Here is a 56,805-nt window from a genome sequence, read left to right as displayed (position 1 = left end):
CGCCCGCACTGTCGTCCCTCGGTATCGCTCCCGGCAGCTGCTGCCCCGCCGGCGCTCGCCGCAGCCCCCGCAGCGCTGGCACCGGACGCGAGGGCCGCCGTCGCGACGGCACTGACGAAGCCTGGCGTCGAGAGGCCCGCGAGGAAGATGAAGGGCACGATGAGGGCCGGGAACTCCTGATGGATCGCTCGAAGGTCCGCGGCCACGAGCGAGGCGTGCGGGCACGACTTGAGGTGCTCTTCGACGCGAGCGTTCTGCCGCTTGGGTAGGCGACCGCGCACATGCGCCCCGAGGTGTGCGATGGCCCAACGACACTCGTCGCTGTCCGCGTCTGGCAGACTCCGCCGGGCACAGGCGTCGAGGTACTGGGCTCGCAACGCCTCGCGGGCGCGCATGGCTCGCGCGCTCACCGCGTTGGCCGACATGCCGAGGACCGGGGCGAGCGACCGCGGCGCCTCGCCCTCGACGGTGGTGTGCCAGAGGACACGCTGGTCCCGCTCGGAGAGACCGCGGAACGCGGTGCGGATGAGGTCGGCGTCAAACCCCTCCCCCGGCCCGTTCAGATCGTCGAGGGCGGGCTCACTGAGCCGCTCGAGCTCGTCGCCCTCGGTGGGGACGACCTTGAGCTCGCGGCGACCCTGGTCGATGGCAACGGTCTTCACCGCGGACAGGAAGTAGGCGCGGAAGTGCTCGTCGGGTCCCTTGCCCTGCTGGATCAGCGAGAAGACGCGGGCGGAGGCCTCGGCGACGACGTCCTCGGCCGCAGTCCGGCTCCGGTACTTGGTCGCGACGGCGTAGGCGGCCGGCAGGTGGCGGCGCCAGAGCTCTCCGAACGCCTCGGCCGAACCCTCGCGACTGCGAGCGAGAAGGTAGAGGTCAGCGGCCGAGGACCACGCCTCGCTCGACCACATGGACGTGTCAGCCGCCACGCGCTGCCTTCCGACGTTGCCAGAGCCCTGAGGAGCCCCGACCAGTGTGCCAAGCGGGCGGGAACCCCGTCGAATCTGCCTGGTCCGGACGTCTTCGAGAGGTGAGCGTGTTCCCGCTCATCCGGCGAATCCCCTCCACCAAACTCGCCGGATGAGCGGAACCTGACGGCGGTCGGTCCCAGTCAGGCGCTCCCTCCCCTGACCACCGGGAGTCCGGGAACCGTCGTCACGAGTTGAGACGAGGCGTCCGGTCTTTCATGACAGGGTTTCCGACGCTTCCTCGGAATTTTCGGGAGGCGTTTCCGTGGGCTCGCTGCTCTTGTGTGCCACGGCGAAGAGCCGGGTGAAGGGGAAGAGGACCCCGAAGGGGCGACGCGGGTAGGCCGCCTCGAGCTCCCGCTCGTAGTCGGCGAGGAAGGCAGCCCGTCCCTCGTCCTCGTTCAGCACGCCCAGGACCGGCCGCAGACCGGTGCCGCGAACCCACGCGAGGACCGGGTGCTCAGCGCCCTCCTCAGCGGCCAGCAGCTGCAGGTAGGTCGTCTGCCAGGCGTCGACCTCGGCGCCGAGGTCGAGCAGCAGGGCGGCGTAGGTCTCGAGCAGGGCGACAGACCTGGCGCGGTCGAGGCCCGGCGCCAGCTCCGACGCCCGCGGGTGGCGCGCCGCCACCTCTCGCATGAGCCGGTGCGAAGGCGCGTCGAAGTTCGCCGGGACCTGCATCGCAAACGTGCCCCCCGCCGGAAGCCCCTCGAACCAGGCGGGGATGAGGCGCAGGTGCCTGGGCACCCACTGGAGGGTCGCATTGGTCACGAGGACGTCGACCGGCCCCTGCGAGGCCGCCGGATCCCATTCCTCAGCCCGGGCCTCAACCCACTGGACCCGCCCGTCAGGATCGAGGGCGCGGGCCTTGGCGAGCATCTCCGGAGAGCTGTCCACTCCGAGGACCGCGGCCTCCGGCCAGCGTGCGGCCAGGCTCAGGGTGAGCTCACCGCTCCCACAGCCCAGGTCGACGATCCGTCGCGGCGAGGGTGTCGGGATCCTGGCGACCAGTTCGTGGAAGGGCCGGCTTCGCTGGTCGGCAAAGCGCGCGTACTGGGTCGGGTCCCAAGCGGCATCCGGCGTCGCCGCTCCCGTGCGGGGGTCGAGGTCGTCGGTTTGCGGGTTCACAGATCTCCTTTGCTGGTCGCGTCTGTCATCTCTCTGTTGCCATCCTGACATTCCCTTGATGTCAAGACTCTTGACGCCGCTTCTAGAGTGGCCTCATGAGCCCCGATCGCGTGCCCGTCGACGACGTCGACGTCATCGTCTCCGCGTGGCGCCGCGAACGCCCCGACCTCGATGTCACACCGCTCGAGGTGCTCTCGCGCGTGTCGCGGCTCGCCCGGCGCCTCGACCTCGCCCGCGGCTCCGCCTTTGGCGAGCACCTGCTCGACGGGTGGGCGTTCGACGTGCTCTCCGCGCTGCGCCGCGCCGGCGAGCCCTACGAGCTCTCGCCCGGCCAGCTCGTCCAGCAGACGCTCGTCACGTCCGGCACGATGACCAACCGCGTCGACCGCCTCGAGCGCAGTGGCTTCGTCGAGCGCCGCCCCGACCCGAGTGACCGGCGGGGCGTGCTCGTGCACCTGACGCCCAAGGGCCGCGACGCGGTCGACGCCGCGATGGCCGACCTCATCGAGCAGGAGAAGACGCTGCTGTCCGAGCTGTCGCCGACGGACCAGGCCACCCTCGCGTCGCTGCTCCGGCGCATGCTGGCGCCGCTGGAGTCGCGGGAGCGCTGACGTGGCCGGGCCACTCGATCGCCCCTCCCGCATCCAGTGTGCACTTCGCGTCACCCGCCTCACCTCTGCTGGAACTCGAGGCGGTTGCCCACCGGGTCGGTCGAGTGGAAGCGCCGGACTCCCGGGATGCTGTCGTCCCACTCGACGCTCGCCCCGGAGGCCGCCACGCGCGCTGCGAGCGCCTCGACGTCGGCGACCGCGATCCCGGGGTGCGCCTTGCGGGCGGGCCGGAAGCCCTCCTCGATGCCGACGTGGATCTCCAGGCTTCCAGAGCGGAACCAGGCGCCGCCTCGGGCGCGCAGCCGGTCGGGCTTCTCGAGTTCGGTCATGCCGAGCACTCCGCCGTAGAAGGAGCGCATTGCGTCCTCACAGCCCGCCGGACCGGACACCTGGACATGGTGGAGAGACATTGCCATGTCCTGAAACTATCTTGATATCAAGATACTTTCAACCGTTCAGCCGATGACCTCGGCAGCCTCGAGCCACTCGAGCTCCAGCTCCTCCTTCTCCGCGACGACCTCGCTGAGCCGGGCGTTGAGGTCCGCGAGCGCCGCGGGGTCGGTCGCGGCCGCGGCCATCTCGCCGTGCAGGCGGGCTTCCCGGTCGGCAACGCGCGCCAGCTGCTTCTCGATCCGCGCCATGGCCTTGCGCGCCTCCCGGATCTCCGCCGCGCTCGCGCTCGGGGTGTCCGACCCAGCCCCGTCGGAAGGAGCGCGTATGCCGCTGGGCGCGCTCAGCGGCATACGTCCCTTGGACTGTGGCTGGCCTGCGCGGAGGCGCAGGTACTCGTCCACGCCACCGGGGAGGCCGCGCAGCCTTCCGTCGCCGAGGAGCGCGAGCTGGTGGTCGCACGCGCGCTCGAGCAGGTAACGATCGTGGCTGACGATGACGAGGGTCCCGGCCCAGCCGTCGAGGACGTCCTCGAGGCTGGTCAGCGTCTCGATGTCGAGGTCGTTGGTCGGCTCGTCGAGGATGAGGACGTTGGGCTCCGCGAGAAGCAAGCGGGTCAGCTGGAGGCGTCGCCGCTCGCCACCGGAGAGGTCGCCGACGCGGGCCTGCTGTCTTCCGCCCGAGAAGCCGAGCCGCGTGGCGAGCTGGCTGGCGCTGGTCTCCTTGCCGCCGAGGGTGGTCCACTGACGGACGTCCTCGATGGCCTCGATGACCCGCCGCGAACTGAGGCTGTCCAGCTCCCGTACCTCCTGCGTCAGGTGGGCGATGCTGACCGTCTTGCCCACCTTGCGGCGACCGCTCGTGAGCGGCTGCTCTCCCGTGAGGGCACGCAGGAGCGTCGACTTGCCGGCCCCGTTGACGCCGACGATGCCGACCCGTTCGCCGGGCGCGAGCCGCCAGGTGACGCGGTCGAGGATGGTCAGCTCGTTGGGTGGCTCACCGAGGGCCACCGTGGCGTCCTCGAGGTCGAGGACGTCCTTGCCGAGGCGCTTCGTCGCGAAGGACGCGAGCTCGACGCTGTTGCGCGGTTGCGGCTCATCCGAGATGAGGGCGGTGGCGGCGTCGATGCGGAACTTCGGCTTGCTCGTGCGGGCGGGCGGGCCGCGGCGCAGCCAGGCGAGCTCCTTGCGCAGGAGGTTGGCGCGGCGGTCGGCGACGACTCCGGCGAGCCGGTCCCGCTCCGCCTTGGCCAGGACGTAGGCGGCATAGCCACCGTCGAATGCGTTGACCTGCCCGGCCTCGACCTCCCAGGTCAGGCTGGCGTAGGCGTCGAGGAACCACCTGTCGTGGGTGATCGCAACCGTGGCGTTGCCGGGCCGTGGTCTGGTGGTCGCGAGGTGGTCGGCGAGCCAGGCGACGCCCTCGACATCGAGGTGGTTGGTGGGCTCGTCAAGGAGCAGGAGCTCCGGGTCGTCGACGAGCAGCTGTGCGAGGGCCAGCCGGCGCCGTTCACCGCCCGACATCGGGCCGACGATGGCATCGAGGCCGCCGACGTCAGGTGCCTCGACGCCGCCGAGCAGTCCGGTCAGGACGTCGCGGATGCGCGCCTCGCCCGCCCACACGTGCTCGGGACGGTTCTGGAGCACGGCCTCGCGGACCGTGTGGCCGGGATCAAGGGAGTCGTCCTGCGAGAGCATGCCGACCCGGATGCCCTCGGTGCCACCCTGTCTGGAGACGCGACCCTCGTCCGGCTCCTGGCTTCCCGCGATGACCCTCAGCAGCGTCGACTTGCCGCCTCCGTTGCGACCGACGACGCCGATCCGGTCACCGGCCAGCACCCCGATCGAGACGCCGTCGAGGACCCGGGTCGTCCCGAAGACGAGGGAGACGCGCTCGAGGTTGACGAGGTTGGTTGCGGCAGGTGGCATGGCCTACCGACCCTACGGCCAAGTCCATGCGGCGAGCCAACCAGCGACGCAGTCGCTAGCTTGCGGGACACGTCTGGTGGTAAGGGATCTGGTCGCCGAAGATCTGCCGCCACTCGTCAGCCGTGAGGTTGCGCTGCGCGACCTTGCAGGCGTGCCGAACCCAGCTGTCCACGCTGGTGTCCCAACGCAGGACCGTTCCAGTGCCTGTGGCCATGATCAGCGTGTGGCTGCCGTCCAGGAAGACGGCCGCCGCGGGCACGTCCACCCGGCCGGGCGCGATGGACTCGCGGGCGGCGCCCGTGCGGCCGTCCCAGAGCCGCACCCGACCGTCAAAGCCGGTCGTGACGACCAGTGCGCCATCGGACGAGAAGTCGACCCGGAGAACGGACTGCTGGTGCTGACGCGTCGGCTTCGTGGACCATTCACCGGAGTCGAGGTCGAGGATGCCGAAGTCGCCCTCCTCGCTCCCGACCGCGAGGAGCCGTCCGTCCGGCGAGGCATCGGCGTGGGTCACGCTGAGCCCGAAGTCAGCCGAGCGAAGGACGCGTCCGGACGCGACATCGACCAGCACGTACCTCGTGCCGTCGACGAAGGCCACCACCCGCCCTCGACCGGCCCACACGAGCTCATGCAGGTCACCATCGACCCGGACCCTCGGTCCGACGGGCTCCAGCGTCTCTGCATCGACCTGGTAGACGAAGCCCCCGCGTTCCCCGACGACGAGCCGCCCACCATCGGGAGTGTAGGCCAGGGCCTCGATGGGGCCCTGCCCGACTTCCTTCTCGACGACCAGACGGCTGCGACGCCAGTCCCAGACGCGGATCCAGCGGTCCCCCGGGACGGCGAGGCGCTCAGCGTCCGGTGGCCGCCACACGCCCCAGTTCTGGTAGGTCCCGACGAGGGGCCGCAGCCAGCTGCCCGGGAAGACGTCGAGGACGTCGATCCTGTCCGCCCGCTCCAGCGCGCCCCCTGTCACCGATGAGAAGGCCACGGCCTCCCCGTCGGGCGCGGGCACGACGAGCGCGCCGAGATCCTTGTGAACCGGTGGCACGACCTGTTGGACCAGGCGTCGGTCACCCCGGGCGTCCCACGCACTCAACCGGCCATCCGCCGTGAGCGTGTAGACGGTGGCGCCGTCGGGGCTGAAGTCGAGGTCCTTCACTTCCTCGGACAAGCCCTCGATGCGCTCCCGCCGGGGACCGCGCACCTCCCACAGCGTCACGGTGCGCTCCTCCGAGCCACCGGCCAGGACCGTTCCGTCCGGTGAGAAGGCCAGGTGCTCGGTGAAGCCGGTCGGGCTCGGCAGGCGGCGCTGGACCTTGAGGCCGACGGTCTCGAGGATGAGGACCTGCTCCCCACCGATGGCGAGGGTACGGCCGTCAGGAGCGAGCTCCAACGGTCCGAGGAGGTCCTCACTGCCACGCCCAACGAGGACATCGATACCGGTCGAGGCCAGCCGACGTCCCGAGGCCACGTCGTACACCTCGATGGCAGTTCCCTTGACGTTGACGTAGAGCCGCTGCCCGTCATTACTCAGCTGCAGGTCCCAGACTGGCATCGGTATGGCTCGAATGAGCGTCGTGCCGCGCCATAGGTGGACGGCTGCAGCGCCACGGGAGAGCATGGCGGCGGCCAGCACCCCGGCTTTCACACTTGCCTGCACGCCCCACATCTCATCGCCAGCTGGCGGGATCGTCTTTCGTGTGTCGGACGCCGGGTCGACGAGCTGGAGTTGGCCCTTCCACGCGGTTGCCAGGCGACCGTCGGGAAGAAAGGCGACGGACTCCGCCCCGACCTCGAGCGAGTCGACCTCCCGGAGTGTCTCTGGGTCGCGGATGCTGAGGGCGTTGTCCAGGGTGATGGCCAGGTCACCTCTCGAGCCGACGGTCAGGTCGGTGGCCTGCTTCGTCGCCGTGGACGCGACAAGAGTGGGCCATCGCGTCACGGCGCTGAGCAGCGCCGCGCGCGTGTCGGAAGCGTCCCGCAGCCGCACCGCTTCCACCCCTGCGAGAGCCGCGACCATCGGGTCCTGGGACTCGTGGGCGACCGCGGCGGCTGCCTGAGCCTGCGCCATGACTGCCGCCTCAGCCGCGCGGTCCTGTTGCCGGACCCCGAACACCGCAGCGACGCCGGCCACGAGCGCCAACGTCGTGAGGCCGGCGACCAGGCCCCTCGTCGTCATCGCCTGATGACGTCGGCGCTGGGCAGCTACCTCCTCCCGGCTGACCTCCTCGGCGTTGAGCCGTTCGGACGCGTCCAGGAATGCCGACTCGGTTGGCGTGATGGCCGTGGCCGAACGCCGTCGCCAATCGAGGGCCCGAGACAGTCGAACGCCGCGGTAGAGCTCGCTGTCCGGCCGGCCGAGGAGATCCCAGCTGTCGGCGGCTCCGGCCAGGTGACGCACGATCCGCTGCCCCTCGAGGTCGTCCTCGAGCCACCCCTTGAGCCGCGGCCACGCCCGCGCGAGGGACTCGTGCGCCAGCGCAGCCACCCCATCGTCGACCGTCACGAGCCGGGCGCGCACGAGCACCTCGACGAGGTCTTGTCCCTGTCCCGGAGCCAGCTGCCGAGCAGGGACCCAGTTCCGGACGGGCTCACCGTCCGCAGCCATGGAGACCAGCCGAAGGAGCAGGTCGTGGAGCGTGGCCCGCTCCGCATCCGGGAGGCCTTGGTAGACCAGCTCGGCAGACAGGGCCACCGCGCCCCGGATGCCTCCCGATGCGCGGTACCCGTCGACGGTGAGGGTCCGTCCCTCGCGGGCCTCCCAGGTCTGGTGCAGGGCGTGTGCCATCAGCGGTAGCGCCCCGGGTTCCTCCGTCACCTCGGCCACGAGCAGGTCGACCAGCCCGGACTCGACGACCAGTCCCGCCTCGGCGGCGGGGCCGTTGATCGCGAGTTGGAGAGCTGCTTCCTCCATCGGGCCGAGGAGGTACAGGCCACGTTCGACGAGCCTCGCCAGGGCCGCGTGCGCGCTGACCCGGCCGAGCCGGTCGGCCCGGATCGTGAGGATGAGGCGCCCGCGACGGGCGTGCTCGACGAGTGCTGCGAACAGCTCCTCCCGCTCGCCCTCACCGCACGCGGCGACGACCTCTTCGAGCTGGTCGACCACGAGGGTGTCCTCGGCGGTGGCCACCGAGGCCGACCGGACCGCACCAACCGGTTCCGGACACACGCCGACGAGCTCGACACGACCGCCATCACGGTGGAGCGCAGCCATGACCCCCGCCCTGATGAGCGAGGACTTGCCGCTCCCGGACGGCCCGACGACGACGAGCACCCCGGTCTGCTCGAGGCGGCGAAGGCATTCGACCGTCTCGGCCTCGCGCCCGAAGAAGAACTCACCTTCGTCGACGTTGAAGGGGCGCAACCCCGGATACGGGTTCTGCGCCAAGGTCTCGGGCAGGGTCGTGGCGGCAACCAACGACGCATCCTGGCGCAGTACTGCCTGCTCGAGCTGGGTCAGCTCGGCCCCTGGGTCCAGCCCCAGCTCGTCGGCCAGGCGGCGGCGCGCCTGCCGCAGGGTTCGCAGGGCAGCTGCCTGGTCCCCGGACAGGTACTCGGCGAGCGCCAACAGCGCCCATCGCCGCTCTCGGAGCGGCTCCTGCGCGACCTTGGCCCGCGCTTCCGGCACCGTCTCGGCATGGAGTCCGATCCGCAGGCTCGCCTCGAGCACGGCCTCCTCCGCCTCGCGACGCATCGCCCCCAGGCGCTCGGCCTCGAAGCGGCCCGGCTCCCAGTCCTGCAGCTCGGCGAGCGGACGCCCGCGCCAGAGGGCAAGTGCCTCGCGCAGGGCATGGACGGCACGGTCCGCGTTCCCCTGTCGCAGGAACTGGTGCCCGCGATCCACGAGCCGCTCGAACCGCACGGCATCGACCCCGTCCCCGCCCAGTGCGAGGCGGTAACCGTGCGGCGTGGTCGCGACCGCAGCCGAGCCGGCCGCCTTGCGGATCCGCAGGATGCTGCTGGGGATCAGCTTCGACCACGACGCCGGCGGGCTCTCGCCCCACAGGGCCTCCGCGAGCTGCTCAGTGTTGAGGGCCTCCCCGCGCACCGCCACGAGCGCCTCGAGGACCACTTGGTCACGCGGCGACAGCGCTGCACGATCGTCGACGAGCAGCGGACCGAGCACGGAGATGCTCACGCTGCTCACTGTCCGCAGTACGCCGATACCTGTCAACGGGCCCGATACCCAACCGATATCGGCGCAGACGCTGTCCCGCGCCATGGATACCCAAGCGATATCGGCACGCACTGCACTGGTCACACGGCCCCCGAGGGGGTGGGCCGACCGGCACGAACAGTCATCACGGAGGGAACGACCATGAACCACAGCACGCACGCCAAGAGGGCCTCGGGGGCCATCGCCATCACCGCGCTGGCAGGTCTCTTCGCCATCGCACCCGCGTACGCAGACGATGCCGTCTCGGTGCTCACGCCTGCCGATGTCCGCGTCTTCGAGGCGGGCGGGGACATCGGTGTCTCCGGAAGCGGCGGCGCGCCGCCCATCCAGTTCGTGCCGGTCGACGACAACGCACTGGAGTTCTTCCAGATCGGCTTCGGCGTCCTCGCGGGGATGGCAGTCGTCGGCGCTGGCGTCGCCGCCGCGAGCACGGCTCGCCATCACGGCCAACCGCGCCCCGCCTGAGCTTGGGCGGCCCTGGGGGTCCTGGGCCAAGGGTTGGTCGCGCGGGTACGCCGCGGCTCGGCCACCCTTGGCCAAGGGCTGTCAACGACTACTCCACGCGGGAGCCGCTGACGACGTGTGCGCCATGGACCGGGCCCCTGGCACGCCGGATGTCGCGGCAGAGGTCGGAGGCCGCCAGGGAGACCGAGAGGTCGAGGGACGCCTCGTGGCTGTCGGTGAGGAAGGCGACCGTCGGTCCGGACCCGCTGACGAGCCCGCCGAGGGCACCGAACTCGACTCCCGCGTCGCGCAGCACCCGCAGCTCCGGGCGCAGCGAGAAGGCGGCTTCGTCGAGGTCGTTGTGGAGGGCCGCGCCGAGGGCCTGGGCGTCGCCGCTGCGCAGGGCCGCCATGAGCTCCGAGCTCACCTCGGCGGAGTGGGCCGGGTCCGTGGGGTCGCCGCCGTCGGCGGACCGCAGCCGGTCGAGCTCGCTGTACACCTGCGGGGTCGACAGCCCGGTGTCGCTGATCGCGAAGACCCAGTGGAAGGTGCCGCGTGCGAGGACGGGGGCGAGCTGCTCGCCCCTTCCCGATCCCATGGCGTTGCCGCCCGCGAGCGGGAAGGGGACGTCACTGCCGAGCTCGGCGGCGAGCCCGGCCAGCTCGTCACGCGCGAGGCCCAGACCCCAGAGGTGGTCGCACGCGAGCAGGGCGGCCGCAGCATCGGCAGAACCGCCCGCCATGCCTCCCGCGACCGGGATGTCCTTGTCGATGCGGATTGACAGGACGTCGTCGATGTCCCACTGCTCCGAGAGCAGCTTGGCAGCGCGAATCGCGAGGTTGCCGTTGCCCGTGGGGACGCGGTCCGCATAGGTCCCCCCAGGCACGACCTGCCACTCGTCCCAGCGCGCCACCGAGATCTCGTCATACAGGGAGACAGCCTGGAACACCGTGGCGAGGTCGTGGTAGCCGTCGGACCGCAGTGGGCCGACGCGCAGCTCGAGGTTGACCTTGGCCGGGGCACGTACGGTCACCGACCGGGGTGGTGTCGGGGCTGCGGTCATGCGGTCACCCTATGGTGCCGGGCACCGCCGTCTCGCGCTTGTGCTCGGCGATGTGCGCGAAGGCCTCGATGTCGAGCTGCTCGCCACGGGCCCTCGGATCGACCCCCGCGGCGACGAGGGCCGCCTCGGCCAGGGCCGGTGACCCGGCCCACGAGGCGAGCGCACCCCGGAGCGACTTGCGGCGCTGGAGGAACGCCGCGTCGATGCAGCGGAAGACCTCCTCCCGGCTTGCCGTGGTCCGCGGTGGGTCCCGTCTGACGAGGGACACGAGGCCCGAGTCGACGTTCGGCGCCGGCCAGAAGACGTTGCGCCCGATCCGCCCCGCGAGGTCGACGTCCGCGTACCAGGCGGCCTTGAGGCTCGGCACGCCGTAGGTCTTGCTCCCGGGTTTCGCCGCGAGGCGCTCGGCCACCTCGAGCTGGACCATGACGAGGACGCGCTGGATGGAGGGGAAGTGCTCGAGGAAGGACAGCACGACGGGCACGGAGATGTTGTAGGGCAGGTTGGCGACCAGCGCCGTGGGTTTGGGACCGTGCAGCTTCGTGATGGTCAGGGCGTCACCAGCCACGAGGCGCAGTTTGTCGGCGTTCTGGGGCTGGAGGGCGCGCACCGTGTCCTCGAGCGCTCCGGCGAGGCGCGGGTCGACCTCGATGGCGGTGACGCGATGGACCACAGGAAGCAGCGCCAGCGTCAGTGAGCCGAGGCCCGGCCCGACCTCGACGACGACGTCATCCGCGCCCACCCCGGCGACACGGACGATCTTGCGAACCGTGTTGGCGTCGATCACGAAGTTCTGCCCCCACTGCTTGGTGGGGCGCAGGTCGAGTCGTTGCGCGAGCTCGCGAATCTGGCTCGGCCCGAGGAGGGCGGCACCGGCTGCATCCGCCGGCTCCGCGGCGTCCGCGGCCCCCTCCCTCGTCATGGCCCTCACCCTATGGCTACGCCGATGACGCACGGGTTGGCTGTGCGATCGACAACGCGAGCCGGTTCGTCCGCCGGTCGCGAAGTGCACAGTCGTCGAGGACTGGGCCCAGCGGCATACGGCATCGGCTTTGACTACGCCTGAACAGGCGGATGGAGGACGGCCCACGCGAAGGGCCCTCGACCAGTCTGGTCGAGGGCCCTTGCGGTGCCGTCAGGGCATCAGTGGCTCAGTGGCTCAGTGGCTCAGTGGCTCAGTGGCTCAGCCCTTGCAGCCCCACTGCGCGAGGCCGTTGTCGGCGTAGACCCGGTTCGCGACCGTGATCTGCTCCGCACGCGACGCGAGGTCGGCTCGCTGCGCGAAGTCGTCACCGTCGTAGGCCAGCCAGGTGCTGTAGGAGAACTGCAGGCCGCCGTAGTAGCCGTTGCCGGTGTTGATGGACCAGTTGCCACCGGACTCGCACTGGGCGACGCGGTCCCACATGTCCGAGCGGGCCAGGTTGAGGCCGGCGCCCGACGTGCTGCCGGAGCCCGACGTGCTCGTGCTCGTCGTGGTCGGGGCCGGGGTCGGCGCCGGCTTCGGACGCTCCTTCGTGCCGACGAGGACGACCTCGTTGACCGGCGCCTTGGTGACCTTGGCGGAGACGCGCTCCTTCTTGGTGACCTTGCCGTCGACGATGGTGGCGCGCTCGGTGATGGTGCGCACCCCGTCGGCACCCTGCTTGCTGACCTTGGTCGTGCCCTCGTAGAGATCCGAGGTCTCCGTGCGGACCGTCTTGTGGTCGACGGACTCGGTCCGGGTGCTCGTCTTGGTCGTGACGTCCTGGACGAGGACCTTCATTCCGGCCGTGAGCGGAGTGGCGGGTGCGGGCGTGACCTTGTCGTTCGAGTCGAAGCCGACGCGCAGCTGGCCGAGGGCCTCGGCGACGGTGGCAGCCGTCAGCGTCTTCTTCGTGGTCTTGCCATCGGCGACGACGGTCACCGCCTTGGGCGTGACGACCGTGAGTTCGAGACCGTGGCGTCCGATGGCCTGGGACCGCGAGACCGAGATCCGGGCTCCGTCCGTGTGCAGACCGAGGGCGAGCAGTGCAGCGTCGACCGTGGTCTCGGTCGTGCGGATCTGCTTCTCCTTGCCGTCGATCGTGAGGTTCAGCATGCGGGCGTACTTCACGGTGACGGAGTCGCCGTCCGAGAGGGCCGCGTCGACCGCGGGGTAGACGACGTCTCCCTCCTTGACGGTGATGCCTTCGCTCTCGAGCAGGTCACCGACCGTGCTGCCGAAGACGTGGGTCGCGGTGGACGTGCCGTCAACGGACAGGTTCACCGCCTTGTCGAGCTGGGCTGCACCAACGCCACCGGCGGTGAGCAGCAGGGCGGCGCCGGCACCGGCGATGACCTGTAACTTGCGCGAAATCAAGATTCTCCGAACGTCGTACTCCCCGGAGACACGCGCTCTCGGATCACCTCGGAGGGCTGTCTCGGGGACGTTCGCGAGGGGCCTCGATGAGGGTCCGATGCGGGGCGGCATCCGGCCAACAGTCATCCAGAGTGAATGATCAAGACCTCGTAGGTCAAATTCCGATAACGTTCCTGTGGATGACCCATAACCCCGAGTAGGGGTTGGGGACAACGCTCAGGACCAGGATCCGTAGACCCTCTCGGAGTTCTCGGAGACCGCCCGACAGAGGGCCGGAACGTCCACGTTGAGGACACCGGCCATGGCCCGGATCGTGTGCGGCACAAGGAAGGTGGCGTTCGTCGCGCCGCGGTGCGGGGACGGGGTCAGGTACGGGGCATCGGTCTCGACGAGTACCTGCGAGAGTGGCGTCACGGTCAGCGCGTCACGCAGGGCCCTCGCGTTCTTGAACGTCACCGTTCCGGCGAAGGACAGGTAGTAGCCGCGCTCGACGCACTCGCGCGCCATCGTCAGGTCCCCCGAGAAGCAGTGCAGCACCGTCCGATCCGGCGCCCCCTCCTCCCCGAGGACTCGCAGCACGTCAACGTGGGCGTCACGGTCGTGGATCTGCAGGGCCTTGCCCAGACGCTTGGCGAGGTCGATGTGCCAGCGGAAGGAGTCCTGTTGGACGGCAACGCCCTCCGGCCCGGTCCGGTAGTAGTCCAGGCCGGTCTCACCGACGGCCCGGACCCGCTCGTGGCCAGCCGCTCGCTCGACCAGGTCGTAGGCCGCTGACAACGTCCCAGCGGCAGCCAGCTTGGGCACTTCGTTGGGGTGCAAGGCGATCGCTCCCAGCACCTCGGGAAACCGCTCGACGGCGTCGATCGTGAAGTCGATGGAGTCGAGGTCGCAGCCCACCTGGACGAGGCGGTTCACGCCCACCGCCCGAGCTCGCGCGACCGCCTCGGCCACTCCCAGGGGCTCGGCGCCGTCACGGCCGATGTCGAGGTGGACGTGGTTGTCGACGACCTCGATCGGCAGCGGATCGGGGGCGACCGCCGGCAACCCGTGCCGAGACGCCGAGTGCGGGCTCATGCGCTGGCGTCCGCTTGGCCCAGGCCGTCTTCCTCTTGCTCGTCGTCCGTCTGGCCCTTGGCGGCCGCCTCGTCCTCTCGGCGCATCCGCTCGATCTCCTCCTCGACCACGGACGGGTCGAACTTCGTGAAGACCGGCGTCGGCTTCGCGATCGGCGTCCCGGCGACGACCGGCTGGTCCTCCCACCGCGGCGTCCCGGAGTAGTCGCCGGTGATGACCGGATAGGGCCGCCCGTCGTCGAGGTCGGTCACCTCCTCGAGCACCGGCATGGGCACGAAGTCGCCCTGCCCGCCCATGACCCGGTGCACCCGGTTGGCACCGTGCGGCAGGAACGGAGCCGTCAGCGTGTTGATCGACACGACTGCCTGCGCCAGCACGTGGAGCACCGTGCCCAGCCGCTCCCGCTCCTCGTCGCCCTTGAGCTTGAAGGGCTCCGTCTCGGCGACATAGCGATTCGCCTCGCCGACCACGCGCATCACCTCGGCAATCCCCTGCTTGAAGCGGTGCCGCTCGATGAGGCCGCCCACCGTCGCGAAGGCACCGCGCACGGTCTCGAGCAACGCCTCGTCCACCGGCTCGAGAGGCCCAGCAGCGGGGATCTGCCCGAAGTTCTTCGCGATCATCGACGCGGTGCGGTTGACGAGGTTGCCCCAGCCGGCGACGAGCTCGCTGTTGTTGCGTTGGACGAACTCCGCCCACGTGAAGTCGCTGTCCTGGTTCTCCGGCCCGGCCGCGCAGATGAAGTAGCGCAGCGGGTCGGGCCCGTAGCGCTCGAGCACGTCACGGACATGGATGACATGGCCGCGCGACGTCGAGAACTGCTTGCCCTCCATCGTCATGAACTCCGACGCAACCACCTCGGTGGGCAGGTTCAGGACCCCGTACGTTCCCGCCGAGCCGCCCTTGTCCCCCAGCCCGGCGTAGCCGAGCAGCTCTGCCGGCCAGATCTGCGCGTGGAAGGTGATGTTGTCCTTGCCCTGGAAGTAGTAGCTCACCGGCGGCTCGTCCTGCGTCGCGTCCCAGAACTCGCGCCACCGCTCCGGTTCCCCGATGCGCCGGGCCCACTCGATCGACGCGGACAGGTAGCCGACGACCGCGTCGAACCAGACGTAGAGCCGCTTGTGGGTGTTCTCCTCCCACCCCTCCAAGGGAATCGGGATGCCCCAGTCGATGTCGCGCGTCATGGCCCGCGGCCGCACGTCATCGAGCAGGTTGCGGGCGAACTTGATGACGTTGGGCCGCCAGGTTCCTGACGTCTCCCGCCCGTCGAGCCACTCGCCCAGCGCGCCCGCGAGCGCCGGCAGGTCGAGGAAGAAGTGCTGCGTCTCGACGAACTCCGGCGTCTCGCCGTTGATCTTGCTGCGCGGGTTGATCAGCTCGTCGGCGTCGAGCTGGTTGCCGCAGTTGTCGCACTGGTCGCCGCGTGCCTCGCCGTAGCCGCAGATCGGGCAGGTGCCCTCGATGTAGCGGTCCGGCAGGGTGCGCCCGGTCGAGGGGCTGATCGCGCCCTTGGTCGTCTGCTCGATCATGTAGCCGTTGCGCCAGTTCCCGGTGAACAGCTCCTGGGAGACCGCGTAGTGGTTCGCCGTCGTCGTGCGGGTGAACAGGTCGTAGGACAGGCCGAGGTCGGTCAGGTCGGTCGCGATGACGCGGTTGTACTTGTCGGTGACCTCCTGGGCGGTCAGGCCCTCCTTCTCGGCGAGGACGAGGATCGGCGTGCCGTGCTCATCGGTGCCCGAGACCATGAGCACGTCGTGTCCCGCCATCCGCATGTACCGACTGAAGACGTCGGAGGGCACACCGAACCCGGCCACGTGGCCGATGTGGCGCGGGCCGTTGGTGTACGGCCAGGCGACAGCAGACAGGACTTTGCTCATGGGCTCGATCCTAGGGTGGCCCGGTCCGCGACTGCGCTCACCTTTCGCGGCGGCTCCGCCGACGATGCCGTATGCCGCTGGGCTCGCTCCCGGCGAGTCGCCTCGTTCCTGCCGGGCTGGGTACGCCTACACCATGACTGGACACGTGGCACGTGCGGAGACCACCGTCGCTGCGACGCCGGAGCGAGTCTGGCGCGCGCTCACCGACCCGGCGCAGATCAAGGACTGGATGGTCGGCACGGAGGTCGAGACCGACTGGAGAGTCGGCAGTCCGATCACCTGGCGTGGGGAGCTCGACGGCAAGGCGTACCAGGACAAGGGCAAGGTCCTGGTGCATGACGAACCACGTCGTCTCTCGATGACGCACTACAGCCCGCTCATGGGGCTGCCGGACGAGCCGGACAACTACCACACGGTCATCTATGAGATCGCGCCAGAGGGCGACCGCACGAGGGTGACGTTGACCCAGGACGGCAACGACACACCCGAGCAGGCCGAGCAGTTCTCGGCCAACTGGCAGAACATGCTCGACGCCCTCGCGGCTCGGTTGATCGAGTGAACAGCTATGGGGCTCAAGTCCTGTTCACTCGATCAGGTGACTCGCGTGGGGAGCTCAGCTGGCGAGGCGGGACTCGACCGTGATCGACGGGACGGCCTTGAGCGCCTGGCTCACCGGGCAGGCATCCTTGGCCTCCTCGGCCATCCTCTGGAAGTCCTCGGCCGACAAGCCGGGGACGGACCCCACGGTGCTGAGCTTGATCTCGGTGATGCCGGTGCCGGGCACGAACGTCACGGCCGCCGTGGTGTCGAGGGTGGTGGGTGCCTGGCCGGCCTTGGCCAGGACGTTGGAGAAGGCCATGTTGTAGCACGCGGAGTGCGCAGCCGCGATGAGCTCCTCGGGGCTCGTCTTGCCACCCGGCTCCTCGGTACGGGCCGGCCACGACACGTCGTAGGTGCCGATCCCCGAGGACTCGAGGCTGACCTGCCCGCTCCCCGTGAAGAGGTCGCCCTCCCAGTGGGCGGATGCCGTGCGCGTGGCTGACATGAGCACTCCTTCTCTTCGGCTGTCTTCGATTCGGGTTCGCGGCGATTCGGCTTGGAACAGCCGCCCTCCCACCATTGCGCGACCCTCTGCGGAAGGCAAGGGTCGGTCGTGGCATGCAGCGTCGAACCGCGCCATGATGAGGTCGAGGCGCTCGACCAAGGGGGCGGCGCCCGGCGTGGAGAGGCAGCTCGATGTCGGAGTCACCCAGCGAAGCTCGTTCCATCCTCAAGACCCTGTGGTGGCTCGTACTGCTCCGCGGCATCCTCGCCATCCTCTTCGGTATCGCCGTCCTCGCCTGGCCCAAGGCAACCGTCCTGGTCCTGGTGGCGCTGTTCGCGATCTTCTCGTTGCTCGACGGCATCCTCGACATCGTGCTCGGCGTCCAGGCCAAGGGTGAGCGCGGCCGCTGGCTGATCTTCCTCCAGGGCGCCCTGGCGATCATCGCCGGTATCGTCGCCCTGGTCTGGCCGGACATCACGGCCATCGTCCTGCTCTGGCTGGTGGCGATCTGGGCGATCTTGAGTGGCGCCATGGAGATCGCCGGTTCGCTCGAGCTGCGCAGGCTCGGTCAGCCTCGCTGGTGGTGGCACACGGTGGCCGGCGTCCTGGCCATCGTGCTCGGCGCGATCCTCCTGTTCGGCAACCCCGCTCGCGGAATCCTCGCCCTCCTCTGGGCCGTCGGTGTGCTCGCGATCGCCAACGGGATCGCACTCATCATCGCGGCCGTGATCGCGCGCCGCGAGGTCACCGCCCTGTATCGCGGGAGCGACGACGAGGACGTCCGACCGGCCAGGTGAGGTGCGTTGGGGGGTGACGTGGGGGTGACACGAGCGTCGGCCGCCGCGGGTCTGATCAGCCACGGCAGGATGGCGGCAGGATGGCGGTGTGAACACCGCACCCGCCGCCGGCACCCTCGTCCTCGCCGCGACCCCGATCGGCGATCCACGGGACGCCGCGCCCCGCCTCGCCGAGGAGCTTGCCGCCGCCGACGTCATCGCGGCCGAGGACACCCGCCGGCTCAAGCGCCTGCTGGCCGAACTCGACGTGAGCCCCGTCGGGCAGGTGCTGAGCTACCACGACCACAACGAGGCCACCCGCACCCAGGAGCTGGTCGAGCGGCTGCTCGACGGCAAGCGTGTCGTCGTCGTCACCGATGCCGGGATGCCGTCCGTGTCCGACCCCGGCTACCGGCTCGTCGTGGCGGCGGTGGCGCGAGACCTGCGCGTCACGTGCGTGCCCGGGCCGAGCGCCGTCCTCATGGCCCTCGCGGTGTCGGGGCTTCCGGTCGACCGGTTCTGCTTCGAGGGGTTCCTCCCCCGCAAGGCTGGCGACCGCTCCCGCCTGCTCGCCGAGCTCGCGGACGAGCGCCGCACCATGGTCTTCTTCGAGGCCCCGCACCGGCTTGCGGAGACGCTGTCGGCGATGGGCGAGGCGTTCGGGCCGACTCGCCGCGCCGCCGTCTGCCGGGAGCTGACCAAGACCTACGAGGAGGTCAAACGCGGGACCCTGATGGAACTCGCCGCGTGGGCACAGGATGGGGTCAAGGGTGAGATCACCGTCGTCGTGACCGGCGCCGAGCGCAAGGTCACGACCATCGAGAACGAGCTCAGCGGCATACGGCATCGGGTTGAGCAGGGGGAGCGTCTCAAGGACGTCTGTGCCGACGTCGCGGCACGGACCGGCCTGTCGAAGAAGGCCCTCTATGACGCCGCGGTGGCTGGGGGAAAGGGTGAAGGGCCCTTGGGAGTATGAGTCTCAAGGGCCCTTCGGGTTGATCGGTCGATGTGACGCTCCCGATCGACTGCCCTTCGCCTCCGGTCCCAGCAACTTCGTCACCAAGTCGCTGCGGGGGATTGCTCCTCCGTGCGGACCCTCGTCTCCGAGCCGTCCCGCTCTCCCCGAGGGGAGTGCGTGAGAGCAGTTCTACGCCCCTACTCCGCTACGGCGCAAGGGTTTTCGCCAAAGTAATTCTGCATCCACAGGACGTCCGCGTGTCATCCACCGGAAACGCCAAGTTGTCCACACGCTCTGGGTGCTATCCCCATGTTGTCCCCAACGCGCTGTGGACAACGGTGGACAGCTCGTCGGCGGCGGTGCGCGCCTCGACAGCACGATCGCCGTGGCCCACCGACTCGTACTCGCGAGCGGCCTCGAGCAGGCCGTCCACCTCGGCCCGCAGGATCGCCGACTCCGTTGCCTCGTCCAGGGCGAGACGCTCCGCCTCGGCCGCGCCGACACCGATCGCGGCGCCGGCAACGTGCCCCGAGGTCGCTGGTGCGACGCCCGGCGCCGTCGGCACCGCCTCGGCGTTCTCGAGGGCGGCGATCGCCGAACGCAGCGCCGCCGCGATCGGCTTGTCACGGTCGCGCAGCGCCGTCGTGAGCCTCTGGCGAAGGGCGAGACGAACGGCTGAGCTGGTCATGGCCAGACCATAGGCCGCCAGCAGGTCTGCGCTCCAATGATTTACGCGCGACTGGAGCCGCCGTCACCGCCCGAGGAGTCGCTCACGGAAGAAGTCGACGACCCGGACCACCGCCACTGGGTGCTTGTGGTCGGTCAGGGTGGCGTGGCCCCGACCGGGCAGTTCCACTGAGATGAAACCGTCCCCGAGCTCTCGCCGCAACGTCTCGAACCGGGTGCCGGTGATCCAGTCGTCCCGATAGCGCACCCCGAGCACGGGGCACCCGTCGGCGACGCGGGCACGGACCTCGGCCAGGTCGGACGGCGAAAGGTTGAGGTCGGCCGCCCGGCGTCGCCCGACGGGCAACGGCACCGCCGGCTGCGCGACGACCGGCGCCACGACGACCGGGTCGAGCATCATGGCGAGCGCGAACCCGCCCGTGACGCACATGCCGATCGCCCCGACCCCCGGCCCACCCACCGACGCATGGAGATCCCGCGCGAGGGTGCGGAGCCAGTCCCCTAGCGGCGCAGTCACCCCCGTGGCGAACATGGTGAACTCCCTTGTGACACAGAGCCTCGGGACGACGCGCGCTGCCTCCCACGTGCGGGGCGGCGCGTCGGCGGAGCCGAACAGGTGCGGGAGCACGACGGTGAAGCCGGCCTCGACGAGCTCCTCGCCGAACTCGACGACCTCGGGCGTCAGCCCGGGGCTCTCGTGGATGACGACGATGCCCGGGCCGCTCCCCCGCCGGTAGGTGTCATGAGCGACGCCGCCCGCCGTGTGGCGGCCGGCCGTCCAGTCGGCGAGGAGCGACATGGAACGAGCCTACGGTGCCGAAAGTACAGTGAGCGCCATGGCCCGCCGCCTCCTGTCGTATGCCGCTGAGCTCGGTCCCAGCGACCGTGACCCGCTGCCCGTGGCCGGGTCGGTGGAGCGGCGGACGTTGGCGTGGGAGACGGTTCTGCTCCTCGGGGTCAGCCTCGGCGCGTCCGCGATCTGGTCGGTCCTGTCGATCATCGAGAAGCTGACGCGCAACGTCCCGCTCGGGTCGCAGACCACGGCGATGAACCAGTCGGCGACGCCGGACCGGCCGTGGCTCGACCTCGCCTACCAGCTCGCCGGGATCCTCATCCAGGTCGTGCCGGTCGCCCTGGCGTTGTACCTGCTGGCGACCGTGCTGCGCCCCTCCCCGACCGTGGGTGCGGCGCGGTTCATCGGCCTCGATCGCACCGAGCCGGCCCGCGACCTGGTTCGCGGGCTCGGGTTGGCTGCGCTCATCGGGCTGCCGGGCCTGGGGTTCTACTTCCTCGCCAAGGCGGTCGGGATCAACACGAACGTCTCGGCCGCCAATCTCACCGACGTCTGGTGGTCCGCGCCGGTGCTGACCCTGGCGGCCATCGGCAACGCGCTCATCGAGGAGGTCGTCATGGTCGGCTACCTCTTCACGCGGTGGCGGCAGATCGGCTGGTCCTGGCCGGTGGTCATCGGCATGTCCGCGCTGATCCGCGGGACCTATCACCTCTACCAGGGCTTCGGCGGGTTCGCCGGCAACGTCGTCATGGGGCTGATCCTCGGCTACGTCTTCGCCAGGACCCGGCGGGTGATGCCGCTCGTCGTGTGCCATGCCCTGCTCGACATCGTCGCCTTCGTCGGCTACGCGTTCCTCAAGGCCCGCGGTATCACCATCTGAGGCGCCGGTCTGGCGGGGGGTCATCCCCCGATGGTGGCCGGGCTCATCCGCGAGGGTGAGGCACGGACGACCTCAGGGTGAGGTGCGGCCGGGCGACGCTGCAGCACCGTGGAGACATGGAAACCGTCACCGTCACTCATGGCCGGCCCGAGGCGTCGGCCACTCGGCGCACCGCGTCGCGCAGACCCGTGGCCGCCACGATCGCCGCGCTGTGGGCCGTCCTCCACCTGGGCCTCGCGCTGGGCCGTCTCACCGGTCTCGAGGTGACGCCATGGGCCGGCGCCGACCCATCGGTGCTCAGTGCACTCTCGACCTCGACCGTGGCCGTGCTCGTCGCGGCCCTCTCCGCCGTGAGCCTCGTCGCCCTGGCTCTTGGGCGAAATTACGACGGCCGGCCGGCCCAGGTCGCCGGCGGGTTGCTGCTCGGGGTTGGCCTCGTCGTGGCCCTCGCCCTCGCTGACGTGCGCTCGCTGACCCTGCTCGGCTACCTGCCCATGGTGCTGCTGCACTACATCGGGGTCGAGCCGTTCGCGGGCCAGGACATCACGATCCCCGCCCCGGTCTTCCTGTCGCTCACGCACAGCGTCGGCGGGGTCGGCCTGCTCCTCACCGGACTGGCAGTCCTCACCGGATCCCGGGTCGGCGGGAGCACCGCCGCAGCCGAGGACCGCGAGGATGTGCAGCGCCGACGGGTGGCCGCGCTGCGTGTCGGGCGCTGGGCGGTCGGCGTGGCCGTCGCAGCGCCGCTCGTCTACGCCTCGACGCGGGTCGCCTGGGCGTTGGGCATTCCCTTCGGGGTCTCGGACGAGTTCCTGGTGATGCTCGGCGACGCCAAGTACGCCGGTCTCGGCCTCGGCCTCTTCGGCATCGCCGGGGCGCTGCTCACGGTTGGTCTCGTGCAGCGCTGGGGCGAGGTCTTCTGGGCCTGGCTGCCGCGGATCGGTGGGCGGCCGGTGCCCGTCTCGCTCGCCGTCGTGCCTGCGCTCTTCGTCGCCATGGCGGTCATCTCGGCCGGAATCGGCTTTGCGGTGATCATTCTCGGCGGTGAGATCGACGGGCTTCCCGGAGAGCCGGTGGACTGGGGCGCATGGGCGCCGGAGCTGCTCTGGGTGCCGTGGGGCATCGCTCTCGGCGTCGCAGCCCTCGCCTACCGGGTCCGGCGGGAAGCCAGCCTCCCACCCCCCTGAGTCGAGTGTGCACTTCGCGCCCCCTTCCCCTCAGTCGAGTGTGCACTTCGCGCCTGGCCTGGGACGGCACGTATTGCACACTCGACTGATATGGCGAACGGGCCGGGACGGCGTTGGCACCGCGGGGTGGCCACCATGTGGTCGAGTGTGCACTTCGCGCCGGGTTGAGGCGGCGCGTTCTGCACACTCGACGAAAGGGGGTCAACCAGGGTCCGGAGCTGCCAGCGCAACTGTTTACGATGTCGCCCATGAACTCCGCCCTGGCAGTGCGCTCACGCCTGCTCGGGAAACCGGAGGACGACTTCCGTGACGCGCAGCCGCGGCGACGGCTCGGCAACCTGCTGACGCTGGGGTGGCTGGGGCCACTGTTCTTCACGCTGGTCGGCGGGATCATGCGGTTCTGGCACGTCGGCGCGCCGCACCAGCTGATCTTCGACGAGACGTACTACGTCAAGCAGGGCTGGTCGATGATCCTGTTCGGCTTCGAGATGAAGGTCGACCCCGTCCTCGAGCAGGCCAAACAGGTCGACCAGCACTTCACGGCGAACGACCCGTTCGTCTGGGGCACGGAGGGCGACTTCGTGGTCCACCCGCCGGTCGGCAAGTGGCTCATCGGGCTCGGCGAGATCCCGTTCGGCATCCTCAACTCGTTCGGGTGGCGGTTCGCGGTGGCGCTGGCGGGGACGCTGTCGATCCTCATGGTCGGGCGGATCGCGCGGCGGCTCTTCCAGTCGGACCTGCTGGGCGCGGTCGCGGCTGCGCTGCTCGCCTTCGAGGGGCACCACTTCGTGCACTCCCGGACCGGTCTGCTCGACATCTTCGTCATGTTCTTCGGGCTGGCGGCGTTCGGCGCGCTGCTCATCGACCGGGACCAGGCGCGCGAGGTCCTGGCGGCGAAGGTGGCCGGGGTGTCACGGGCCTCGATCAGCCGGTGGGGCCCGTGGCTCGGGTGGCGTCCCTGGCGCTGGGTCGCCGGCGTCATGCTCGGCCTGGCGGCGGGCGTGAAGTGGTCGGGGCTGTACTTCCTCGTCGTCTTCGGCCTGCTCACCGTCCTCTGGGACCTCGGGGCACGACGATCCGCCGGCGTGCGGGGTTGGGTCGTCGGGGGCGTCGTCAAGGACGGGTTGTTCGCGTTCGCGCAGCTCGTCGGGACCGCGTTCGTCACCTACGTGGCGAGCTGGACGGGCTGGATCCTCACGCGTGGCGGCTCGTTCCGCACCTGGGCCGAGACGCGGCCGTCCGGCGGGCTCGGCGGCCTGCTGCCCGACTGGTGGCGGTCGCTGTGGGCGTACCACCAGCAGATGTTCGATTCGAGCGCCTCGATCAACTCGCCGCACCCCTACCAGACGAGTCCGTGGTCGTGGATGATCCAGGGCCGGCCCACGTCGTTCTTCTACGAGGGGCCGGTGAAGGGCACCGATGGCTGCATGGTCGACCAGTGCAGCAAGGCGATCACCTCGATCGGCACCGTGTCGATCTGGTGGGGCGGGACGCTGGCGATCTTCGTCCTGCTCTTCATGTGGGCGCTGCGCCGCGACTGGCGGGCCGGGGCCGTGCTCTCCGGCATCGCGGCCGGATACCTGCCGTGGTTCCTGCTCGCCGACCGGACCATCTACTCGTTCTACGAGGTGTCGTTCGTGCCGTGGGTCGTGCTGGCCTGCGTGTACGTGCTGGGCCTGATCATCGGCGGGCGGGATGCGTCGGTGGTGCGGCGTCGGGTCGGTTTGGGGGTCATGGGTGCCTTCGTGCTCCTGACCATCGGGCTGTTCGCCTTCTTCCATCCCATCTACGTGGCGGACGTGATCCCGCAGTCGGAATGGTCCCAGCGGATGTGGTTCCCCAGCTGGGTGTGAGGTGGGGTTGCTGGAGGGTCACGGGCGACCTGACTCGTTGGAGCTGACTCGTTGGAGCTGACTCGTTGGAGCTGACTCGTTGGAGCGGACTCCTGGGAGCTGACCCGGGGTAGATGTCACGGCGGTAACCCCGGTCGTGCCGATGTGGCATCTACTTCCGGTAGGGTCGTGGTCGGTTTCATGCGGCGGGGCGCGTGGTGTTACAGTTCCTGTCGCATCAAGGGGCTGTGGCGCAGTTGGTAGCGCGTCTCGTTCGCAATGAGAAGGTCAGGGGTTCGAATCCCCTCAGCTCCACCGAACCGAAACCGAGGCTGCACCACATCGCCAGTCTGGAACCGGCCGTCGATCGCGACCGCCCTGGTCCGGATGGGCAGGCCCGCGCACTGGTCCGAGGCGCGCGACGCGGCTCATGCTGTGGGTGTGGGGCCCGGGTCGTAACTCTTGATGACCTCGTAGACTCGGTGCTCATCCGCGCCGTCCATGATCGAGAAGAACGCCGCGCAGACGTCACTGTTCCGTTCAGCCTCGACCACCCGCTCGATCGCGGCCAGACCCTCAAAGAACACAAGGTCGGCGTAGCCGCCTTCGCCGTCCTTGAGCAGGGTACGCCTGAGTATCCCGTCTTGGTTCTGGACGAACTCCCGCTCGAAGCCATCTGAGGCCGCGACCAGGTCGTCCTCCGTGATCCCGGCAACCAGCCGGAACGGCGCGAGTGCGATATGCATGTCTGCTCCTTCCTCGGTACCGCCACGCTATTGCGAAATATGACACTCACTGTCAGGTTGGTTCGATGGCCGGTGACGATGAGATGGTGCGTGGCCGCGCGGAGCGCCTCGAGGTGCTGAAGACGCTGCTGGCGAACCGGGATGTCACGACCGTCGAGGACGTCGCCACCGATCTCGGGGTGAGTGGTCGCACCGTGCAGCGAGACCTTGCGACGCTGCGACGGTCCGGGGTGCCGATCGAGGGGGACCGCGGCCGCGGTGGCGGCATCAGGCTCGAGCGCGGCTGGTCGCTGGGCCGGGTCCACCTCAACGAGTCGGAGGCACTCGGCCTGCTGTTGAGCCTCACCATCGCTGAGAAGGTCGGCTCCCCGCTGCTGCTGGATGACCTGCGCTCGATCACACGCAAGGTCGGGAACGCGTTCGCACCAGAGCAGGCGCGCCGCATTCGGGCGCTGCGCGACAGAGTCCTGGTCGGGAAGCCGGCGTCGGAAACGGTGCTGGACACCTACACGCCGCCGACGCCAGCGGTGACCAGAGCGGTCCTCGAGGCGTTCCAGACTCGACGGCTGGCCGGGATCCGGTACACCGACCGGGCCGGCGCGGTGACGCAGCGGAAGATCGAGGTCCAGCTCCTGTACTACAACGTCCCGGTCTGGTACGCGCTGGCGTGGGACCGCGACCGCGACAGCGTCCGATTCTTCCGCCTCGACCGCATCCAGCAGTGCTCGATACTCGAGTCGACCTTCCCTCTCCGGCCGGCCCGCGATTTCCTCGGCGCCGGCGAGCCGGACGCGCGGACCATGTGACAGGGCAGGCCTGCGAGCCAGCAGGTGAAAACCTGCTCCCAGAGCCACGCAGCCACGTGGTCATGACGGTGTGCCAAGCCCACGACGCCCCGACCGTGCCGCGCTCCATCGCGAGCTTGTGGCCCATAGGCAAGCCGCGGTGTGTCGAAGGGCGTGGCTTCGGCGACCCTGGGCGTTGACTCGCACACCGCCGGTCCGCCGAGGCTGGGTATCGGGTCGACGCGCGGGGTCCGTCGCTCCCACACAACGTAACCGTTAGCGCCGACGCGTATGCCCGCGAGGAGAACAGCCGTGCGAAGCCTTCATCTGGTCTGACGAGCATGACGGCGTCAAGAGTCAACCGGGGCTCCGATGAGGTCATGCTGCGTCCGCCCAGTCCTCGACCCGACCCCTACCCCGCCAGCGTCGACCACCAGCCAACGGCGCAGGCCGCAACCCATTCCTCGGGGGTCACTAGTACGAGGCCCGGGTAGCACCCATCGTTGTCGGGCATGAAGCCCAGGTCCGAGACCGGCTCCTCTTCCAACCCCAGGAAGTGGACGAAAACCTGCCGATCATCCGAAACGCGAGCGATGGTGCCGGGATGATTCTCCATGAGAATCCGTCCGTCTTCCAGCAACTCCGGATCGGTGACTTTCGACGGAGTTGCCCGACCCGTGTACATGACCTGCTTCCCGTGTGCTGCCTCTTCGAAAGTCAGCCGCCGCATGAGTCCTCCTCGCCGATCCAACATCTTCTGTTATCAAGACGCCTAAGCCCACGAGAGATGACGATGCCTTCTCTGCGCGGACACGGACCGGACGGATGGACGGCCGGGGATCACATCGACGGCGTTGCCGTCGGAGATGTGGAACGCCGTGGCCAAGGGCCCGTGAGTCTGCGTGGCGCACGCGCGAAGGCCAGTTGACATGCCAGTCCGTGCTAGGACGGAACAGGACCCTCATCGGGACGGCTTCCAGTCCCCTTGACGATGGCCGTGTGCGGGCGGGATGCCCGTGGCAGGACTCCAGCAAGGACCGACATCATCTCGACTGCCAGGGCCGGTCCGATGGCGTTGGCCACAATCTCGGCGAGGTGTCGGCGAACGGGCGTCCCTCTGTGGCCGCAGAGGCAGGTCTCGCCAACTGGTGGAGTGCCGTGGCCCGCGAGCGCATCAGCGGCTGCGTCAAGCATGGCACCGGTGATGAGGCGGCCCATGATGTCCTCCTACCCAACGCCTTGGCGTTGCCCCCAGATGCCCCCGCCCCGCATCGCGCCGCCCAGCATGCACTTCAGACATCGCAGGCCCAAGCACGCACACGACTTCTGTCACCTACGGCGAGCCTTCGCCATGAGAAGGTCAGGGGTTCGAATCCCTTCAGCTCCACTCCGGGGACGCCCGTCTGAGCAGCGGCAACCCCTGACGTCCGGCAGGGTTTCGCGTTTTGTGACCCGCCTCGACATCACCAGTCCCATCGGGGCTGGCCCCAGCCCTTCCCGGTTTTGGGTGTCCACGAGGGACGGCGTCTGGTGGACGCGCTAGGCGGTCCTGCGGGTGCCGACCTGTTCGACCAGCGCCCAGATGATGGCCACGTTCAGGGCGATGATGACGATGGCCCAGATGGGGTAGTAGGGCAGCCACATGAACTGCGCCACGGCCGAGAGAATCGCGAAGACCATCGCGGCGATGTACGACCAGGTCTGGCCCATGATCATGGCGGTGCCGACCCCGATGGCGACGAGACCAAGGATCAGGTGGATCCAGCCCCACCCGGTGATGTCGAACTTGTAGACGTAGTCGCCGGTCACGACAAAGCGCTGGTCGTTGATGATCGCGGCGAGGCCTTGGAGAGCCTGGAAGATGCCGACCATGATGAGCAGGGCCGCCGCGAAGACCGAGAGGCCCTCTGTCCACGCCAGCTTGGTCGGTGAGGTTTGACTCGACATCGATCCCTTCCCTTCGTGTCACCGGCGCCGATGGCCGGAATGCCCGTTTCTCGAACGCTATGGGAGCACGGTTGGCGCTTTCTCATCCTTTGGAGGTGAACCCACGGCACAGCCGACGGGCGGCCCCGAGCTGAGCGGGCGAACAATCAACGGGGAGCCCACCGCCGACCGGCATCGGCTGCGCCTTCCAGAGAGAGCTCCGCGAGCCTCGCCAGCGCAGGGCTGGTGTACGTCGCCAACCGGGCGCGAGCGTCGTCCAAGGCGTCTGACCCCGCGTAGTCGGGCGGTACACGGGCCGGGTTGAGGGCCACCCGGTCCGACCACTCCTTGATGTCCGCCTCGGCCGAGAAGGACATCGCCGCCCGGGTGCCCAGCACGTTCATCCGAGCCCATCCCCTCATCGAGTCCGGCAACGGGGACGGCGGGCAGAGGCGGTTCTTCTCGTCGTCGTCGTATCTGGTCGCCTCGACGTAACCGACCACCGCCGCGCCGAAGCACGGGAACCCGGTCCGGATCGGCTGCAGCGTGATCGCCTCCGGACGCCAGACCGGAACGAGCGGTGCGTACTTGAGGCCATCGGCGGCGCAGTGGACGACGAGGGCGTCCGCCGCGATCGAGATGGACGCGTCGGCGAAGTCCAGTCGCCCGCGGCCCACAGCCAGCAGATGACCACGGCGCACGACGTTCTCGAGCGTGCGCAGCTGCTCCAGCTCCCACATGGCGAGAGTCGGCGTCTTGGCCATCGTGGGCATGACCGAGGGGTCGATCCGCAGCATGATCCCGGCGCCCTCGAGCCGCAGGAACAGGTCCTCGACGGAGGTCGCCGTCGCGGCCAGCTGCATGACGTCGGCCGCCATGCCGAGATAGACCTCAGGATCGGGTTGCACGACGGCACGGTTCAGCATCCACGGATCACGAGGTCGCACCCAGCAGATCCGATCGGGGTCGACACCACGGGAGAGCAGCCAGATGCACGCGTCGGTCGCCGTCTTGCCGGACCCGACGACGACGTACTGGCTCGGCGCCTCCTCGAGTCGTGCCAGGTCGTTGACCGGCACCACCCTCGCATCATCCGCGACCGCGAACGGCGCAGGCTTCTCGGCAGGGATGCTCGGGGACAGGTAGCGGGCGTCGACGACGCGGCACCGCTCCGAAACCTCGAGACGCTCGCCGGAGATCCGCGAGACGACGAGGCGGTCACCGACGTAGTCGCAGTTCGGCAGGAACTCCGCCTTCCCCGACTCGACCATCCGATCGAGCATCCGCAGGTAGTAGGTGAGGATCTCCGGCTGGTTGGCCCGTTCCTGAAGCCCCGCCTCGGGTCCGTTCTGCTGCAGCCTGCCACCGCCGAGGAGGGTCGACGCAACACCGTAGAAGGCCGAGGCCTGGTGCAGGCGGACGAAGGGATACGCCTCGAGCCAGTGCCCGCCGACTCCGTGGCGACGGTCGACCAGCGCCACGCGCACATCGGCGTGGTCGGTCAGGGCGTCGGCGAAGGCCATCCCTATCGCACCGGCTCCCACCACGAGGTAGTCCGCCTCGTGCTGGGAGATGGCGCGGGTCATGCATCAACGCTGACACTCGGTCAGCACCGCGTCCATGCTTTTCGGCGAACCCGGCCGGGCGCGAAGGGCACATCCGACAAAACGGATGGTCCCCAGCTGCTACCTCGGTGCATCCGGTACGAGCGGGTTGATCATCGTGATGCCGCTGGCGGCCGTCCGATCCATCATGGGCAGCAAAGTCGCCGCCTCCTCGAGCCCGACGACACGCTCGATGAGCGACTCCGGCCGTAGGTCACCGGACGTGATCCTGGCCATCATGGCGGGGTAGTCGACCGCCGCCATGCCGTGCGAGCCCAAGAGGTCGAGCTCCCACGCGATCACACGGGACATCGGCACTCGGGGATGCCCGTCGACCGGTGGCAGCAGCCCGACCTGGACGTGGCGCCCGCGCCGCCGCAGGGACAGGATCGCGTCGGCGCAGGTCGCCTCGGTCCCAGCCGCGTCGACCGCGACGTGGCTTCCGCCGGAGGTGAGCTCGTGCACCGCGGCCGGCACGTTGAGCCCGTCCGTCGCCAACGTGACGTCGGCACCAACCGCCTGCGCGGCCTCCAGTGCCCCGGGGTTGCGGTCGACCGCTATCACCTTGGCCCCGAGCGCCTTGCCGATCACCACGCAGGAAAGCCCGAGTCCACCCGCGCCGACAACGGTGACCCACTCGTCGGCCTGGACGTGCGCGCGAGCAGTCAGCGCTCGCCACGCGGTCGCGAAGCGGCAACCCAGGGCTGCGGCCGCCTCGAACGACACGTCGTCCGGCACCCGGACCAGATTCGTCTCGGCAGCGTGCAGGGCCACCAGCTCCGCGAACGACCCCCAATGGGTGAACCCGGGCTGCTCCTGGAACGGACACACCTGCGCATTGCCGGAGTGGCACCACTCGCACGTACCGCAGCCCTCGACGAAGGGCACGGTCACGCGGTCGCCCACCGACCAGCGCTCGACGCCCTGGCCGACCGACGAGACGACCCCGGCGAGCTCGTGCCCGGGCACGTGGGGAAGGCTGATGTCGTCGTGGCCGACCCACGCGTGCCAGTCGCTGCGGCAGAGACCCGTGGCGTGCACCGCAACGACCACGCCACCCACCGGTGCGACGGGGTCCGGCAGGTCCCGGACCACCGGCGTTGCCCCGATGGCGTCGTACATCACTGCCCTCACGACGAGCGGCCCTCCGAGGCCAGGTACTCGCGCAGGGAAAGGGGCCGCCGCCCGGTGACGCGCTCGACGTCGTCCGTCATGCCGTCGAGCTCCCCCGCCTTGATCGCCAGATACGTGGAGACCCATGCCTCGACCTGCCAGTCCGGCGCTCCGTAGACCTCCCGGGACCGGTAGGCCTCCTCGACCGTCTCGTCATGGAACCGCACCTCCCGACCGCGGAGCTCAGTGACGAGGCGGGCCATCTCCGACAGGGTCAGCGCTTCCGGTCCGGTCAGCGAGTACGTCTCACCAGCATGCCGCGACGGGTCCTCCAGCACCGCGACCGCCACCCGAGCGATGTCCTCGTGGGCGACGACCGCAGCACGACCATCGCCTGCCGGTCCCCGGATCACGCCGTCCGACCCGACCATCGCCTCGGTGAACTCGAGGTAGAGGTTGTCCCGCAGGAACGTCCACGCCATACCGGACGCCTTGATGTGCTCCTCGGTCGCAAAGTGGTCCCGCGCCAGCGTGAACGTGGCATCCGGCGCAGCACCGAAGAACGAGACATAGACGACGTGCTCCACACCAGCACCAGCGGCTGCGTCGACGAAGGCCCGGTGCTCGTCGAGCCGCTTCTCGTTCTCCGCCGCGGACACCATGAACAGCGTCGATACTCCCTCGAGAGCGTTCGCGTTCGCGGACGAGTCGGCATACGTGCTCTGCAGCACCGTCGCGCCCTCCACGCGGGGGGCCCGTGCGAGGTCCCGCACCAGGAGTCGCTGGGCCACCCCGCGTTCTTCGAGTCCCCGCGCGACGAGACCTCCCAGCCATCCGGTCGAGCCCGTCACCGCCAGGGGCGGCGCGTCATCCGTTGTGCTCATGCCGTCGATGCTAGGCAGGCGGCACAGCCGGCCGCACAGAGGGCGCCCGACCGCACCGCTCGCCCTCGGCTAGCATCCGCGTCATGACCCGGGAACAGCGGCGGTGGCTGCGGCGCGGCCTGACCGCTCTCGGCGTGGTGATCGTCGGCGCGGGCGCGGCCGTGGTCACCATCGGGCCCGGGCTCGTCGAGAGCTCGATGAACAAGCTCGAGCCCGGCCCGCTGCCCGACGTGAGTCCGCGGGCCCGGGCCCTGCACCAGCGGCTGCACGTCGTCGACCTGCACGCCGACACGCTGATGTGGGACCGCGACCTGCTCGAGCGCGCGGACCGCGGCCACGTGGACCTGCCGCGCCTGCGCGAGGGTCACGTCGCACTCCAGGTCTTCTCGTCGGTGTCCAAGTCACCGAAGGGTCAGAACTACGAGTCCAACACCGGCGATACGGACAACATCACGCTCCTGACGATGGTCCAGCTGCAACCCCCACGGACCTGGGGCTCACTGCTGCAACGCTCGCTCCACCACGCCGAGAAGCTCGAGCAGGCCGCCAGAGACTCCGGTGGCACCCTGATCCTGATCCGGACCAGGGGGGACATCGACCGCCTCGTCGCGGCCCGTGAGGCCGGTCAGGACGTGACCGGAGCCCTCTTCTCGGTCGAGGGCCTGCAGAACCTCGAGGGCCGACTCGACAACCTGGATACACTAGAAGCGGCCGGCATGCGGATGGCCGGCTTCACCCACTTCTTCGACAACGAGCTCGCCGGATCGATGCACGGAGTCGACAGGGGCGGCCTCACCGACCTGGGACGGCAGGCCTTCGACGCGATGGAGCAGCGCGGCATCATCGTCGATGTCGCCCACGCCAGCCACGCCGCCATCGACGAGATGCTGCAGCGAGCGACCAGGCCGCTCGTCGCGAGCCATGGTGGCGTCCAGGCGACGTGCAACGTCAACCGCAACCTCACCGACGACGAGATCCGCGGCATCGCGCGCACCGGCGGTGTCGTTGGCGTCGGGTACTGGGACGCCGCGATCTGCGAGCTGACGCCCAAGGCGGTCGTTGACGCCATCGAGCATGTCATCGCGGTCGGTGGGATCGAGACGGCTGCGCTGGGCAGCGACTACGACGGCGCCGTGACCGTGGCCTGGGACACCAGTGACCTCGCCGTCATCACCCAGGAACTGCTCGACCGGGGCCACAGCGAGGATGAGATCGCGGCGATCATGGGCGGCAACACCCTTCGCGTCCTGCGGGCCGTGCTCCCCGAGTCACACATCCCCGCCGCCCAACCACACTAGCCTCGACCCCATGAGCCAGGCACGCGTCGGAGTCTCCGGCTGGCGCTACCCGCGCTGGCGCGGCGACTTCTACCCCAAGGGCCTGCGGCAGAAGGACGAGCTGCGCTACGCGGCCGAGCGCATGAACTCGGTCGAGATCAACGGCTCCTTCTACTCCCTCCAGCGCCCCACCTCCTACGAGGCCTGGCGCGACGCCACCCCGGACGACTTCGTCTTCGCCGTCAAGGGCGGCCGGTTCATCACGCACCTCAAGCAGCTGCGGGACGTGGAGACCCCGCTCGCCAACTTCTTCGCCTCAGGGGTGCTCAACCTCGGCGACAGGCTCGGCCCGATCCTCTGGCAGCTTCCCGAGCGCACCCGCTTCGACCCCGACCGTCTCGCAGCCTTCTTCGAGCTCCTCCCACGCACGACCACCACAGCCGCCACGCTGGCCGAGCGCCACGACGACAAGGTGCCCAAGGACCGCGCCGCCACCAGGGCCCTCACTCGCCAGAGAATCCGCCACGCCCTGGAGCCCCGCCACGACAGCTTCGACACGCCTGAGGCCCGCGCGTTCCTGGGCGAGCACGACGTCTGCACCGTCGTCGCCGACAGCGCCGGGCGCTGGCCGCAGATGCACGACGCGACGAGCGACTTCCGCTACGTACGGCTGCACGGCGAGACCGAGCTCTACGCCAGCGGCTACACCGACGAGTCCCTCGACCGCTGGGCCGGCCAGATCCGGCGCTGGCTCGCGGACGGGCATGACACGTACGTCTACTTCGACAACGACGCCAAGGGCCACGCCCCCCACGACGCCGTCGCCCTCCTCGAGCGCCTGGCCCCGCGTTGACCGCCTGCCCCGCCACCGACGATCACGACCCAGCCCGGAATCCCACGGCGCCTGAGCGCGGAAGCGAGCTCAGCGGCATACCGTGTCCTCGTGACCGACAACGCCACCCAGCCAGTCCCCGCTGAGCCAGCCCGACGATCGGCCGTCCCTCCCGCGGTGCGTGCGGCGAGCGAGTGGGCGCTGCGCCTGCTCGTGATCGGCGCCGCGCTCTACATCGCGACCCTGGTCCTGCGGGAGTTCTCGCAGATCGTCATCCCGCTCCTCGTGGCCGTCCTGCTCGCCGCGATGCTCGTGCCGATCACCCGGCGGTTCGCGCGTGTCATGCCCACGGGCGCCGCCGCCGGCCTGACCGTCGCCGGCGTCCTCGTCGTCGTCGGCGCGCTCTTCACCCTCATCGGCCAGCAGTTCAGCAGCGGCCTGTCTGACCTGACGGCGCAGGTGGCCAAGGGTTTGGAGCAGATCCGTGACTGGGTGCGGACGACCTTCAACATCACGGACACGGAGTTCGACGGCTACTTCGAGAGCCTCCGGGACGGCGTGAGCAGCTCCGGAAACCTCGGCCAGACCGCCGCCAACGTCGGGCTGACGGCGACGCACTTCATCGCGGGCATCTTCATCACGCTCTTCGCGCTCTTCTTCTTCCTCTACGACGGGCCCCGGATCTGGAGCTGGGTGGTGCGCCTCTTCCCCCGAGTCGCCCGTTCCCGCGTCGCCTCCTCTGGGCGGATCGCCTGGGACCAGCTGTCGGCCTTCGTCCGCGCGACGATCGTCGTGGCGTTCGTCGACGCCGTGGGCATCGGGGTCGGCGCCGCGATCCTCAAGGTGCCCTTCGCGTTCGCCATCGGCGTGCTCGTCTTCCTGTTCGCCTTCATCCCCATCGTCGGTGCGCTGCTGTCGGGAGCCGTGGCGGTGCTCCTCGCGCTGGTCTCGCAGGGCTTCGGCGTGGCCCTCATCATGCTCGCGATCGTCATCGGCGTGCAGCAGCTCGAGTCGCACGTTCTCCAGCCGGTCCTCCTCGGCCATGCGGTCAGCATCCACCCGCTCGGCGTCATCCTCGCCATCGCGGCCGGCTCGCAGATCGCCGGCATCGTCGGCGCGCTCGCCGCGGTGCCGTTCGCTGCGGTGCTCAACGCCGTTGGCAAGCACCTGCTCATGGAGGAGCCCGAGGAGGAGCTCCATGAGGAGCTGGAGGAATCCGCCGAGGAGGGGTCGGCGCCCGCCAACGCCTGACTCGGTGGCCTACTGCGAGGCGGCGCGGCGCGCGAAGAGCGCGCGCTCGTCGAGCTCGTCCACCTCGTCGGCGAACTCCGGCGTGTCGAAGACGTCCGCCGGGATGCCGGCCTCCGTGTAGCGCGGCTCGGCCTTCGCCTTCATCGCGTACGTCGGAGTGGGCACGGGCACCGGGCTCCACGTGCCGGGCGCGGGTGGCTCGGACGTCCTCTGTGGGCGGGCCTCCGTCGCCTCGACGTCAAACACCATGTCGTATGCCGCTGAGCTCGCTCCCGCTGTGACATGGGCTCCCGACGTGGCGGGCTCCGAGAACGCGATGTGCTGGGCCGCGGCTGCGGGCTGAGCGAACGAGGCGGCAGCTGCGGCGGGCTTTGCGGCAGGGGTGGGGGACGAGGCGGCGGACGAGGAGGCAGGCGAGGCGGACGAGGAGGCAGCCGCGTCGGTCACCGCGTAACGCTGTGGCTCGCGGATGACCTGCGTGTCGTCACTGGAGAGCCGGGGCTCGGACGTGGGCCTGGCGGTACGCGCGGCTCGGCGGCCTCCTGCCCCGCGCGCTCGGTCGGCCCGCGCCTCGGTGCGCAGCCAGACGAGGACGGCGACGACGGTCACGACCGACAGCGGCACCGACGCCCAGAGCAGGACGCCGGTCAAGGCGAGGGCGACGGAGACGGGCACCCAGATGACGGAGACGAGAAGGAGGGCCGCGCGCAGGAGTCGCTGGGCGCGGCTGACCCGACTCGGTGTACCGGGGCGTCGCTCACGGGCAGTGCTCATCGAATCCACCTCGCGTTGGTCTTCGCTCCGGGAGTGGTTGTCCTGGGACGGACGCCGAGCGACGAGCGGCGAGCGTCGACGCGAGGCGCTCGCCGGGACGGCTCGCTTGACGTCGACCGTCGCCCGGACGGTTCGCGCGGGTACCACCGAGTACGAATGTGGCCGGGGCTCAGCCAGATCCGTGCTGGGCAGGACCCGTCGCTTCTCGAGGACACGCATGGCCTCGGTGTACCCGTCGACCGAACGCGCCGCCGCACCGTTCTCCCGACGGCGCGACCAGTGCTGGAGAAGGTAGACAGCCCAGATCGCCACGATGACGACGAAGATGAGGCTGCTGGCGGGCACGGACCCAACGGTAGGCGGCTACTCCGGCGACCCCATGCATATTCGGTGCGTGTCGCGCAAGTGGCTGGTGTTACAGATGAGACAAAGGTGGAGCGAGCCCCTCTTCGCTGAGCTCTTCTTTCGTCACGGCGAAGCTCAGGTGGTCCCGCCATGCACCGTCGATGTGGAGGTACCGCTCGCGGACCCCCTCCTCGCGCAGTCGCAGTCGGCGGACCAGGGCCAGTGAGCGCTCGTTGTCGACCCGGATGTTGACCTCGACCCGGTGCAGTCCGGCCGGACCGAGCGCATACTCGATGGCAACCGCAAGGGCCCGCGTCGCAATCCCTTGACCTGACTGGGATTCCGCAAGCCAATAGCCGACCGCAGCAGACTGCTGGGCCGCCCGGGTGACGCCGAAGATGTGGACCTGCCCGACGATCTGCCCGCCGGTCTCGATGCACCACGGCATCGCTCGGTCGGCCCCGGCTTCCTCGTCGAGGTCACGGACGAACTGGCGGTAGCTCACCGGCTGCGACGTCGACCCCGGCGGCAGAGTCGGCTCCCACGGGCGGACGTGGTCGGCGTTCTCACGGCGCAGCTGGTGCCACTCCTCCTCGTCCCGGACGCGGAGCGGCCTGAGCACGATCTCAGGGTCGGCGGTCCGGTCGCGCAGGACGACCGGCCACGGTGCGAGCTGCGAGTTACGGCGCCAGGGGGCTTTCACGGGGTGCCTCGGCTGTCTGTGGTCGTGGGGTCCTGCCTCAGTGGTCTCCGCCCGGCAGCTGCTGGAGGACGTGCTCGACGACCTGCTCGAGCACGTCGAGCCCGTCGGAGACCCCACCCCGCGAGCCCGGCAGGTTGACGACGAGGCACTGGCCCGAGATCCCGACCAGGCCCCGCGAGAGCATCGCCGTGGGAACACCCTTGGCCACACCGGCAGCGCGCATGCCCTCGGCGATGCCTGGTACGAGCCGGTCGAGAAGGGGCATCGTCTGCTCCGGCGTGACGTCGGTCGGCGTCAGGCCCGTGCCACCCGTCGTGACGACGACATCAGGCTCCGTGGCGAGCACGTCGCGCAGCGTCAGGCCGAACTCGTCGCCGTCCGCCACCACGATCGGCTGTCCGGTGGAGAAACCCCAGGACCTGAGCCGCTCGACGATGACTGGTCCGGACCGGTCGGGATAGACCCCGGCAGCGGCGCGGCTCGACGACGTGATGACGACGGCGCGCTTGCCCGCTCCGACCGGGTTGGTCTGGGTTGCCGTCCCGGTTTCGGTGCCTGGGTCGGTTCGCGTGCTCTCACTCATGCCAGTCACCTGATCTTCCTCCCGACTTGGCGGTCACTCGGACATCGGTGATCCGCCCGTGCCTGTCCACGGCCTTGACCATGTCGATGAGCGCGAGCGCAGCGACGGTGACAGCAGTGAGCGCTTCCATCTCGATGCCCGTCCGGTCGGCCGTCCGGACGGTGGCTGCGATGTCGACCCCGTCGTCGGCCACCGCGAGATCGACCTCCACGCCGTGGACCGCGATCGGGTGGGCGAGCGGGATGAGCTCGGGAGTGCGCTTGACCGCCTGGATCCCGGCGAGGCGGGCGACGGCGAGGGCGTCACCCTTGGGGACCACGCCGGACCGGAGCGCTGCGATGGCCTCGGCACCGAGCAGGACCCGCCCCTCGGCGCTCGCCTGGCGCGCGGTCACCGGCTTGGCGGACACGTCCACCATGTGCGCCGTTCCGTCGGAGCGGACGTGGGTCAGTCCGGACACGGATCCGCGGTCGGCAGGGGGCTCATCAACCACCCGGCCATCATGTCACCGTCCTCTGCGCGGCAACTGCGGTGGGCACCCCACCGCTTTTCGTCGAGTGTGCAGTTCGCGCCGCCCCCGGGGCGGCGCGAACTGCACACTCGACTGAACGGTGGTCGGGCACCTGGGGAGCGGGCGCGTGGGAGCCGGCCCAGCGGCATACGGCATCGGAGTGGCTTGTCGCGAACTGCACACTCGAGGTCAGACGTCGAGCAGAATGACATCGACCTGCTCGCCGGCCACGAGGTCGGCGACGTCCTCGGGGACGATGAAGATGGCGTTCGCGCGGGACAGGTCCGCGACGAAGTGCGAGCCCTGTCCGGCGAGCGGCCGGCACATCAGCGCGCCGGAGGAGTTGCGCGACACGACGGCCCGGCCGTACTGGCGCCGACCCTCCGGAGAACGCAGCCCCGAGGTCAGCGTCGCCGTGCTGACCGGGCGCTTCTCCGGAGTCAGGCGCATCAGCCGACGCAGCGCCGGACGCACGAAGACCTCGAAGGACACGAACGACGAGACAGGGTTCCCGGGCAGGGCGAAGATCGGGACGCGCAGGTCGCCGGGTCCGTTCAGGTGGCCGAAGCCCTGCGGCTTGCCGGGCTGCATCGCCACCTTGACGAACTCCACGCCCTTGCCGGCCAGGGCACTCTTGACGACGTCGTAGGCGCCCATCGAGACCCCACCGCTGGTGACGATGACGTCGGCATTCGCCACGACGTCGTCGAGCGCGGCGAGGAGCTCCGCATCCGTGTCACCGACGGCCGCGCGGATCTCCGCCGAAGCTCCCGATGCGACTGCGGCAGCCCACAGCATCGACGAGTTCGAGTCGTGAATCTGACCGGGCCCCAAGGGTTCCCCGGGAGGAACCAGCTCGGTGCCCGTCGACATGATGACGACGTGCGGCCGGCGGTGGACCTCGACCGACGCGTGTCCGCACGCGGCGAGCAGGCCGATGGTCCGTGGCCCGACCACGTCGCCGGCCGACACGATGACCGACCCCTCGGACACGTCCTCGCCCCGAGGGCGGACGTAGCGCGCCGTCGACACGGACGCCCGACACTCAACCGACCCGGTCGCCGATCCGTCTGTCTGCTCGACCGCGATGACGGCGTCGGCGCCGGGCGGGATGGGCGCGCCCGTCATGATTCGTGCGGCCTCGCCGGGACCGACGGAGAACGTGGGAGCCACCCCCGCCGCGACCTCGCCGACGATCCGGAGGCGCACCGGCGAGTCGTCGGCGCCCTCGAGCGAGGCCGTCTGGACGGCATACCCGTCCATCGACGAGTTGTCGAAGGCTGGCAGGTTGACCCGGGACCGGACGTCTTTGGCGACAACGAGGCCGAGCGACTCGGTGAGCGGCACGCTCTCGGTGGGCGACGGATCGAGCGACGACAGGATCGCCTTGAGATGCTGGTCGACGGTGCGCGTGTCCCGCGTCGACGCGTGCACCGGACCCTCGAGGACCGCGTTGTCGTGTACTCGCAGCAACCCGTCGACGAGCACGTCGCCCACGCAGCGGACGTTGCGCCCGAAGACCGGGTCGCCGATGACCCGCAGGCTCGTGCACTCGGCCATCGACGGAACCCCGTGGGGGAACCGCGTCTCGAAGCCCTCGACGAGCCGATACGCCGAGTCGAGGTCGACGAACGGCTCTGGCCCCTCCCCCACCGCGACGAGGTGGGAGCTGTCGTCGAGGACGAAGTAGTCGGAACGGACGACGAGCAGGTCGTTCGTCGTCTTCACCGGGTGGAAGCGGGTCCGCGGCACGAGCAGCGCCTCCGACCCCTCGAAGACCTCGATCGCGGCACCCATCGCCGACTCGAGCTGGATCACCTCGGGTGACGAGGGATCGGACGGGTCGACCGTCTTGCGGTTGATGATGATGGGCAGCCCGAGGACCCCGCCGCGCTCGGCCATGCGCTCACGCAGGACGGACAGGTCGACCCACAGGTTGTTTGCGTGGAACGTGCTGTGTCGCTTGATGTCCCCGAAGTACCGCTCCTCGCCCTCCGCCACCATGGCCGTGTCCCGGAGGATGAGCCGGCCATCGGACTTGCGGACGGCGAGGTGCCCACCCTTGCGGTCACTCTTCGTGCGCGTGCACACCTCGGCCACGTAGGGCAGGCCGTGCTCGACCATCCAGGCCGCGACATCCGGGTCACAGGTGGCGCCGAGGTTGTCGGAGTTGGAGATGAAGGCGTAGCGAATCCCCTTCTCCAGCAGGGTGTCCAGGATGCCGGAGGTGATGAGGGAGACGTACACGTCGCCGTGCCCGGGCGGGCACCACTCGAGCTCGGGATCCTGCGGCCACTCGACCGGACGCAGGCCGTCGGCGAGCAGCTTCGGCTCGGCGCTCTGGATGAAGTCGAGCGGCAGCCCGTCGACCGGCAGCGTCGGGTACTTCGCGAGGATCTGCAGCGACTGCTCCGACGTCCGGAACGAGTTCATCAGCAGCAGGGGCAGGTGGACGCCCCACTCCTCGCGCAGCGCGAGCACCTGCCTGGCGATGATGTCAAGGAACGTCAGGCCGTCCTTGACCTCGAGTGCGGACTTGGCGCCGCTCATCCCCATGCTCGTGCCCAGGCCGCCGTTGAGCTTGATGACAGCGGTCTGGCGCAGCGCCGCGCGGGCGTCGTCGTCGCTGACGTGGACCTCGCCGAGCTCCTGGATGTCGGAGAGCGGCTCGATGGTGTCCTCGGGGATGATGCCGTGCGCGCCCGCCTCGAGCTGCCGGTAGTAGTGCTCGAAGACCTTGACGGCCTCGGGCCCCATGCCTCTGTCCCGCATACGCTCCACGGCGAGCGCCAACCCCTCCTGGCTCATGGGCTCACCCTACGATGGAGCCCATGTGCGGCCAGGACGAGCAGGAGGCGAGTCAGCCGTGACGCCCGCGCAGCCGGTCGGCTCGAAGCGCGAGTTCCGTCAGGCGGCGCGCCGCCGCCGCGCCGAGCTGGCCGCGTCGGTGGACCGTGCCAGCGCGGGGTCAGCCGTGGCGGAGGCGGTGCTGCGGTTCGTCCCTGAGCGCGACGAGGAGCGCCTCCGCATCGCCGTCTACGAGTCGCTTCCCGACGAGCCGCCCACCGGGCCGCTCATCGAGGCACTGCTCTCGGCGGGCCACGAGGTCATCGTGCCCATCGTGCTCGACGACTTCTCCCTCGAGTGGACGTATGCCGCTGAGGGCACGACCGGCGACCAGGCGACGGTCACGCGGCTCCCGAAGGACGCCACCTCCTCCGCGGACGGCCGACTCTGGCTGGGGGTGGACGCCCTGCGTGGCTGCGACCTCATCGTGACCCCGGGGCTGTCGGTCGACTCGCACGGCACCCGCATCGGGCAAGGTGGCGGCTGCTACGACCGGGCCCTGCGGCACCGGGATGCCTGGACACTTGTCGTCACGCTCCTCCACGAGGGCGAGCAGAGCGATGCGGAGCTGCCCCGGGAGACCCACGACGCGATCGTCGACGGCTACGTCACCACGAGTGGCAGGGTCGTGCGGACCGCCCCGCCTCAGCCGTTCGGCACCTGACCCGGTGGGACCAGCGTCAGCTCCTCCTCCGCTGCTGCCGCCACCGCCTCGGTGCCGAAGGGCCACGGGAACGGCTCATTGGCCACCCATGCGTCGATCTGGTCGGTGTAGTGCGCGTTGTAGGGGTGGCCCGACTGACCCGTGGCGTTGACCCAGACGGACCGGTCGAGGTTGTCGAGGTCGATCACCATGCGCATCGATGGGCCCGACGTCACCTCGTAGCCGGCGCTGGAGGCGTCCCACGAGTTGGCGTTGACGATGGAGCTGCCACCGCCGAGCTCGATCCCGCCACGGTTGAAGAGGTCCCTGATGAAGCCCGGCACCGACTCCTGGCCGAGCACGGGGTGCTCGAGGTTGAGCTGGTGGAGCCGGCCCCACCGCCACGTCGCTGGGACCTTGCCCAGCTTGCGGGCGAGGTCTAGGCGGGCGTCGACGAGCGCACGCTTGAGGATCTCGCGCGACTCCTCGGTCACCCCCGGCGTGGTCTTGTCGTCCCACCAGGCGTTCTTGGGCTCCTTGAGGAGCTGCTCCATGACGATCATCCACCGGCTGCCCCCGGAGGCCCCGATGTCCGGGGGCAGCTCGTCGAAGGTGTACTCGAGCAGGTGCCGCCAGACGGCGTTGTAGTAGGCCGCGGACGCCGAGTCCCTCGTCTTGTCCGCCGGCTGGCTGCCGTCCCAGTCGCGAAGCAGCAGCTGTGCCTGGGCGGTGAAGTCGTCGACCTCGACACCCAGCAGGTGCTCGACGAGGACAGGCGCGAAGGTGTTGCGGACGTCGCCCTGGATCTGGACCATCCGTTCGGGAGAGACCTTCGCGGCGCCCGCGAGGAGCGTGCGGATCCGCTCGGCGCGGAAGCCGTAGTCCCACTCGGACGTGAGGAATGGCTTCTGGCGCGCCGTGACCGCTTGGTTCGCCGTGACGACGAAGCCCTCCTCCGGGTCGAGGGCGTGGGGCAGGTCCTCGAAGCGGACGAAGCCGCGCCAGTCCCACTGGCTGTCCCAGCCCGGCGCGGGCCAGAAGCCGGGCACCGCGCCCGGTGTCGCCGACCGGCGGATCGGGATCAGCCCGGGCGTCTGGTACCCGATGTGGCCGTCGGTGTCGGCGTAGATGAGGTTCTGAGAGGGAACGGCGAAGAGGGCGGCCGCGGCGCGGAACTCGCGCCAGCTGCCCGCCTTGTTCAGCCGGAAGATCGCGTCGGCGGTCTTGTTCGGGGTGAGCGCCGTCCAGGCGAGGGACACGGCGAAGCGGTTCGACTGGGTCACGCCCCGGACCGCGGACTGGTCCCCGCTCTCCGCCACGGCAGGAGAGGCATCCGACAGGATCGGCCCATGGACGGTGTTGCGCACGGTGATCTGGACGTCGGCGCCGCCCGCGACCTTGATCGTCTCGGTGCGGGTATCGAGCTCGACCTGCTCCCCGTCGCGCAGGTAGGAGTCCTCGTTCAGCTGCTCGAGGTAGAAGTCGGTGACGTCCGCACCGAGGTTGGTGAAGCCCCAGGCGATCTTCGCGTTGTGGCCGATGATGACGCCGGGGAGGCCCGAGAAGGAGAAACCCGAGACCTGGAACGGGCACTGCGGTGACACCGTCCGGCACTGGAGGTTGACCTGGGTCCAGATGCTCGGGATCCCGAGCGTGAGGTGCGGGTCGTTGGCGAGCAGGGGCTTGCCCGTGGTGGTCCGGTCGCCGGACACGACCCACGAGTTGGAGCCGATCCCGTCGCCCTTGCCGAGCAGGGTCGGGATGGCGTCGACGGCCGCGGCGGCAGCGTCGAAGGCGGCCTGTCCCTGCTTCAGCAGCGAGGTCGGGGTGGCGGCAGCGGCCTGCTCCAGCTCGGGCGTTGCCGTCGGGTCCCAGTCCCGTTCAGACAGGATCGGCCGGTGGCGGTCGAACGGGTAGGGCGGGTAGAGCAGGTTGATCTGCTTCTCCGACGTGCGTCCGCCCCGTGAGAGCCGGGCTCGGGCGAGCTCGTCCTCGTAGTCCGCACGCAGGTCCCAGGCCATGGCCTTGAGCCAGGCGAGGGAGTCGACCGGCGTCCACGGCTCGACGCGGTAGCCGGGAACGCTCCAGTCGAGCACCTGGTACTCGAGCGCCAGGTCGGCCGGCGACTCCGCCTGCTTGAGGTAGGCGTTGACGCCGTCGGCGTAGGCCTGCAGGTACTGCCGGGTCTCGGGGGCCAGCGTCGGCAGCTCCTGCTCGGCGACCCGGCGCCAGCCCATCGTCCGGATGACCCGGTCGGCCTCGACGCCGGCCTCCCCGACGAGCTCGGACAGGCGACCCGCCGTGGTGTGCCGGCGCAGGTCCATCTCGAAGAAGCGGTCCTGGGCGCTGACGTAGCCCTGTGCCCGGAACAGGTCGGCGGCCGTGTCGGCATAGATCGTCGGGACGCCTCGAGCGTCCCTGGTCACGTTGACCTGCCCCGACAGACCCTCGACCTCGAGCTCGCCGGACATCTCCGGGAAGGGTCGCCGGATGGTCGAGACAGCCAGAATCGTCATGGCCACGAGGGCAAGGACGACGAGGACGACGACCGACAGGGCGATTCGACGGGCGAGGTGGGCGCGGGGCACGCCAGCAGCCTAGGCCACGCGTCCGAGACGTGCGGGAGGCGCGGTTGGGGCCGTTTGTACGTGAGCGAGCTCAGCGGCATACGAATGGTTTGATGGGGTCCACCGCCAGCTGAGGAGCCAGCCGTGACCACGCTCGCGTCCGTCACGTCGTCGGGAATGACTCTCGACGACCTCACACGCGTGCTGCTCATCGGCTCGATCGTCCTGCTCGTGGCCGTTGCCGCGGTGCGACTCTCGGTGGCGTCGGGGATGCCGTCGCTGCTCATCTATCTCGGCATCGGCCTGCTTCTCGGCAACGCGGGAGCCGGCATCCAGTTCTCCGACGCGTCGACCACCCGGGTTCTCGGTTATGCCGCCCTCGTGCTGATCCTCGCGGAGGGCGGGCTGTCGACCAAATGGAGCAACATCCGCGATTCCGTCGCCCCTGCCGCGATCCTCGCGACCGTCGGGGTCGTCGTCTCCGTCGTCGTCGTCGCCGTCGCCGCCCACGCCATCCTCGGCCTTTCCTGGGAGATCTCGCTGCTGCTCGGTGCGATCCTTGCCTCGACCGACGCGGCCGCGGTCTTCGCCGTCCTGCGCAACGTCCCGATCCCACGTCGCCTGAGCGGCATGCTCGAGGCGGAGGCCGGCTTCAACGACGCCCCCGTCGTCCTGCTGGTCGTGGCGCTCGCCGCCCAGGGCATACCGGGCGCGGAGGAGCAGCCGTGGTGGGAGCTGCTGATCATCGTCCTGCTCGAGCTCGCCGGAGGCGCGGTGGTCGGCCTCGCCGTCGGCTATCTCGGCGGGCTTGCGCTGCGGCGAGTGGCCGGCGACTCGTCCGCCCTCTTCTCCATCGGCGTCCTCGCGCTCACCGTCCTCGCGTACGCCGTGGGCGCCATCGCCCATGTCTCGGGCTTCCTCGCGACCTACCTCGCCGCCCTGGTCCTCGGCAACCTGAGCCTGCCCAACCGGACGTCGGTCCAGAGCTTCGCGACCGCGATGGGCTGGATCGCCCAGATCGGGCTGTTCGTGCTGCTCGGCCTGCTCGCCGACCCGTTCCGACTGGACGAGCAGCTGCGCAACGCCGTCGTCATCGGGCTCGTCCTGCTCCTGCTCGCCCGGCCGTTGTCCGTCCTGGCATCGACCGTGTGGTTCCGCATGCCGTGGCAGGACATGGCCTTCCTGTCCTGGGCCGGGCTCCGGGGCGCCGTGCCGGTCGTGCTCGCCACCGTGCCCCTTGTCGCAGGGACTCCGAACACGAGCTGGATCTTCGATCTCGTCTTCGTCCTCGTGGTCGTCTTCACCATCGTGCAGGCGCCTCCCCTTCCGTGGGTGGCCAGGCATCTCGGCCTCACCGAGCAGGTCCACTCCGTGGACATCGGCCTCGAGAGCACACCCCTCGTGGAGATCGGGGCAGACGTCATCACCGTCAGCGTCGGCGAGGAGTCCCGGCTCCATGGGGTCGCCATCTTCGAGCTGCGCCTTCCCCGGCGCGCCATGGTGACCCTCATCGTGCGGGACGGGGAGACCTTCGTCCCGGAGCAGCACACGACGATCCGGCACGGTGACCGGCTGCTCGTCGTGACGACCTCTGGCTCCCGCCGCGCCACGGAGCAGCGCATCCTCGCCCTGAGCCGCCACGGCCGGCTGGCCGGCTGGCCGGCGGCCGGAGTCGACCGGGCCCGTAGAATTGGTCGACACACCCCCCGGCCAGACCTGAGGTAACCAGTGCCCACCTACTCCTACGCCTGCACCGAGTGCGGCCACGCGTTCGACGTCCGCCAGTCCTTCACCGACGACCCGCTGACGGACTGCCCGGAGTGCGCCAACGGCGCCGGCCGGCTGCGCAAGGTGATCCACCCGGTCGGAATCGCCTTCAAGGGCTCGGGCTTCTACAAGACCGACTCGCGATCGAGCAAGGGCACCGGGAGCCCGGGCGGCCCCGGCGCGAAGGATGCAGGCGCGAGCGGCGGGGCCACGGAGTCTGCAGCCTCCACGTCGACCGAGTCGGATGGGTCGTCTGGCTCGACTGGCTCCTCGTCATCCGGGGCAGCCTCGGGATCGTCCGGGTCTGGCGGTTCGCCGAGTGGGTCCAGCGGGTCGGGTGGGTCCGGTGGGTCCAGTGGTTCGGGCTCAGGCACCAAGGCTGCCGCCTCCTGATCCTGGCATCACCGGCTGAGTCGTCCACATCCCCAGCGAGGCAGTCCGCCCTGTCCCCATCCCGTCGCACTGGCGCCCGAGGGCGTCGTCGTGCCGCTCTAGGCTGCCGCCATGACCTCACACAGCACCGTTCTCACGCCGTCAGACATCACCGCGGAGATCGGAGTCATCGGAGGCTCCGGGCTCTACGACTTCCTCGACGACTTCGACACCGTGGAGGTCACCACGCCGTTCGGCGAGCCCAGCGACCCCCTCGTCCTCGGTGAGGTCGACGGACGTCCGGTGGCGTTCCTCGCCCGTCACGGCAAGGGCCATCGCTTCGCGCCGCACCGCATCAACTACCGGGCGAACCTCTGGGCCCTGCGAGCCGTCGGCGTCCGCCAGGTCCTCTCACCGTGCGCGGTCGGGTCCCTCAAGCCGGCGCACGGTCCGGGCGCGATCGTCGTGCCGGACCAGGTCGTCGACCGGACGTGGGGTCGGCAGCACACGTTCTACGAGGCCGAGGGGCCGATCGTGCACGTCGGCTTCGCCGAGCCCTACTGCGCCAACGGGCGCCAGGTGGCTGTCGACGCCGCGCGGGTATCGGGGCTCGAGGTCGTCGCGGATGGGACGCTCGTCGTCATCAACGGGCCGCGGTTCTCCTCCCGAGCCGAGTCGCTCATGCATCAGCAGCTCGGCTGGGACATCGTCGGCATGACGACGATGCCGGAGGCCGCTCTCGCGCGTGAGCTTGCCCTCTGCTTCACGACGATCGCCATGGTGACCGACCTCGATGCCGGGGTCGAAGGTGGCGAGGCGGTCACCCATGAGGAGGTCATGCGTGTCTTCGCGGAGAACGTCGAGAGCCTCAAGGGCGTGCTGCGGGACGCCATCGGTCAGCTGCCCGCCCATGAGGACGACGACGCGGCCACGTGCGCGTGCCGGCGCAGTCTGGACGGGGTCGAGCTGCCCTTCGACCTGCCCTGATGATCCTGACTGCTCGGCCCGGCCGCCGGCCCCCCGGGTCGACCGGAGGGTCGCCGCGGCATGTTCCCCGAGGGCGCCGCCCTCGGCCGGGATCACGGCTGCAACGGACGCGCCGGGCGCGCGCCCGCCGGTGGGTCACCGCCGTGCTTGCCGGGCTTGCCGTGGTGGTGGCCCTGGCCGCCCTGCGACCCGCTGGCACGGTCGGCACGGGATTGTCGACCGTGGTGGCTGCCCGGCTGATTCCCTCCGGCGCGATCATCGGACCCGGCGATGTGCGCGTCGAGGCACGGCCCGCGGAGCACCGACCCGAGTCCGCGACCGGTGAGGTCACGGCCGTCATTGGCCAGCGGGCTGCCGGTCCGATCGAGGCGAGGGGCATCGTGACCACCGAGCGCCTTGCCGGTCCGGGCCTGCTGGCGGGTCGCTCAGACGGTCGGGTGGCCATGACGGTGCCGGTCATGGAGCCCGCGCTCACGGGGGTCCAGCAAGGGAGCAACGTGGACGTCTACGCAACCGGGACCGGCCAACAGGTCGTGACCGATGCGCTCGTCCTGGCCGTCCTCGGCGGCACGAGCGGCAACGGCACGTCCGGCTCGACTGGGGACGGCAACGGGGAGTCCGGCGGTACCCTCGGGGCGACGGTCTCGTGGGACGACCCCCCGGATCCCGGAATCACCGTGGCTGTCTCGTCGACCGAAGCGCGACTGCTTGCCCAGCACCTCAGCGCGCTCGGTGCCGGGGAGAGCTTCGTGCTCGCCGTGCGGCCCGCTGGCTGAGCCTCGCCTCCCTGGGGTTGGGCACGTTGGCTTGGCCGAAGGTTGCGCAAACTTCTCCGGCCGCGTCACACGTCGGCGCCACGATGGCTCGCTAGGTTGAATCGGAATCGGACAGACCTCCGCGCTCGAGGAGGTCGCGACCAACGAAGGGACCGTCCATGCTGAAGGGCTTCAAGGACTTTCTGATGCGCGGCAACGTCGTCGACCTCGCCGTCGCCGTCGTGATCGGCACGGCTTTCGCGAAGGTCGTCGAGGCCTTCGTCACGATCATCATGGATCTCATCGGCAAGGTCGGCGGCACCCCTGACTTCTCCCAGTGGAACCCCGGCGGTGTATCGGTGGGCGCCTTCCTCACGCAGCTGCTCACGTTCATCCTCGTGGCCCTGGCCGTGTACTTCATGGTCGTCGTGCCGATGAACAGGCTCGCCGAGCGTCGCAAGCGCGGTGAGGAGCCCGAGCCGGAGGCGCCCTCGGAGGAGGTTGTTCTCCTCACCGAGATCCGCGACGCACTGCGCGTCCGCTGACGCTGCCCCTCATGATCGAGTGAACAGCTTCTGGGCCGTTCCGGCCCAGAAGCTGTTCATTCGAATGGGTTGTCGCTGTTCACTCGATTGGGTTGTCGCTGTTCACTCGATTGGTTCCTCAGTCTGGGTCGCCGTAGGCCCTCGGGCGCTCGTAGTCGCCGAGGATCTCGGCCAGCGCGAGCGGCCGCGCCGCCTCGGCGTGCCGTCCGGCGCGCTGGAGCGTGCGCCCGAGAAGCAGGTGTGCGTAGCCGTCGGTCGGGTGCTCTTCGATGAGCACGCGGAGAACTTCTTCCGCCTTCCCGAACTGGGCGGAGTGGAAGTAGGCGCGGGCGAGGAACATGCGCAGGTCGGTCGTGGAGTGCAGCAGCGGCTGGGCCTCGTCGGCGCCAGTCGCTTCGGTCTCGGCGAGGAGCTCGGCAAGGGCCGAGGCCGCTGCGAAGTGGTCACCGCGCTCGAAGAGGCCTAGGGCCCAGGCGTAGCGCAGGCTGAAGGGCGTCGAGGTGGCGTTCATGCCGACGAGAACGCAGCACTCGTCGCCGGCATTCCACCCGTGTGCCGTCGACCTTCCACCCGCTCGGGTCGGGCTACTCGTAGTGCGGCGGTCGCTGCTCCTGGAGCCAGTGGTCCCGGGACGACGCCTCGGCAGCCTCTCCCCAACCGGTGTCCGTGTCATCCCTGCTCGACCCGTAGTGGTCGTCGCTGGCCGACTCCGCCGTGCCCTTGCGGAAGACTCGGCGCCGGGGGCGACCCGGCGGTGCCTCGTCCGGCGCGGTTGGCGCGGCTGCCGCGGCTGGAGCGGCTGGGGCGGCTGCCGCGGTTGGCGCGGCTGCCGCGGTTGGCCCGTCCGGCGCGGTTGCCTCGCCTGGCACGGCCGGCATGGTGGGATTGGGCGCTCCGTTCGACGTCGATGACTCGGGACGGAGTGGGCCAACCTCCCGCGCGATCCGAACGATTCGGGCGATCTCGCGCGCCGGGTCGCGGAACAGATCGGTGCTCCAGACCCGCACGTGAACCCACCCGAGGCGTCCCAGCTGCTCCGGCCGCAGCCGGTCACGATCGCGGGTGCTACGCATCGCGGCGTAACGGGGCCCGTCCGTCTCCACGGCCACGAGCACGCGGCCGCGGTGGTAGGGGTCCTCGATCGCCAGGTCCACCCGTTGCGCCGCCGTGCCGTACTCCTCGTGGACGACCAGCCCCTCGTGTCGAAGGCGCTCGGCGAGGTCGGCGCGGAGCGCGTTCCGCGTCGCTTCGGGGGCGGCGACCACGGCGCTCGGCACGGAGGCCCCCGTCGCCTCGGCATACGCGAGGAAGTCGCGCAGCATGATCGCGCCGGTGGCCCTGAGACGGGACGGATCGAGCTCCGAGGCGAGCAGGGACGAGACGACCGTCATCCGGCTCCGGGCCCGCGTGATGGCCACGTTGAGCCGCCGCTCGCCGCCCTCGATGTTGAGCGGTCCGAAGCGGTGCAGGACCCGGCCGTGGGGCGTCTTGCCGTAGCCGATCGACAGGATGATGGCGTCACGCTCGTCGCCCTGCACCCGCTCGAGGTTCTTGACGAAGAAGCGCTCGGCGCGGTCCGCGTCAAAGAAGTCGGCGACGTCGGGCGCACCGCGCAGGGCGGCCGTGACGGCGTCGTCGATGAGGTTCGCGTGCTTGATGCCCAGGGCGATGACGCCGAGCGACTCGTGGGGACGCCGGCGCGCATGGTCGAGCACGAGGTGGACGACGCGGTCGACCTCGGCGCTGGTGGACTCGATCGTCTGCTCCCCCGGCTGGACCACCGCGTGACCCTCAACCGGCTCGAAGGTCACCGCCGACTCGATGGCAGTGCCCGGGAACGTCGTGAGCCCACCGTCGTACATCGTCGCGTTGGCGAACGCGATGAGGCGTTCGTCTCGACTGCGGTAGTGCCACGTCAGTCGCCGAGTCGGCAGGGCCGCGGCCAGCACGTCGAGCACCGACTCGAAGCCCTCGGTGAGAACCTCCTCCTCCTGCGCCGCCGGTGTCCCCTCGTCATCGGACACCACCGTGAAGAAGTTCGTCGGGGGCAGCTGGCGCTCGTCCCCGGCCACGACGACCTGCCGTCCCCGCGAGATCGCCGAGATGGCCTGGGCCGGCTGCACCTGTGAGGCCTCGTCGAAGATGACGACGTCGAACCACCGCCCGGGCGGCAGGGTGGACGCCACGACGAGGGGGCTCATGGCCCAGCAGGGCTTGATCGCCGTGAGCGCGGCCGAGGTCTGCGGCATGAGGTCGCGCAAGGACTTGTGGCGTCTCGCCCTCCCCGCCTCGGCTCGGACCAGGGCCTCCTGCGCCGGGTTGTCCACGAGCACCTCGCGAATGTTGCGGGCGACCGCCTCGCGGACCCGCTGCACCGTGGCGTCCAGGTGGGCGTGGTCAGCGGCGACGAACTCCTCGACGGCGTGGCACAGCGCCTCGCCGTCATGAGCTCCGTAGGCCGGGTCACGGAAGCTGATCTCCTGCGCGAGCGAGGCCCACCACACCAGGTCAACCTCAGCGGGCACGCACGCCGTGCGCACTCCCCGGGCGGCCAGGTCGTCGACGAGCGGGCCCAGCCCGGCGCCGCGCAGGTCGTCGAGGGTCCGAGTGACGTGGGGCAGGACGGCGAGGCGGTCAGGCCGCGAGGCGAGGGCAGCCAACCGGCTCCCCAGGTCGAGGAGGGACAGCTCCGTCAGCGCAGGTCCGTCTGCCGGTAGCCGCTCCTCCAGCCACCTCAGGTCGTCGCGAAGGCGGCCGAGCGCATCGAGCCCTTCGTCGAGGCGCGGCGAGATCTCTGGGCGGCCACCACCACCGACAAGGGCGTACCACTGCGTCCGCTGCTCGCTCGCCAACCGCAGCCTTTCGTGGAGGTCCTCCGGGGGGCGCCCGGGCCGCAGCAGTCGCTTGGCCTGGTGCCGCACCTTCCAGCGGGTCAGCCAGCCCATGTCGACCCCGCTCTCGGCGCGCCACTCCCGGGTCGCGGTGGCAGCAATGTGCTCGTCCAGCGGAAGGTCGAAGATCTCGGGCCGGAACACCTCGAGCGTGTGGCGCACCGCCGCCATCGTCTCCAGCGCTGACTCCCAGTCCGCGAGCGAGGTCGCCGCCGGCACGTGCGACTCGGCGAGCAGCGCGTTCAGCTCCGCACCGGCCTCGTCCAGCCCCCCGCTGCTGAGTCGGGTCGTGATGTCGAGCGCCCGGGCCGCCTCGTCCGACGTGAGGATCCGCGCCCCGAACCACGGGTCCTCACCGTCCTGTGCCCAGGCCCCGAGCCCCGAGGCGTCGCGGAGCCGTCCGGCGAACTCCCGGATGCGCTCGCGACCCAGACCAGCGAGGACCGCGCCGTTGAGGCGCACTCGTGAGGTCGGCGCCGGACTCCTCGTCGCCAGTTCGGCCAGCGCCTCCTGCACCTCGTGGACCGACACGCCCCATGGCTCGCGCACGGAATGCATGGCCTGCACGTGGGCGACGAGCCGACCCCGCTGCTCCTTCAGGATCGAGCTGGCTGACCCAAGAGCTGTTCTCTCGACTGGGGACGAGGACGAGGCTCGACGTCCCTCATCACTCAGAGCCGAGTCCAGGGCCTGCGCGAACTGCCGGGCAGTGGCGCGCCGGTTGGTCGTGCCGTCGTAGGCGTCGAGCACGAGATCCCCGAGGCCGAGCCGGTCGAGCCGCCCGAGGACGGCGTCAATGGCCGCCCGCTTCTCCGCGACGAACAGCGCCGACTTGCCCTCTGCCGCCAGGGAGGCGATGAGGTTTGCGATGGTCTGTGACTTGCCGGTGCCGGGCGGGCCCTTGATGACGAGATGGGCACCGGCGCGAACCGCGTCGATCGCGGCGTGCTGGGAGGAGTCGGCGTCGAGGACGAGGTGCTCGTGCTCCGGGTCCGGCTCGGAATGGCTCTCCGGCACCCGCAGCCGCACCGCCGCCAGAGCCGACTCGTCACCGGCGAGCGCCGCGACGACGTCATGGTCGGCGAGCGCGGATCCCTGCAGGGCGAGGTCGGCCACCATGGGCAGCTTGGCGTAGGAGAAGGTCCCGACGACCAGGCGCGGCGCAATCGTGAGGTCGGGCACCCGCTCGCACACCGACTGCAGCGCCGAGTAGACGGGATACGGGTCGAACGCGTCACCCTTCGTCGCGAGGTCCGCGAGGGACTCCCCGTCGACCTCGAGCCCCTGCTCGGAGCGCAGGTATTCGATGAGGACGGGGTTGAACTCGACCTCGGGCCCCAGGTCCAGGTCGAAGTCCTCCTGGCCCGGACCTGTCGGCCGCAGCACGAGCGGCCAGAGCAGCACCGGCGCGGCGGGCGGGCGCGAGGCGCGTGGCACGGACCACGTCGCCATGCCGATGGCCAGGAACCCAGCAGCGATACCGCGCTCCTCCTTGAGCTCCTGGGCCTTGGCCCGGATCGCCCGCGCGCGACGCCTCGCCTCCACGAGCGCGGCGGGCTCCCGCATGAGGTCGGACAGGCGCGTCCTCCGCCCGGCCAGGAGCATCGAGACGCCCCCGGGGTGGGCGGTCGTGAGGTCGAGCGTGCCGGACGGCAGGTCGCGATACCACAGCAGCGTGTTGCGCCCGCCCAGGTCGACCAAGGCGCGCTGCCACGTCTTGACAGCCGCCGCCACGCGGTCGGCTCGCGGGTCACTCGACGTCGAGTCAGCCCGCACTGCTGGGTCGGGCCGGGGGACGTCGGTCATTCCTGCAGGCTAGCCAAAGATTCCCGGCAAACACGGCAGCGTTGCCACCACACGAACGGGATGATGCCGGATGCCGCTGAGCCGGCCCCGCGCCCAAGGTCACTTGCGTGGGGGGCGAGCTCAGCGGCATACGGCCTCTGTCTTGTCGTGGGTCAGTTGAGCAGGTGGCCGAGGACGCGCTCCATGACGTCGGCTCGGGCGTCACGGCCGGTGATGCCCTCGATACCGAAGCCCATGAGCACGGTGCTCGGCGTCGTGATCGAGTTGCCGACCGGGAAGCCGGACTCGTCCGTCCGGATCCAGTCGTTGGCGTTCGCCGCACTGCCCGCTGGGGCACCGGGCACCGTCCAGCCGTCCAGGCCGCCCTCGAAGGACGTGGTGCCCTCGCCGGTGGACACGGCGATGTCGTCGACGAAGACGCCCAGGCCCTGGATCGCCCAGTCGCTGACGTAGGCGATGGAGACCTCGACCTGGCCACCCGCGTACGCGGACAGGTCGACGGACCACTGCTGCCAGCCGCCGGAGTTGCCGCTCGCGGCGTTCCACGAGCCGGTGGTACCGGTCGCGGTGCACGTCTCGGTCTCGCTGTCAAACGTCTGGTAGTGGTCGAGCTGCGGGTGCAGGTCGCGCCAGCCCTCGGGGCAGCTGTCGCCGACCGCCGTGGTCGTGTGCCCGTTCTGGTCAGGCAGGGTGGTCCAGTCCTCCTGGCCGGGCGTGTGTGCCTCGACGAAGAGGTGGTCCCATGCCTGCTCGGTGTCGTAGGAGGTCCAGAACGAGAGGGTCGCCCCTCCCGGCGGGACGGTGATGGTGCGGGCGAGGCGCTTGAACGACACGTCGGCGATCTGGGAGTAGGCATACTGCGTGCCGGTGTGCGGCGCGAACGCTCCGCCCGGCTTGTCCCACACCGACGACGGCCAGCTCTCGAACTGCTTGAACCGGTCGACCGGCAGGATCCCGCTCGTGGCGACGTAGGACATCGTGTCGTCCTGGTTGTTCGCGCTCTGGCCGCCGTTGAGCCCCCACGTCAGGCCGGTGAAGGGGTCGTCGATGCCGATGACGTCCAGGGCGTGACCCTGTGCGTCGAGGCCATCACCCTCGATGCCGAGGTAGCCACCGAACCAGTACTGCAGGACGTCGTTCGTGCCGTCGCCCGAACCGGAGAGCAGGAGGCAGCGACGCTCGTCCACTCCCGCGGGGAGCGGGTCGCAGGCGATCTCGCCCTTGGGGTCGTAGAGCTGTTCACCGACGTTCCCGGTGTACTGGTTGCCGGCGAAGTCGCTCGTGTAGGCCACCCTGCCGCCCTCGTTGAGGTAGGCGCGGAACTCGAGCAGCTCGTCGAGCGCCAACCGGTCCGCGTTGCCGGGGCCGCGGCCGGCCGTCCGGGTGATGATGTCGTCGCCGGAGTACCAGACTGCTGCGTCGTAGTGGCTCAGGACGCCGAGCGCGTCGGGGGCGGTACGGCCGCGGGCGTCGACGTCGTAGACATCTGCCTGGATCCCGTTGTCCGCCAATGCGTTCAGGTAGTACTCGAGGTAGTTCGGGCCACGCCGCTGGACCGGTGAGGCGCCGGTGTAGTCCTCGGCAGCCACGACCACGACGCGGTTGCCCGTCTCGGACACGGCCTGGTAGGTGAAGGACTCGCTCGTCGCGCCGCCGCCCTCGAACCACACCTGGACCGAGTCGCCGGGGTTCGTGCCGGTGACCACGCCGCGCATCTGGCGGTAGTGGACGTCGGCCGGTGAATAGCGCTCGCCGCCCTGCCACTCGGACGTGGGCGCTGACTGAACCGGGCCGCCGTTGACGCGCCACTTGGCGGTGACGGCGCCGAGGCTGCGCTTGGCGATGACGGCCACCCGCTGCGGGTCACCGTAGGAGTAGTCGAACGTCAGCTGCGTCCCCGGGAGACCGCGCTTGTAGGGGTCGTCGCTGTCGAGGTAGAAGGGCTTGGTCTCGATGCCGACCACCGAGACCGGGTCGTCGGGGTCGACCGCGGACTTCGCGACCGACTGGGCGAACGGCAGGTTCCGCTCGAACTCCTCCTGGACGAGCGCCTCGTCGTCGGGGAAGACGAAGCCGCAGCCGTCGCAGCCCTCGGACAGCTCAGGCGTCCAGGCCAGGGCTCCGGTCGCGACGTGGGCGTAGTCGGTCGTCTCGCCGTTGGTCACGTAAAGGACGTCGGAGCTGAGGCCGGGGTGGAAGTCCTCGATGGCCGGTTCGTCGAGGTTGCCAGACAAGGCGTAGTAGATCGGGTCGTCGGCCGTCGGCGTGCCGATCTGCCAGCCCTCGGCGTAGAGCAGCCACTGGCCGTTGGAGTGGTAGTTGACCTGGAAGGCGAAGCCGATCCTGTCGAGCAGGCCCTTCATGGCCGCGGTCTCGGGCTCGGACACGGGCGCCGTGCCGCGATAGGTCTCGCTGGACGAGATCGACGACGAGCCCTCCTCGTCGTAGGCCCAGTGGTTCGGGAAGTTGCGGTTGAGGTCCACGCCGTCGCCGGGGGTGATCTCCCCGTCGCCATTGATGTCGCGCGCGTTCTTGCGCCAGAGTCGCTCGCTGTCGAACGTGAACTGGTAACCGTCCGGGTTGGCAACCGGCACGAACCACAGCTCCGTCGTCTGCAGCAGGCTCCTGACCGCCGGGTCGTTTGCCCGCCACTGGTCGACGTACCAGTTCATCAGCCGCCGGTCGACCTCGGTCGAGATCCATTCGCGGGCGTGCTGGGTCGCGCTGTAGAGCACTGCAGGGCGGCTGCCGTCGGCGATGCCGTTGGCGCCCTGCGTCAGCTTGACCGCGAGGATGTCGCGTCCTTGGATCGTCGTGCCGATCTTGACGAGCTTGGCGACCTGCGGGTTGTTCGCCGCCGTCTGCACGAGCTGGTCGCGGATGCCGCCGGGCTCGTCCCAGGACCGCCAGACCTGGAAGCCGTTGGCGGCCTGCGCCGCGGCGAACTGCTTGACCGTCATCCCTCCCTTGACCCTCGTGAGCTGCGGGTCGATGCTGCGGGCGCGCAGGTAGTCGCGCTCCTTCGGGGTGAGGACGAGGTCCACCTCGATGGCGGAGGCGCTCGCCTTCTGCGCGCCGACGTCGTGGCCGAGGCGGGCTAGCTCACGCAGCTGCGCCGGCGTGACGGTGGCGGTGTAGGCGTCCAGCGCCTCGTCGGCTCTCGGGGCACTGGTCGATGCCGTAGGAGTCAGGCCGACCAGGAGCGCGGCGACCATGCCGAGGACCACAGTGAACACACGCAGACGCTTCATCCGAAACCCCCTGGAGGTTCCCCTGACGAATGTGGATCAGATCACGTTCCCACCATCCGGGGGTCGGCCGCCACCCGTGGGCGACCGTGATTTGGAACCAAGACACACACCTGGCCGTATGCCGCTCAGCTCGCTCCGCACCCAAGGTCGCCCCGCGCGCGGGGCCGGGTCGGCGGCATACGGCTCAGGAGTCGTCGTCCTCGCCACGCACTTCCTCGGGAGCCTTGAAGCCCACGTTCCGCTCGGGTGGCATGGCGAGGTGGACGACCCCCTTGTCCAGATCCACCCACGTCTTGTTGGGGTCCCCCTCGTTGCCCGGGATCTGCGCCTCGATCCGCTTGCGGTCGCGCTCGTCGGCGAAGTGCTTGTGGTTCGGGTTGAAGATCTGGATCAGGCCGTCCCAGTCCATGGCGACCCCTTTGTCGGTGGGTTGGTGTCAGGGTACGCCGGTGGGTGGTCGGTCGATTCGGGGTGGCGGCACAGGACCTGACAGAATGGCCGGGCTGTCCCGCCCTCGTAGCTCAGGGGATAGAGCACCGCTCTCCTAAAGCGGGTGTCGCAGGTTCGAATCCTGCCGGGGGCACCAACCCGTTTCCGCAGGTCAGCTGCCATTTTGCGGCTCCACTGCTCGGGACGCTGCCTTGTCCTTGCGGTCTGCAGGACCCGTGAAGGACCCGAGAACGCGATTGACCCGGTCGAGAGCGGCCCGGTCGGCATCTGTGCCCATCAGGTGGCTGTAGGTGTCGAGGGTCAGTTTCGCCGTCGAGTGACCCAGCCATGACGACACGGTCTTGATGTCGACGCCTGCAGCGATCCAGAGGCTGGCTGCGGTGTGCCTCAGGTCGTGAGGACGCCTGCCAAGACCCGTGGTCGTCCAGCGGACG

At 69.9% G+C, this 56,805-nt stretch carries 48 protein-coding genes and 2 tRNA genes; 20 read left to right on the top strand and 30 right to left on the bottom strand.

Going from position 1 to position 56,805, the window contains the following annotated elements; translation table 11 throughout:
• Both VJN29_RS13605 and VJN29_RS13600 read right to left on the bottom strand, forming a co-directional pair.
• On the bottom strand, positions 1 to 929 hold a 929-nt coding region (locus VJN29_RS13605; RefSeq protein ID WP_324144167.1), incomplete at its 3' end, for a sigma-70 family RNA polymerase sigma factor.
• 255 nt (positions 930 to 1,184) lie between these two features.
• Positions 1,185 to 2,093: a methyltransferase domain-containing protein gene (locus VJN29_RS13600; RefSeq protein ID WP_324144166.1), complete on the bottom strand. Its 909-nt coding sequence runs from the start codon at positions 2,091 to 2,093 to the stop codon at positions 1,185 to 1,187.
• Between the two features lie 95 nt (positions 2,094 to 2,188).
• Between VJN29_RS13600 and VJN29_RS13595 the strand changes: the two genes are divergently transcribed.
• Complete coding sequence (locus tag VJN29_RS13595; protein WP_324144165.1) at positions 2,189 to 2,704, top strand: MarR family transcriptional regulator; 516 nt, start codon at positions 2,189 to 2,191, stop codon at positions 2,702 to 2,704.
• A gap of 59 nt (positions 2,705 to 2,763) precedes the next feature.
• Here VJN29_RS13595 and VJN29_RS13590 read toward each other — a convergent pair whose 3' ends face one another.
• From VJN29_RS13590 to VJN29_RS13580, 3 genes are read right to left on the bottom strand one after another with little or no spacing between them, the layout of a single operon-like run.
• Positions 2,764 to 3,120: a VOC family protein gene (locus VJN29_RS13590; protein ID WP_324144164.1), complete on the bottom strand. Its 357-nt coding sequence runs from the start codon at positions 3,118 to 3,120 to the stop codon at positions 2,764 to 2,766.
• A gap of 39 nt (positions 3,121 to 3,159) precedes the next feature.
• Positions 3,160 to 5,022 (bottom strand): ABC-F family ATP-binding cassette domain-containing protein, encoded by a 1,863-nt coding sequence (locus VJN29_RS13585; RefSeq protein WP_324144163.1) that lies wholly within the window; start codon positions 5,020 to 5,022, stop codon positions 3,160 to 3,162.
• 55 nt (positions 5,023 to 5,077) lie between these two features.
• Positions 5,078 to 9,163, bottom strand: coding sequence for a BTAD domain-containing putative transcriptional regulator (locus tag VJN29_RS13580; protein WP_324144162.1), 4,086 nt, complete (start codon positions 9,161 to 9,163; stop codon positions 5,078 to 5,080).
• A gap of 180 nt (positions 9,164 to 9,343) precedes the next feature.
• Here VJN29_RS13580 and VJN29_RS13575 point away from each other — a divergent pair, with 180 nt between their 5' ends.
• A complete protein-coding gene (locus VJN29_RS13575) occupies positions 9,344 to 9,667 on the top strand; it encodes a hypothetical protein (RefSeq protein ID WP_324144161.1) in 324 nt (107 codons plus the stop codon).
• Between the two features lie 88 nt (positions 9,668 to 9,755).
• Here the strand turns inward: VJN29_RS13575 and VJN29_RS13570 are convergent, their stop codons facing one another.
• From VJN29_RS13570 to metG, 5 genes are all read right to left on the bottom strand, one after another.
• Positions 9,756 to 10,709 carry a 4-(cytidine 5'-diphospho)-2-C-methyl-D-erythritol kinase gene (locus VJN29_RS13570; protein WP_324144160.1) on the bottom strand — a complete coding sequence of 318 codons (954 nt, stop codon included), beginning with the start codon at positions 10,707 to 10,709 and terminating at the stop codon, positions 9,756 to 9,758.
• A 4-nt stretch (positions 10,710 to 10,713) separates the two neighbouring features.
• Complete coding sequence (rsmA, locus tag VJN29_RS13565) at positions 10,714 to 11,631, bottom strand: 16S rRNA (adenine(1518)-N(6)/adenine(1519)-N(6))-dimethyltransferase RsmA (RefSeq protein WP_324144159.1); 918 nt, start codon at positions 11,629 to 11,631, stop codon at positions 10,714 to 10,716.
• A 261-nt stretch (positions 11,632 to 11,892) separates the two neighbouring features.
• Positions 11,893 to 13,047 (bottom strand): transglycosylase family protein, encoded by a 1,155-nt coding sequence (locus VJN29_RS13560; RefSeq protein WP_324144158.1) that lies wholly within the window; start codon positions 13,045 to 13,047, stop codon positions 11,893 to 11,895.
• 216 nt (positions 13,048 to 13,263) lie between these two features.
• Positions 13,264 to 14,121: a TatD family hydrolase gene (locus tag VJN29_RS13555; RefSeq protein WP_324144157.1), complete on the bottom strand. Its 858-nt coding sequence runs from the start codon at positions 14,119 to 14,121 to the stop codon at positions 13,264 to 13,266.
• Positions 14,118 to 15,998 carry a methionine--tRNA ligase gene (gene metG, locus VJN29_RS13550; RefSeq protein WP_324144156.1) on the bottom strand — a complete coding sequence of 627 codons (1,881 nt, stop codon included), beginning with the start codon at positions 15,996 to 15,998 and terminating at the stop codon, positions 14,118 to 14,120. Before metG ends, VJN29_RS13555 begins: the two co-directional genes overlap by 4 nt.
• 133 nt (positions 15,999 to 16,131) lie before the next feature.
• Between metG and VJN29_RS13545 the strand changes: the two genes are divergently transcribed.
• Positions 16,132 to 16,557: an SRPBCC domain-containing protein gene (locus VJN29_RS13545; protein WP_324144155.1), complete on the top strand. Its 426-nt coding sequence runs from the start codon at positions 16,132 to 16,134 to the stop codon at positions 16,555 to 16,557.
• 54 nt (positions 16,558 to 16,611) lie between these two features.
• Here VJN29_RS13545 and VJN29_RS13540 read toward each other — a convergent pair whose 3' ends face one another.
• A complete protein-coding gene (locus tag VJN29_RS13540) occupies positions 16,612 to 17,043 on the bottom strand; it encodes an OsmC family peroxiredoxin (RefSeq protein WP_324144154.1) in 432 nt (143 codons plus the stop codon).
• Positions 17,044 to 17,234: 191 nt separating this feature from the next.
• Between VJN29_RS13540 and VJN29_RS13535 the strand changes: the two genes are divergently transcribed.
• Both VJN29_RS13535 and rsmI read left to right on the top strand, forming a co-directional pair.
• The gene (locus VJN29_RS13535) at positions 17,235 to 17,840 is read left to right on the top strand and encodes an HdeD family acid-resistance protein (protein ID WP_324144153.1); all 606 of its coding nucleotides are present in this window, start codon (positions 17,235 to 17,237) and stop codon (positions 17,838 to 17,840) included.
• 88 nt (positions 17,841 to 17,928) lie between these two features.
• On the top strand, positions 17,929 to 18,795 hold the full coding sequence (gene rsmI / locus VJN29_RS13530; protein ID WP_324144152.1) for a 16S rRNA (cytidine(1402)-2'-O)-methyltransferase: 867 nt from the start codon (positions 17,929 to 17,931) through the stop codon (positions 18,793 to 18,795).
• A gap of 283 nt (positions 18,796 to 19,078) precedes the next feature.
• On the opposite strand, the gene VJN29_RS13525 is transcribed toward rsmI, so the two are convergent.
• Positions 19,079 to 19,465, bottom strand: a complete 387-nt coding sequence (locus VJN29_RS13525; protein ID WP_324144151.1) for a hypothetical protein — start codon at positions 19,463 to 19,465, stop codon at positions 19,079 to 19,081.
• A gap of 63 nt (positions 19,466 to 19,528) precedes the next feature.
• A complete protein-coding gene (locus VJN29_RS13520) occupies positions 19,529 to 20,263 on the bottom strand; it encodes a dienelactone hydrolase family protein (RefSeq protein WP_324144150.1) in 735 nt (244 codons plus the stop codon).
• Positions 20,264 to 20,300: 37 nt separating this feature from the next.
• Here VJN29_RS13520 and VJN29_RS13515 point away from each other — a divergent pair, with 37 nt between their 5' ends.
• The 4 genes from VJN29_RS13515 to VJN29_RS13500 all read left to right on the top strand — a co-directional run bounded on the left by VJN29_RS13515 (position 20,301) and on the right by VJN29_RS13500 (position 24,471).
• Positions 20,301 to 21,137 carry a CPBP family intramembrane glutamic endopeptidase gene (locus VJN29_RS13515; RefSeq protein ID WP_324144149.1) on the top strand — a complete coding sequence of 279 codons (837 nt, stop codon included), beginning with the start codon at positions 20,301 to 20,303 and terminating at the stop codon, positions 21,135 to 21,137.
• Between the two features lie 116 nt (positions 21,138 to 21,253).
• Positions 21,254 to 22,324 (top strand): hypothetical protein, encoded by a 1,071-nt coding sequence (locus VJN29_RS13510; RefSeq protein WP_324144148.1) that lies wholly within the window; start codon positions 21,254 to 21,256, stop codon positions 22,322 to 22,324.
• A 248-nt stretch (positions 22,325 to 22,572) separates the two neighbouring features.
• On the top strand, positions 22,573 to 24,177 hold the full coding sequence (locus VJN29_RS13505; RefSeq protein ID WP_324144147.1) for a dolichyl-phosphate-mannose--protein mannosyltransferase: 1,605 nt from the start codon (positions 22,573 to 22,575) through the stop codon (positions 24,175 to 24,177).
• Between the two features lie 221 nt (positions 24,178 to 24,398).
• Positions 24,399 to 24,471, top strand: a tRNA-Ala gene (locus tag VJN29_RS13500).
• Between the two features lie 113 nt (positions 24,472 to 24,584).
• Here the strand turns inward: VJN29_RS13500 and VJN29_RS13495 are convergent.
• Complete coding sequence (locus VJN29_RS13495; RefSeq protein WP_324144146.1) at positions 24,585 to 24,902, bottom strand: hypothetical protein; 318 nt, start codon at positions 24,900 to 24,902, stop codon at positions 24,585 to 24,587.
• A gap of 65 nt (positions 24,903 to 24,967) precedes the next feature.
• On the opposite strand from VJN29_RS13495, the gene VJN29_RS13490 reads away from it, so the two are divergent.
• Complete coding sequence (locus VJN29_RS13490; protein ID WP_324144145.1) at positions 24,968 to 25,708, top strand: helix-turn-helix transcriptional regulator; 741 nt, start codon at positions 24,968 to 24,970, stop codon at positions 25,706 to 25,708.
• Between the two features lie 391 nt (positions 25,709 to 26,099).
• On the opposite strand, the gene VJN29_RS13485 is transcribed toward VJN29_RS13490, so the two are convergent.
• The 5 genes from VJN29_RS13485 to VJN29_RS13465 all read right to left on the bottom strand — a co-directional run bounded on the left by VJN29_RS13485 (position 26,100) and on the right by VJN29_RS13465 (position 31,214).
• Entirely contained in the window at positions 26,100 to 26,417 is a 318-nt protein-coding gene (locus tag VJN29_RS13485; RefSeq protein ID WP_324144144.1) for a hypothetical protein, read from the bottom strand.
• Between the two features lie 809 nt (positions 26,418 to 27,226).
• A complete protein-coding gene (locus VJN29_RS13480; RefSeq protein ID WP_324144143.1) occupies positions 27,227 to 27,634 on the bottom strand; it encodes a DUF7144 family membrane protein in 408 nt (135 codons plus the stop codon).
• A gap of 146 nt (positions 27,635 to 27,780) precedes the next feature.
• Entirely contained in the window at positions 27,781 to 29,199 is a 1,419-nt protein-coding gene (locus VJN29_RS13475; protein ID WP_324144142.1) for an FAD/NAD(P)-binding protein, read from the bottom strand.
• Between the two features lie 99 nt (positions 29,200 to 29,298).
• Entirely contained in the window at positions 29,299 to 30,351 is a 1,053-nt protein-coding gene (locus tag VJN29_RS13470; RefSeq protein ID WP_324144141.1) for an alcohol dehydrogenase catalytic domain-containing protein, read from the bottom strand.
• Positions 30,348 to 31,214, bottom strand: coding sequence for an SDR family oxidoreductase (locus tag VJN29_RS13465; RefSeq protein ID WP_324144140.1), 867 nt, complete (start codon positions 31,212 to 31,214; stop codon positions 30,348 to 30,350). Before VJN29_RS13465 ends, VJN29_RS13470 begins: the two co-directional genes overlap by 4 nt.
• 83 nt (positions 31,215 to 31,297) lie before the next feature.
• Here VJN29_RS13465 and VJN29_RS13460 point away from each other — a divergent pair, with 83 nt between their 5' ends.
• The 3 genes from VJN29_RS13460 (at position 31,298) to VJN29_RS13450 (ending at position 34,574) form a co-directional block, all read left to right on the top strand.
• Entirely contained in the window at positions 31,298 to 32,512 is a 1,215-nt protein-coding gene (locus tag VJN29_RS13460; RefSeq protein ID WP_324144139.1) for a dipeptidase, read from the top strand.
• A 10-nt stretch (positions 32,513 to 32,522) separates the two neighbouring features.
• Entirely contained in the window at positions 32,523 to 33,344 is an 822-nt protein-coding gene (locus VJN29_RS13455; RefSeq protein WP_324144138.1) for a DUF72 domain-containing protein, read from the top strand.
• 90 nt (positions 33,345 to 33,434) lie between these two features.
• Positions 33,435 to 34,574: an AI-2E family transporter gene (locus tag VJN29_RS13450; protein WP_324144137.1), complete on the top strand. Its 1,140-nt coding sequence runs from the start codon at positions 33,435 to 33,437 to the stop codon at positions 34,572 to 34,574.
• Positions 34,575 to 34,583: 9 nt separating this feature from the next.
• Here the strand turns inward: VJN29_RS13450 and VJN29_RS13445 are convergent, their stop codons facing one another.
• The 5 genes from VJN29_RS13445 to glp form a co-directional block, all read right to left on the bottom strand.
• Positions 34,584 to 35,693 (bottom strand): hypothetical protein, encoded by a 1,110-nt coding sequence (locus VJN29_RS13445; protein ID WP_324144136.1) that lies wholly within the window; start codon positions 35,691 to 35,693, stop codon positions 34,584 to 34,586.
• A gap of 70 nt (positions 35,694 to 35,763) precedes the next feature.
• Complete coding sequence (locus tag VJN29_RS13440; RefSeq protein WP_324144135.1) at positions 35,764 to 36,396, bottom strand: GNAT family protein; 633 nt, start codon at positions 36,394 to 36,396, stop codon at positions 35,764 to 35,766.
• 37 nt (positions 36,397 to 36,433) lie between these two features.
• The gene (locus VJN29_RS13435; protein WP_324144134.1) at positions 36,434 to 36,988 is read right to left on the bottom strand and encodes a MogA/MoaB family molybdenum cofactor biosynthesis protein; all 555 of its coding nucleotides are present in this window, start codon (positions 36,986 to 36,988) and stop codon (positions 36,434 to 36,436) included.
• Positions 36,972 to 37,472, bottom strand: a complete 501-nt coding sequence (gene moaC, locus VJN29_RS13430; protein WP_414654370.1) for a cyclic pyranopterin monophosphate synthase MoaC — start codon at positions 37,470 to 37,472, stop codon at positions 36,972 to 36,974. The genes VJN29_RS13435 and moaC overlap by 17 nt, the downstream gene beginning before the upstream one ends.
• A gap of 207 nt (positions 37,473 to 37,679) precedes the next feature.
• Complete coding sequence (glp, locus tag VJN29_RS13425; RefSeq protein WP_324144133.1) at positions 37,680 to 40,298, bottom strand: gephyrin-like molybdotransferase Glp; 2,619 nt, start codon at positions 40,296 to 40,298, stop codon at positions 37,680 to 37,682.
• A 58-nt stretch (positions 40,299 to 40,356) separates the two neighbouring features.
• Here glp and VJN29_RS13420 point away from each other — a divergent pair, with 58 nt between their 5' ends.
• Complete coding sequence (locus VJN29_RS13420) at positions 40,357 to 41,001, top strand: 5-formyltetrahydrofolate cyclo-ligase (RefSeq protein ID WP_324144132.1); 645 nt, start codon at positions 40,357 to 40,359, stop codon at positions 40,999 to 41,001.
• On the opposite strand, the gene VJN29_RS13415 is transcribed toward VJN29_RS13420, so the two are convergent.
• Positions 40,983 to 43,568, bottom strand: a complete 2,586-nt coding sequence (locus VJN29_RS13415; RefSeq protein WP_324144131.1) for a penicillin acylase family protein — start codon at positions 43,566 to 43,568, stop codon at positions 40,983 to 40,985. The two genes, VJN29_RS13420 and VJN29_RS13415, sit on opposite strands and share 19 nt — an antisense overlap.
• A gap of 123 nt (positions 43,569 to 43,691) precedes the next feature.
• Here VJN29_RS13415 and VJN29_RS13410 point away from each other — a divergent pair, with 123 nt between their 5' ends.
• The 5 genes from VJN29_RS13410 to mscL all read left to right on the top strand — a co-directional run bounded on the left by VJN29_RS13410 (position 43,692) and on the right by mscL (position 47,973).
• The gene (locus VJN29_RS13410; RefSeq protein ID WP_324144130.1) at positions 43,692 to 45,272 is read left to right on the top strand and encodes a potassium/proton antiporter; all 1,581 of its coding nucleotides are present in this window, start codon (positions 43,692 to 43,694) and stop codon (positions 45,270 to 45,272) included.
• Positions 45,273 to 45,275: 3 nt separating this feature from the next.
• Entirely contained in the window at positions 45,276 to 45,707 is a 432-nt protein-coding gene (locus VJN29_RS13405; RefSeq protein ID WP_324144129.1) for an FmdB family zinc ribbon protein, read from the top strand.
• A 111-nt stretch (positions 45,708 to 45,818) separates the two neighbouring features.
• The gene (locus tag VJN29_RS13400; protein ID WP_324144128.1) at positions 45,819 to 46,673 is read left to right on the top strand and encodes an S-methyl-5'-thioadenosine phosphorylase; all 855 of its coding nucleotides are present in this window, start codon (positions 45,819 to 45,821) and stop codon (positions 46,671 to 46,673) included.
• 143 nt (positions 46,674 to 46,816) lie between these two features.
• Positions 46,817 to 47,449, top strand: a complete 633-nt coding sequence (locus VJN29_RS13395; protein ID WP_324144127.1) for an SAF domain-containing protein — start codon at positions 46,817 to 46,819, stop codon at positions 47,447 to 47,449.
• Between the two features lie 158 nt (positions 47,450 to 47,607).
• On the top strand, positions 47,608 to 47,973 hold the full coding sequence (mscL, locus tag VJN29_RS13390; RefSeq protein ID WP_324144126.1) for a large conductance mechanosensitive channel protein MscL: 366 nt from the start codon (positions 47,608 to 47,610) through the stop codon (positions 47,971 to 47,973).
• Positions 47,974 to 48,091: 118 nt separating this feature from the next.
• On the opposite strand, the gene VJN29_RS13385 is transcribed toward mscL, so the two are convergent.
• The 4 genes from VJN29_RS13385 to VJN29_RS13370 all read right to left on the bottom strand — a co-directional run bounded on the left by VJN29_RS13385 (position 48,092) and on the right by VJN29_RS13370 (position 56,330).
• Positions 48,092 to 48,484 carry a tetratricopeptide repeat protein gene (locus VJN29_RS13385; RefSeq protein ID WP_324144125.1) on the bottom strand — a complete coding sequence of 131 codons (393 nt, stop codon included), beginning with the start codon at positions 48,482 to 48,484 and terminating at the stop codon, positions 48,092 to 48,094.
• Positions 48,485 to 48,557: 73 nt separating this feature from the next.
• Positions 48,558 to 52,670: an AAA domain-containing protein gene (locus VJN29_RS13380; protein WP_324144124.1), complete on the bottom strand. Its 4,113-nt coding sequence runs from the start codon at positions 52,668 to 52,670 to the stop codon at positions 48,558 to 48,560.
• A gap of 152 nt (positions 52,671 to 52,822) precedes the next feature.
• Positions 52,823 to 55,921 (bottom strand): M14 family metallopeptidase, encoded by a 3,099-nt coding sequence (locus tag VJN29_RS13375; protein WP_324144123.1) that lies wholly within the window; start codon positions 55,919 to 55,921, stop codon positions 52,823 to 52,825.
• 184 nt (positions 55,922 to 56,105) lie between these two features.
• A complete protein-coding gene (locus VJN29_RS13370) occupies positions 56,106 to 56,330 on the bottom strand; it encodes a DUF6191 domain-containing protein (RefSeq protein WP_324144122.1) in 225 nt (74 codons plus the stop codon).
• 101 nt (positions 56,331 to 56,431) lie between these two features.
• Between VJN29_RS13370 and VJN29_RS13365 the strand changes: the two genes are divergently transcribed.
• A tRNA-Arg gene (locus tag VJN29_RS13365) sits at positions 56,432 to 56,507 on the top strand.
• 15 nt (positions 56,508 to 56,522) lie between these two features.
• Here the strand turns inward: VJN29_RS13365 and VJN29_RS13360 are convergent.
• On the bottom strand, positions 56,523 to 56,805 hold a 283-nt coding region (locus tag VJN29_RS13360), incomplete at its 5' end, for a tyrosine-type recombinase/integrase (protein ID WP_324144121.1).

Origin of the sequence: Intrasporangium sp., assembly GCF_035280925.1 — a bacterium.
Taxonomy (GTDB): domain Bacteria; phylum Actinomycetota; class Actinomycetes; order Actinomycetales; family Dermatophilaceae; genus Intrasporangium.
This window is presented reverse-complemented; position numbering and strand designations above follow the sequence as displayed.

Bases quoted from the DNA above. Each gene is read 5' to 3' on its own strand.
- metG (WP_324144156.1), bottom strand. From the start codon at position 15,998: ATGAGCAAAGTCCTGTCTGCTGTCGCCTGGCCGTACACCAACGGCCCG.
- glp (WP_324144133.1), bottom strand. From the start codon at position 40,298: ATGAGCCAGGAGGGGTTGGCGCTCGCCGTGGAGCGTATGCGGGACAGA.
- VJN29_RS13460 (WP_324144139.1), top strand. From the start codon at position 31,298: ATGACCCGGGAACAGCGGCGGTGGCTGCGGCGCGGCCTGACCGCTCTC.
- VJN29_RS13575 (WP_324144161.1), top strand. From the start codon at position 9,344: ATGAACCACAGCACGCACGCCAAGAGGGCCTCGGGGGCCATCGCCATC.
- rsmA (WP_324144159.1), bottom strand. From the start codon at position 11,631: ATGACGAGGGAGGGGGCCGCGGACGCCGCGGAGCCGGCGGATGCAGCC.
- VJN29_RS13515 (WP_324144149.1), top strand. From the start codon at position 20,301: ATGGCCCGCCGCCTCCTGTCGTATGCCGCTGAGCTCGGTCCCAGCGAC.
- VJN29_RS13400 (WP_324144128.1), top strand. From the start codon at position 45,819: ATGACCTCACACAGCACCGTTCTCACGCCGTCAGACATCACCGCGGAG.
- VJN29_RS13505 (WP_324144147.1), top strand. From the start codon at position 22,573: ATGAACTCCGCCCTGGCAGTGCGCTCACGCCTGCTCGGGAAACCGGAG.
- VJN29_RS13555 (WP_324144157.1), bottom strand. From the start codon at position 14,121: ATGAGCCCGCACTCGGCGTCTCGGCACGGGTTGCCGGCGGTCGCCCCC.
- VJN29_RS13545 (WP_324144155.1), top strand. From the start codon at position 16,132: ATGACTGGACACGTGGCACGTGCGGAGACCACCGTCGCTGCGACGCCG.
- VJN29_RS13455 (WP_324144138.1), top strand. From the start codon at position 32,523: ATGAGCCAGGCACGCGTCGGAGTCTCCGGCTGGCGCTACCCGCGCTGG.
- VJN29_RS13595 (WP_324144165.1), top strand. From the start codon at position 2,189: ATGAGCCCCGATCGCGTGCCCGTCGACGACGTCGACGTCATCGTCTCC.
- VJN29_RS13540 (WP_324144154.1), bottom strand. From the start codon at position 17,043: ATGTCAGCCACGCGCACGGCATCCGCCCACTGGGAGGGCGACCTCTTC.
- VJN29_RS13385 (WP_324144125.1), bottom strand. From the start codon at position 48,484: ATGAACGCCACCTCGACGCCCTTCAGCCTGCGCTACGCCTGGGCCCTA.
- VJN29_RS13475 (WP_324144142.1), bottom strand. From the start codon at position 29,199: ATGACCCGCGCCATCTCCCAGCACGAGGCGGACTACCTCGTGGTGGGA.
- VJN29_RS13520 (WP_324144150.1), bottom strand. From the start codon at position 20,263: ATGTCGCTCCTCGCCGACTGGACGGCCGGCCGCCACACGGCGGGCGGC.
- VJN29_RS13590 (WP_324144164.1), bottom strand. From the start codon at position 3,120: ATGGCAATGTCTCTCCACCATGTCCAGGTGTCCGGTCCGGCGGGCTGT.
- mscL (WP_324144126.1), top strand. From the start codon at position 47,608: ATGCTGAAGGGCTTCAAGGACTTTCTGATGCGCGGCAACGTCGTCGAC.
- VJN29_RS13510 (WP_324144148.1), top strand. From the start codon at position 21,254: ATGGAAACCGTCACCGTCACTCATGGCCGGCCCGAGGCGTCGGCCACT.
- VJN29_RS13480 (WP_324144143.1), bottom strand. From the start codon at position 27,634: ATGTCGAGTCAAACCTCACCGACCAAGCTGGCGTGGACAGAGGGCCTC.
- VJN29_RS13495 (WP_324144146.1), bottom strand. From the start codon at position 24,902: ATGCATATCGCACTCGCGCCGTTCCGGCTGGTTGCCGGGATCACGGAG.
- VJN29_RS13525 (WP_324144151.1), bottom strand. From the start codon at position 19,465: ATGACCAGCTCAGCCGTTCGTCTCGCCCTTCGCCAGAGGCTCACGACG.
- VJN29_RS13490 (WP_324144145.1), top strand. From the start codon at position 24,968: ATGGCCGGTGACGATGAGATGGTGCGTGGCCGCGCGGAGCGCCTCGAG.
- VJN29_RS13370 (WP_324144122.1), bottom strand. From the start codon at position 56,330: ATGGACTGGGACGGCCTGATCCAGATCTTCAACCCGAACCACAAGCAC.
- VJN29_RS13375 (WP_324144123.1), bottom strand. From the start codon at position 55,921: ATGAAGCGTCTGCGTGTGTTCACTGTGGTCCTCGGCATGGTCGCCGCG.
- VJN29_RS13585 (WP_324144163.1), bottom strand. From the start codon at position 5,022: ATGCCACCTGCCGCAACCAACCTCGTCAACCTCGAGCGCGTCTCCCTC.
- VJN29_RS13380 (WP_324144124.1), bottom strand. From the start codon at position 52,670: ATGACCGACGTCCCCCGGCCCGACCCAGCAGTGCGGGCTGACTCGACG.
- VJN29_RS13465 (WP_324144140.1), bottom strand. From the start codon at position 31,214: ATGAGCACAACGGATGACGCGCCGCCCCTGGCGGTGACGGGCTCGACC.
- VJN29_RS13570 (WP_324144160.1), bottom strand. From the start codon at position 10,709: ATGACCGCAGCCCCGACACCACCCCGGTCGGTGACCGTACGTGCCCCG.
- VJN29_RS13485 (WP_324144144.1), bottom strand. From the start codon at position 26,417: ATGCGGCGGCTGACTTTCGAAGAGGCAGCACACGGGAAGCAGGTCATG.
- VJN29_RS13535 (WP_324144153.1), top strand. From the start codon at position 17,235: ATGTCGGAGTCACCCAGCGAAGCTCGTTCCATCCTCAAGACCCTGTGG.